This is a genomic window from Streptomyces sp. Ag109_O5-1, assembly GCF_003814875.1.
Taxonomy (GTDB): domain Bacteria; phylum Actinomycetota; class Actinomycetes; order Streptomycetales; family Streptomycetaceae; genus Streptomyces; species Streptomyces sasae.
In genome coordinates, this window is record NZ_RKQF01000001.1 from 6,502,163 (window position 1) to 6,556,497 (window position 54,335).

Sequence of the window (54,335 nt, forward strand, 5' to 3'; positions counted from 1 at the left end):
GGGGCCAACAGCGGCCTGGGCCTGGCGGCCACGGACGCGCTGGCGCGGGCCGGCGCCCATGTGGTGCTCGCGGTGCGGGACCCGGAGCGCGGCCGCGCCGCCGCCGCGAAGGTGTCCGGCAGCACGGAGGTGCGCCGCCTGGACCTGGCGGACCTGTCCTCGGTACGGGAGTTCGCGCGCGGCTGGGACCGGCCGCTGGACCTGCTGATCAACAACGCGGGCGTGATGATGCTGCCGGAGCAGCGCACCGCCGACGGCTTCGAGATGCAGTTCGGCACCAACCACCTGGGCCACTTCGCGCTGACGAACCTGCTGCTGCCGCATGTCACGGACCGCGTGGTCACCGTCTCCTCCGGTCTGCACCGCGGCGGCGACGGCGTGATCCACTTCGATGACATCAATCTGCGCGGCAACTACAGCCCCGCCCGCGCCTACGCCCAGTCCAAGCTGGCGAACCTGCTGTTCACGCTGGAGCTCCAGCGCCGCCTCACGGAGGCCGGCTCCCGGGTCCGCGCCCTGGCGGCCCACCCCGGCTACGCGGCGACCAACCTGCAGAGCCACCACGCGAACCCGCTCGCCCGCCTGGGCATGGCCGTCGGCAACCGGCTCCTCGCCCAGGACGACCGCGCCGGCACCCTGCCCACGCTGTACGCGGCGACCCAGGATCTGCCGGGCGCGAGCTATGTGGGTCCCGACGGCCTGGGGGAGATGCGGGGCGGGCCGACGCTGGTCGGCCGCAGCCGGGCGGCGAGCGACCCGGCGGCCGCGCGTCGGCTGTGGACGCTGTCGGAGGAGATGACGGGGGTGGCGTGGGCGCTCGGGGTCGGAGCCGTGTGAACGGGGGTGAACGGGTGATGCCCGCTCGCCGGAGCCTGGTGACCGCCCAGTTACTGGACGCCCGGCGGACCCGCCGCCGCGCCCGGATACGGTGAGCCGACACGACGGACGCGACGGCTTTCCGGGAGGTGGCCGCATGAGTGCCGGCGCCGTGGACTTCACCCTCAGCGGGCGTACGGCCCTGGTGACCGGGTCCGTGCGCGGGCTGGGCCTGGAGATGGCGCGGGGCCTGGCGGCGGCCGGTGCGAGGGTGATTCTCAACGGCCGGGACGCGGAGGCGCTGGCTGCGGTGGCCGGGCGGTTGCGTGAGGACGACGGTCTGGACGTGGTCGGCGCGGCCTTCGACGTCACGGACCGCGAGGCCGCCGAGGAGACGGTGACCGCCCTCGGCGCGATCGACATCCTCGTCAACAACGTGGGCCACCGCGACCGCAGAGGCGTCGACGAGATGACCCCGGACGAGTTGTCCGCGATGCTCGACACTCACCTGACCTCGGCATACGCGCTGAGCCAGACGGTCGCCCGCGGCCTGGCCGCCCGCCGCACCCCGGGTCGGATCATCAACGTCTCGTCGGTGGTCGGCCAGTTGGGCCGCACCGGGGACGTCGCCTACGCCACGGCGAAGGCGGGCCTCGACGGTCTGACCCGGGCGCTGGCAGCGGACCTGGGCCCCAGCGGTACGACGGTGAACTCGGTGGCCCCGGGCACGTTCGCGACGGACGTCAACGCGGAGCTGTCGCAGGACCCGGAGTGGGGGCGGTGGCTACGGACCCGGACGGCACTGGGCCGGTGGGGTCGGCCTGCGGAGATCGCGGGGATCGTCGTCTTCCTGGCGAGCGACGCGGCGTCCTTCATCACGGGGCAGACGATCGCGGTGGACGGCGGGATGACGACGACGTTCTGAGCATGCGGGGCGGCGTTCTGGGCGGGCGAGGCCTGACAGGCGTAACCGGGTAACAGGAGATCAACCGTTCGTCAGCTCTGCCGCGCTGCGTTCCACACAGAATTCGTTGCCCTCGGGGTCGTACAGAGTCACCCACCCGGTTCCGTCGGGCCTTCGGTGGTCTCCCTGAAGTGTGGCACCGAGCGAGAGCAGCCGCTCGACCTCCTCGTCCCGGGTACGGTCCTGGGGCTGGAGATCCAGGTGCACGCGGTTCTTGACGGCCTTGCGGTCATCGACCCTGACGAACAGCAAGGTGGCAGCGGCAGTCGTGACCAAGGCCTCCGGATCCCCGGGAAAGTCGTCGTCAGCCAGCGAGCCGTCCAGGGCCTGGGCCCAAAAGCCCGCAAGAACGTACGGGTCCGCAGCATCGATGGTGACATGACGTATCAGAGAACTCATGCCCCAAGCCGATCATGCCTGCCTATCCGCCGTCCAGAGGCGGCCGACCTCGACGCCGACCGCCTCACGAGTCTCCAGGCGAGATCGAAGGGACGCACCTTGGTCGATTCCGTACGTGGTGCGGTCGTAGTCCTGTGAAATCAGTGCGAGACGGTGTGCCGTCCACAGCTCGGTGTCGTCGCTCAGGCTGGTCCGTCCCGCACGACGGACCGGCTTCGCGGTCTCGTATTCGAGGTGCAGCACGGCGTCTCCCGGCACCTGTTCGAGCAGCCGGGACGTAAGGAGCACGACGTCGTCGTCCTGTTCCTCCGGGAAGACGTTCTTCGTGTGTCCGAAGACCACGATCGTCGATGCGGCGATGCCCGGGCTCTTGACGAGTGGATCGTCGGGATCCGGTTCCTCGTCCTCCTCGATGCCCCGAAGCCAGGTGCCGCCTACCGGGACGTACTGCCCGGGAAGTACGGCGAGACCGTGCCCCTGCCCGAGCCGTTGGGGATCGATGTCGCCACCGATCGTCTCCCTGTCCACGGCGAGAGCCGTCGGCCGCAAGGGCGGTTCACAGAAAAAACTCAGTGAAGTCGGGAACCGTTTCTCACCTTCGTGAGACACAGTGGGGGCTGATGAAGCGCACCTCACGCATCTACGTCACCTCGCGCCGCGTCGCGCTCTGTGCTGTGGTCGTCCTGGCCGCCACTTCGGCCTCCGTCGCGGCCGCCGATGAAGCCGCGGGGCCGTTCGGGGTGACCGCGGTGGTCGGGGACACCGCCGACAGCGCCCGAGTCGGGGCGCTGTTCAGCGCCGACAAGGCCGGCAGCCTGTCGGGCAACCACTACTGCACCGCCTCTGTCGTGCACAGCCCGAAGCGGGATCTGATCATCACCGCCGCGCACTGCATCGACGGCGATGACGGCGACGGCACCGGACTGGTGTTCGTGCCCGGATACCGGGACGGGGCGGCGCCGTACGGGGTGTGGAAGGTGGGGAAGCGGTACCTGCCCGACGGGTGGGCCCATGGGCAGAGCGAGGACAGCGATGTCGCCTTCGCCGTCGTCGACACCCACAACGGCAAGCGGGTCGAGAGCGTGACCGGGGCCAACCGGTTCGTCAGCGGTGCCGCCACCGGGGCCACCGCCGTGACCGTCACCGGGTACCCGGACTCCCGTGAGGTTCCCATCAACTGCACCAACAAGCCCGTCGCCCGCAGCTCCACCCAACAGCGCATCGACTGCCCCGAGTTCACCGGCGGCACCAGCGGCAGCCCCTGGGTCAACGGGGATCACGAGGTGGTGGGGGTGCTGGGCGGGCACGAGCAGGGCGGGGCGACCCCCGACACGTCGTACAGCGTCGTACTCGGGCGCGAGGCCACGGAACTGTACAAGGACGCCACAGGACACTGAGCCGACGGGCCGAAACCGCGTCATGTCCGCCGTCCTGCTGTGAAATAGCGCCACTCTCGGCCGAAATGGCGTTGAACAGCCCTGACATGGGGGAGGGTTGGGGCGTGCGGAAAGTATGGGTGGTCGGCGGTGCGGCGGTCGGGCTCGGGATGGGCTTCGTCATGCTCCTCGTCGTCGGCGTGTACGTCGTCGCCGGGAACCTCGTCAACGGGGTCGGCGGCGCCGGCAAGACCCTCGCCAAGGGAGCCGTACCGGCCGCCTACTCCACCCTCGTGCAGAAGTGGGGCAACCTGTGCTCCGCCATCAACCCCGCGCTGCTCGCCGCCCAGCTGTACCAGGAGAGCGGGTTCAACCCGCGGGCGCAGAGCGCGGCGGCCGCGCAGGGGATAGCCCAGTTCATCCCGGGGACCTGGGCCACCCACGGCATCGACGGGAACGGCGACGGGGTCCGTGACGTCTGGGACCCGAATGACGCGATTCCGTCGGCCGCCTCCTACGACTGCGAGCTCGCCTCGTACGTCAAGGACGTCCCCGGCAACGTCTCCGACAACATGCTCGCCGCCTACAACGCGGGCGCGTACGCGGTCATCAAGTACAAGGGTGTGCCGCCGTACAAGGAGACCCAGAACTACGTCAAGACGATCACCACCCTCGCGGACAGCTTCGCCGCGCCGGTCAGCCGGCTCTCCCCGACCAAGCAGGCCGCCGGTGCCATCACCTACGCCCAGAACAAGCTCGGCACGCCGTATCTCTGGGGCGGCAACGGCACAGCTCAGGACAACGGACGGTTCGACTGCTCGGGGCTGACGAAGGCGGCCTACGCGAGCGTCGGGATCACGCTGCCCCGTGTCGCCAACGACCAGTACAACGCCGGTCCGCACCCCTCCCGCAACGAACTGCTCCCGGGTGATCTCGTCTTCTTCTCCACCGATCTCTCCAACTCCCGTGCCATCCACCACGTCGGGATCTACGTCGGCGGCGGGTACATGATCGACGCGCCCTACACTGGGGCGGTCATCCGCTTCGACCCCATCGACTCGGCCGACTACTTCGGCGCCACCCGCGTCACCGAAGATGGCGCGAAAGCGCTCCCCACGTCGGTGTGAACCGAGCGTGAAACCCACCCCTGAGCTGGGGCTTTGTGTCTCTCTTCGATAACGTCTGCGTGATCATTCGGTGGAACCTGGAACGTAGTGACGGAGGTCGTGCGTTCCTGTTGACGTAGCCGACCACGGGGGTGGCAGCGAGCGACGCACACGAGGTGCGTCCCGGAACGACGACGAAGGGGCCGCAGCACGATGGCTGTACTCGCCGAATCCGGATCCAATCCCGACGTCGAACTGCTCTACGACATCAACGGCCTGGCCAAGGACGCTCCGCACTGGTTCGACCGGTGCATGGAGTTCGTCGGGGAGTACGGGCTGCTGGTCGCGATGGTGCTGCTGGTGGTGTGGTGCTGGTGGTCCGTGCGGCGCCGGGGCGACGAGGACGCGCCGGCCACGATCGCCGCGCTCGTGTGGGCGCCGCTCGCCGCCGCGATCGCCGTCCTCGTGAACGTCCCCATCCGCGGCTTCGTCGAACGCCCCCGGCCCTTCCTCACCCACCAGGGACTCGACGTCCTGATCTCCGGCAAGACCGACTACTCCTTCGTGAGCGACCACGCGACGATCACCATGGCCCTCGGGGTCGGGTTGTTCGTCGCGAACCGCCGCTTCGGGGCGGCGGGCATCGGGCTGGCGCTGCTGGAGGGCTTCTGCCGGGTGTACATGGGCGTCCACTACCCGACGGACGTGGTCGGCGGCTTCGCCCTCGGCACGGCCGTCGTACTCCTCCTCTCCCCGCTGGCCACAGCCCTGCTGACCCCGGTGATGAAGGCGGTCGAGGGTTCGCCGAGGGTGGGGTGGATCGTACGGAGGCGGTCGGCGTCGGTGGGTTTGGTACCGGGGACGCGTACGGCTGTGGAGGCTGAGGAGCGGGACTTGGCGGCGTAGAGGGTTTCGCTCACCGGCGCTGGCCGGGTGCCGCTGCGCCCACCCGTGCCGCCCCTAGCGGCACGCATGCCCGCAGCTACGACGTGCCCCGTAAGGGGCGCGGGACTGTATCGATCTGCGGCTGCGCCGCGTGGGCGCGAGCAACCCCCACGCACCCGCAGCCGAACCGCGAACTCCTACAACCCCTGCGGATAGGAGAAGAAGCGGTTCGGGTCGTACTGCTTCTTCACCTTGCCCAGCTTCGTCACCGCGTCCCCGTAGTACGCCTTCTTCCAGCCGGTGAGCGTCGGGTCCGCGTAGTTCTGGTAGGCCGCGCCGGAGGCGTACGGCTTCATCGCGGTGTGCGCCGCATTCAGCCAGGCCTGGCCCGTGCTGCCGGAGGCACCCGCCCCCCACGACACTATGTACTGCGCCAGCATCCGCGACCGCCGGTGCACGAACGCCGTCGCCGTCGGCGAGACCCGGTTCACCGCTCCGCCGAGCGCCGTGAAGGCGATGCTGCCCGCGCCGCCCCGGACCGAGCCGATCTGGTTCAGGGCCGTCTGGATGCCGGCCGCCGAGAGCGAGCGGTCGAAGAAGTCGGAGCGGGCCGTGTAGGTCTCTCGGCCCAGCTTGCCCTGCGGCGAGCGGCCGGGCGTGGAGCCGGGCAGGTGGCACTGGGGCTCGGTGGCGAAGGAGGAGCAGCCGGCGTAGATCTCCATCACCTCCTCGTAGGCGTGGCGCCGCAGGGAGACGGAGGTGGCGTTGGCGCCAGCCTTGTGGGCGAGGGCGTCCACCGCGTTCTGCAGCTCGCCGTACGTGCCCATCGAGAAGCAGGCGACCGAGACGCGCGGGCCGCTGCCCGAGTTCTCCAGGTGGAGGGAGGACCAGATCTCGTCCGGCTGCGACGGGCCCCACTCCTGCCAGGCCTTCAGGACCTGCGCCGCCTTCGACCACGGCCAGGTCAGGTACGCCGTCACCCCCTGAGGGGTCGGGTGGGTCTTGAACTGCAGCTCCGTCACGACGCCGAAGTTGCCGTTGCCCGCGCCGCGCAGTGCCCAGAAGAGGTCCTTGTTGGTGCTCTCGTTGGCGACCACCTGCGTGCCGTCCGCCGTGATCAGCGTCGCCTGCGTGAGGCTGTCGCAGGTCAGGCCGTACCCGCGGGACGCGACCCCGTGGCCCCCGCCGAGGACCAGGCCGGAGACGCCGACGGTGGGGCAGGAGCCCGCCGGGATGGTCACGCCCTTCGCCGCCAGGCCGCGGTAGACGTCGATCAGTTTGGAGCCGGCGCCGACGACGGCCGTACCGCCGCTGACGCGGATGCGGTTGAGCTTGGAGACGTCGAGGATCAGACGGCCGTCGCCGGAGGAGTAGCCGGCGTAGGAGTGGCCGCCGTTGCGGATCGCGACCTTCAGGTTGTGGGCCTGGGCGTAGGAGAGGGTGGTGCGGATGTCGTCCGCGTGCGCCACGTACGCGACGGCCGACGGCTTCAGACCGTCGAAGCGGGTGTTGTAGAGCTGGTGGGCCGTCGTCCAGTTCGCGTCGCCGGGGCGGACCAGGGTGCCGTCCAGGGCGTGCGCCAGCGCGGTCCAGTTGGCCGCGGCCGCTTCACTGGTGGTCTTCAGCGCCGTACGAGAGGATGTGGACGCGAGTGGCGCGCCGGTCGTCCGCGATGTGGCTGCACCCCCTGAGCTGCACCCCGTCAGTGCGGTCGCTGCGAGGGCGGCCGCCCCGCCCGATATGAAGGTACGCCGTTCCATTGCCCGTGCCTTTCGTCGGCTTTCCTGGGACGAGACGACGTCCGTCGCACAGAGGTTCCCCCACCCGGCGTAACGAACGCTGTGACGTCGTAACGGCTGTGATGGCGAACGCCGAAGAAATGTTCGCGTAACCCGTTGGTTGGAACCTGCGTGTGCCCTCACCGTGAGCGTTCCGTGACCTAACCAGGCCGATGGCAGGGGTTCACCCTCCGTTCACCTATGGCCATCGGCCACTTCACCTGATCTGCCTACTTTCGGCCTTACCGGATGCGGGGGGCGGTCGTTAATGCCCAGCCAGGAGGGCCCTCGCCGCGTCTCTACTACCTCGCACGCCGCCGAAGGTGGCGCCTTTGGAAGGAACTCCCGAAAGTGAAGCTTGAGCGCAAGAACCGGCTGCGCGTCCTGTCTCTCGGTGCTGTCGCCGTCACCGGCGCCCTGGCCCTCACGGCGTGCGGCTCGGACGACAACGGCAGCAGCAGCGGTTCGAGCAGCAACCCCTCGGCCTCCGCCAACGCTGGCTCCATCAAGTGCGACAACGCCAAGGGCCAGCTGCTCGCCGACGGCTCCTCCGCGCAGAAGAACGCGATCGACGCCTGGGTCAAGAACTTCTCGCAGGCCTGTGGTGTGCAGATCAACTACAAGGGCTCCGGCTCCGGCGCCGGTGTGACCGCCTTCACGCAGGGCCAGGTCGCCTTCGCCGGTTCCGACTCCGCGCTCAAGCCGGAAGAGGTCACCACCTCCAAGAAGGTCTGCTCCGGCGGCCAGGGCATCGACCTCCCGATGGTCGGCGGCGCGATCGCGATCGGTTACAACGTCCCGGGTGTCGACAACCTGGTTCTGGACGCGCCGACCCTCGCCAAGATCTTCGACAGCAAGATCACCAACTGGAACGACGCGGCGATCAAGAAGCTGAACCCGACCGCCAAGCTCCCGAACCTGAAGATCCAGGCGTTCCACCGCTCCGACGAGTCGGGTACGACGGACAACCTGACCAAGTACCTGATCGCCACCACCCCGGACAACTGGAAGTACTCCGGCGGCAAGGCCTGGCAGGCCAAGGGCGGTCAGTCCGCTCCGCAGTCCGCGGGTGTCGCCCAGCAGGTCAAGCAGACCTCCGGCGCCATCGGCTACTTCGAGCTCTCCTACGTCTCGGACGGCATCAAGGCCGCCTCCATCGACACGGGCGCCAGCAAGCCGGTCGCCCCGTCGACCGCGTCCGCCACCGCCGACATCGCGGCCGCCCAGGTCGTCGGCACCGGCTCGGACCTGTCGCTGAAGCTCGACTACAAGACCAAGGCCGAGGGTGCGTACCCGATCAGCCTGGTCACCTACGAGATCGCCTGTGACAAGGGCAACAAGGCCGACACCCTCCCGGCGACGAAGGCGTTCCTGAACTACATCGCCAGCGAGGACGGCCAGAAGCTGCTCTCCACGATCAACTACGCCCCGATCCCCGACGAGATCATCGCCAAGGTCCGCACCACCGTCGCGAGCCTGAGCTAAAGATTCCGAGTGTGCGGCCGAGTTCCGGCAGGGACCCGGCCGCACCGTCCGGTGCACCGCCGCCCGGAGCCGTACACCCCACAAAACCGGGGCGTACGGCTTCTCCGAGCCGCCCCTCAGGGCGACTCCGCAGACCGGAGAACCCGATGGACATATCGACGCAGACAACAGACGCATCTCCCCCCACCCCCCAGCCTTCCGTGGTCCAGCAGAAGCGCAACGCCCGCGGCGCCACCCGCGCCGGCGACCGCGTCTTCCTCGGCCTCTCCCGTGGATCCGGCATCCTGCTGCTGGTGATCATGGCCGCCATCGCGGTCTTCCTCACCTACCGGGCGTCCCTCGCGATCAGCAAGGACCACGGCAACTTCCTGACCACCTTCGAGTGGAACACCAACCTCATCCCGCCGAGCTTCGGCATCGCGGTCCTGGCCTTCGGCACGGTCGTCTCCTCGATCATCGCCATGGCCATCGCGGTCCCGATCGCGGTCGCGATCGCGCTGTTCATCACGCACTACGCACCGCGCCGGATCGGCGGCCTGGTCGCCTACGTGATCGACCTGCTCGCCGCCGTGCCGTCCATCGTGTACGGCCTCTGGGGCGGTCTGATCCTCGTACCGCACATGACCGGCCTGTTCAGCTGGCTGAACGACTTCTTCGGCTGGACCGGCATCTTCTCCTGGGACGGCGGCGCGCCGCGCTCGATGCTCACCGTCGGCATCCTGCTCGCGATCATGATCCTGCCGGTCATCACCAACGTGAGCCGCGAGGTCTTCCGCCAGGTCCCGCAGATGCACGAGGAGGCCGCACTGGCCCTCGGCGCCACGCGCTGGGAGGTCATCCGCATGGCGGTGCTGCCCTTCGGGCGTTCCGGCGTGATCTCCGCCTCGATGCTCGGTCTCGGCCGCGCGCTCGGCGAGACGATGGCCGTCGCCACTGTGCTCTCCCCCGACTTCGACATCCACGCCAGCCTGCTCAACCCGGGCGGCGGCACCTTCGCCCAGAACATCGCCAGCAAGTTCAGCGAGGCGACCGCGGACGGCCGTGACGCGCTGATCGCGTCCGGTCTGGTCCTGTTCGTCATCACCCTGCTGGTCAACGGCGCGGCCCGCATCATCATCCAGCGCCGCGCGGAGTACTCGGGGGCCAACGCATGAGCACCGCAGCAGTCGCCGACAAGCGCCCCAGCACCCTGCAAGGCGCCAGCCTCCCCAAGTGGTCCCCCTACGCCATCGTCGGCGGGTCCATCGTCCTCGGCGTGGTCATCGGCCTCGTCGGCGGCCTGGACAGCAAGATCCAGTGGGGTCTGATCGCCGGCCTCCTCTATGTCTTCGGCACCTACGGCATCGCCGCCAGGGTCGAGGGCAAGCGCCAGGCCAAGGACCGCGTCGCGACCTCCCTGGTCTGGGTCGCCTTCGTCGTCGCCGTGATCCCGCTGGTCTCCCTGATCTGGGTGACCATCTCACGCGGTGTGAAGGTCCTGGACCCCTACTTCCTCAGTCACTCCATGGGTGTCGTCGCCGACTCCGAGGCCGGCGGTGGTGCCTACGCGGCCATCATCGGCTCCCTGGAGCAGGTCGGCCTCGCCACCCTGATCGGTGCGCCGATCGGCATCCTCACCGCCGTCTACCTCGTCGAGTACGGGCGCGGCCGCCTCGCCAAGGCCGTCACCTTCTTCGTCGACGTCATGACCGGTATCCCGTCGATCGTCGCGGGTCTGTTCATCCTCAGCCTCATGCTGATCTTCGACATGCAGCCCTTCGGCTTCGCCGGATCGCTGGCCCTGGCCATCCTGATGATGCCGGTGGTCGTGCGCTCCACCGAGGAGATGCTCAAGCTCGTCCCGAACGAGCTGCGTGAGGCGTCCCTGGCGCTCGGCGTGCCCAAGTGGCGCACCATCCTTAAGGTGGTCCTGCCGACCTCCATCGGCGGCATCACCACCGGCGTCATGCTGGCCATCGCCCGTATCGCGGGCGAGACCGCGCCGGTGCTGCTGCTGGTGTTCGGCAACCCGTTCATCAACAACAACCCCTTCGAGGGTGCGCAGTCGTCGCTGCCGCTGTTCATCTACCAGCAGTACGCGAACAGCGCCGGTGCCAACGCGGCGTACGACCGTGCCTGGGCGGCCTCGCTCACGCTGATCGCCTTCGTGATGATCCTGAACCTGGTGGCCCGCGGCATCGCCCGCTGGAAGGCCCCCAAGACCGGTCGCTGACGCGGCCCAACAGCGACCGACTGTCTGGAAGTGAAGAAGTAATGTCCAAGCGAATCGACGTAAGCGGGCTCACCGCCTACTACGGCTCCCACAAGGCCATCGACGACATCTCGATGAACATAGAGCCGCGCACGGTCACGGCGTTCATCGGCCCCTCCGGCTGCGGCAAGTCGACGTTCCTGCGCACGCTCAACCGTATGCACGAGGTCACCCCCGGCGGCCGCGTCGAGGGCAAGGTCCTCCTCGACGACGAGAACCTGTACGCCGCCAACATCGACCCGGTGGCGGTGCGCCGCGAGATCGGCATGGTGTTCCAGCGTCCGAACCCGTTCCCCACCATGTCGATCTTCGACAACGTGGCCGCGGGTCTGAAGCTGAACGGCAGCTACAAGAAGAGCGAGCTCACCGAGATCGTCGAGAAGTCGCTCAAGGGCGCGAACCTCTGGAACGAGGTCAAGGACCGCCTGAACAAGCCGGGTTCCGGCCTGTCCGGTGGTCAGCAGCAGCGTCTCTGCATCGCCCGCGCCATCGCGGTCGAGCCGAAGGTCCTGCTCATGGACGAGCCCTGCTCCGCCCTCGACCCGATCTCCACCCTTGCCATCGAGGACCTGATCGGTGAGCTGAAGGAGCGCTTCACGATCGTCATCGTGACGCACAACATGCAGCAGGCGGCGCGTGTCTCCGACCGTACGGCGTTCTTCAACCTCGCCGCGGTCGGCCAGCCCGGCAAGCTGATCGAGATCGACGACACGGAGCGCATCTTCTCCAACCCGTCGGTCCAGGCGACCGAGGACTACATCTCCGGTCGCTTCGGCTGAGCCGAGGTTTCCACCGACCCCTCGCGGTGCTGCATGGCGGTGCCACCGCGAGGATGCAAAAGGGCCCGCCCCTGGCTCCCGGGGGCGGGCCCGTCCTTTTCCCTCCACCTGCCCACCCGCCCACCCGACTCGGTCCGTGGAGAGGCGAGGTCGAGGACGATGGGCTGCTGCCCGAAGACGGCCGCGGGTGGGCTGTGCCGCGGCTGCAGAGGGCGGGAAGCTGTCGCGTGGCGGCCGCGGGCGGGTTGTGGCTGGTCGCGCCCACGCGGCGGTAGCCGCAAATCAAACAGAGCCTCGCGCCCCCGGCGGGGCGCTTTTTCCGCAGGTTTCTTTCTTTCCGCCGCGACGGTGCTCAGCCACGGTGGTGGAGTTCGGTGGTGCTGTCGCGGCGGGTGCTGCGCCGTTGTGGCCGGTCGCGCAGTTCCTCGTGCCCCCAGGGGGTGTCCTGCTCCGCCTATGGCCGCAGGCCCGTCCTTTCTCGGCCTCGGCTCTCCGCGGCAAGGGGGCTAGAGGAACGCGAGGTCGATGACGCCGAACGCCGCTGCTGCGACCAGTGCTGCTGCCGGCATCGTGATGAACCAGCCCAGGACGATGTTCTTGGCCACGCCCCAGCGGACCGCGTTCACGCGCTTCGTCGCGCCGACGCCCATGATGGCCGAGGTGATGACGTGGGTCGTGGAGATCGGCGCCTTGAAGAGGTACGCCGTGGTGAACATGATCGACGCACCGGTGGCCTCCGCGGCGAAGCCCTGCGGCGGGTCGAGTTCGATGATCTTGCGGCCGAGCGTGCGCATGATGCGCCAGCCGCCGGCGTAGGTGCCGAGGGAGAGCATCAGGGCACAGACGATCTTGACCCAGGCCGGGATCGGGTCGCCGTACGTCTCATGGCCGGAAATCACCAGTGCCATGACGACGACGCCCATCGTCTTCTGTGCGTCCTGGAGGCCGTGTCCGAGCGCCATGCCGGCCGCGGAGACGGTCTGGGCCATACGGAAGCCGCGCTTCGCCTTGTGCGGGTTGGAGCGGCGGAAGATCCACATGATGGCCGTCATGACCAGGTAGCCGAGGAGGAGGCCGACGACCGGCGACAGGAACATCGGGATGATGATCTTGTCGACGACGCCGTTCCAGAGGACCTCCGTGCCGCCGGCCAGGGCCGCGCCCACCAGGCCGCCGAACAGCGCGTGGGAGGAGGACGAGGGCAGGCCGAAGTACCAGGTGACGAGGTTCCAGACGATCGCGCCGACCAGCGCCGCGAAGAGGATGCCCATGCCCTTGGAGCCCTGGGGCGTCTGGATCAGGCCTTCGCTGACGGTCTTGGCGACCCCGGTTCCGAAGAACGCGCCGGCCAGGTTCATCACCGCGGCCATGGCGAGAGCCGCCCGCGGGGTCAGCGCCCGCGTCGACACCGACGTCGCGATCGCGTTCGCCGAGTCGTGGAAACCGTTCGTATATGTGAAGAAGAGCGCGACCAGGATGGTCAGAATGAGCGCGAAGGTGTCCATCGACGGCTCAGGACTCCTTGACGGCGATGGTCTCCACCGTGTTCGCCACGTGCTCGAACGCGTCCGCCGCCTCTTCCAGGACGTCCACGATCTGCTTGAGCTTCAGCACCTCGATCGCGTCGTACTTGCCGTTGAAGAGGTGGGCGAGAAGCTTGCGGTGGATCTGGTCGGCCTGGTTCTCCAGCCGGTTGACCTCGATCCAGTACTCGGTGAGGTTGTCCATCGTGCGCAGGTTGGGCATCGCCTCGGCCGTCAGGTCGGCGGCGCGGGCCAGCACCTCGATCTGCTGCTCGACGCCCTTCGGCAGTTCCTCGACGTTGTAGAGGACGACCAGGTCGACGGCCTCCTCCATGAAGTCCATGATGTCGTCGAGGGAGGACGCGAGGGAGTAGATGTCCTCGCGGTCGAAGGGCGTGATGAACGAGGAGTTCAGCTGGTGGAAGATCGCGTGCGTGGCGTCGTCACCTGCGTGTTCCGCTGCCCGCATACGCTCTGCGATCTCGGCCCGGGCAGACGCGTCCGCCCCGAGCAGTTCCATCAGGAGTTTCGAGCCCGTGACGATGTTGTCCGCGGACGCGGCGAACATGTCGTAGAAGCTCGTCTCCCTGGGGGTCAGACGAAAGCGCACTTGGGGTCCTCGGTATGCATGGGTTTCGGTCAGGCTGATGCTAAGCGCATCATCCGGCCACGGCTAATGGGCGGGCTTCCAGTTTCGCCCATCGTGCAAGTTGATCAGCACTGGGGCGTCCCGAGGGCCCTATACCCAGCAAAGTTCGTTACCATATACCCACTAGGGGTATATGTCTCGACGATGCGGAGGACGCGATGACGACCACCGAGGCCGGCGCCACGACGCCCTCCGGAAGCGGGACTCCGGCGGCCACGCACGGCTACCACAAACAGAAGGACGAGCACCTCAAGCGGCTGCGCCGGATCGAGGGGCAGATCCGGGGCCTGCAGCGCATGGTCGACGAGGACACCTACTGCATCGACATACTCACCCAGGTCTCCGCCTCCACCAAGGCCCTGCAGTCCTTTGCGCTGCAGTTGCTGGAGGAGCACCTGCGGCACTGCGTCGCCGACGCGGCCGTCAAGGGCGGCGACGAGATCGACGCGAAGGTGGAAGAGGCCACCGCGGCCATCGCCCGCATGCTGCGGACCTGATCGGGGCCGCCGCCGTCAGAGGGCCTCGCGCTCCTCGGCCACTCTCAGCACCTCGTCGATGCTCTCCAGGCTCAGCCGGTCCTCGGCGGCCGACGCCGCGATGATCAGCTCACCGCACAGCTCGATCTCGGCGAGGGCCACGTGGTCCTGGACTGCCGTACCGCCGACCGGAGCCACGTGCATCACCTCTTCTCTGCCGTCACCGACTTCCTAGAGTAGGCAGCGGTCTACACAACGCGCATGGCACGGACGGGCTAGTTCACAGGTTGTACAGAGCCGATTCCGGACTAGTGCGCTGGCTGGTTTTCGGCGATCCGACCCGCGTAGATGTCCCGGGAACGCGGCAGCTTCACGTCCACGGGGGTCCCGAAGTCGTACAGCAGCGTCGTCGAGGCGACCGCCACGGTGTCCTTGCTGCTGTCGTTGACGAAGCTGAACCGCTCCCGCAGTTTGCGGATACGGCCCTGGTCGTCGAGGTACGCGTCGAACGGGACTTCGGCCGTGGCGAACCCTTTTGCCGCGGCGGCCAGCGAGGCCCTGTTGCCGGGAGAGGCCGCGCGGGCCGCGGTGGCCAGGTCGGCGGTGCCCCGGTAGTGCCGCACCTCGGTCCCGGCGAGCTCGGTCTTCCCGAGGTACGTCGCGGTGCGGGTGCCGCGCAGCAGCTCGGCCGCGGCGAACGGGTCGGTCGCGCCGCCGGTGACCAGGTTGCCGTCGGAGAGGGCCGTGGTCTCCACGCGGACCCATTTGTCGGCGGGCACCCCGGCGCCCCGGTTCTTCATGAACAGCGCGCCCGGAGCGAGGAGTTCGGTGATCGGACGGTGTTCGGAGGCACCGGTGGGGTCCTGCGGGAGCACGACCGTGAGCCTGCCGAGCTGCCTGTCGTAGTCGTAGACGCCCTTGCCGCGGATGGTGACCCGGGTGCCGCCGGTCGCCATCTCCATCGACGTCGTCGCCTTGGACGTGCCGGTGCTCCGCAAGGTGTCCGCCGCGCGGGTGAGGAAGGTGACCGTGTTGTCGCCGGTCGCGCCGCCGGCGCCTTCCGCCGTGGCGCCGCCGCAGCCGGTGGCGCAGGCGCCGAGGCCGACCACGAGTCCCACGGTGACGGCCGTCTTCCCGGTGCGCCTGTGCTGCCGCCGATCCATCGCCTGCCTACCCCCAGCCGGTACGTCCGTCACGGGCCCCCTGTCGTTCCGGTTAACGAGGGGTGGGAGGGGCCGTCACGCATACCGGCGCTTTACCGAGGGTGGGTAACGTTGTCAGCGTGGCGCAGGAGGATGGTTCCGGGCGGGCCCTGCACGGGGCGGAACATGACGCGGGCACGGTGGAGCAGGGGCGGTTCTGTTTCGCCCGGTGCACATGTGGGTGGCGGGGACCGGCCCGGCGGGCGAGAAGCCTTGCGCGTGCGGATGCGGAAGGGCACTTGGCCGGGGGGTGAGTTGAGGTTGTGCTTCGGCTGCGGGCCGGTGGGGGCTTGTCGCGCAGTTCCTCCCCCAGCCTTCGGCCGGGGGTACCCCCAGCGCCCCTGAGGGGCGCGTTTCCCTACTGTGTGTGGTGAAGCGAGGCCAGCAACTCGTCCACCAACTCGGCGTCCCTCGGCTGGGTAAGCCGTTGCCGTGCCTCCGCCGGGCGCAGCCACAGGATGCGGTCCACCTCGTGGTTCGGGGTGAAGTGGCCCTCTTCTGCCTCCGCCGACCAGTAACGGACCTCCTTGGGGCGGCCGTTGGCGAAGTAGTGGGCCGTGGAGAGTTCGCCGCCGAGGCCGGCCGGGTAGCCGGTCTCCTCCGCCACCTCGCGCAACGCGGCCGTGACCGCGTCCTCGCCGCGCTTGAGCTTGCCCTTGGGATGGGACCAGTCGTCGTACTTGGGGCGGTGGACCAGGCAGATCTCCAGGTCCCCGGTGACCGGCGAGCGTCGCCACAGGACGCAGCCCGCCGCCCGGACCGGGGTGTCGTTCACACCGCCTCCAGGGGCTGCTTCTGCCACGCCTGCTGGAAGGCGAAGCGGGCCGCCTCGACCTCGTGCCGCTGGTCGGCGTGGAGGACGCCGAGGGCGTAGGCCGTCGCCGGGGCGATGCGCGGGGTGCGGGCCGCGGCGGCCGCCGCGGCGGCGGCTTCCGAGGCGTCGCGGTGCCGGTTCAGGGCCTGGCCGGCCGCGAGCAGCCGTACGTCCACGGGCGCGCCCTCGCCGCACAGCACCTCGCGGGCGTAGCGGTGCAGCCGCAGCAGGAGGCGGACCTGGTGCCAGGGGCCGTCCTGGGGGTGCGGGGACGGGTCCGGGGACAGGCCGTGGACGAGGGCCTCCGCGTTGTACGGGTGGCCCGCGGTGACCAGGGGGAGGGCCGCGATCGCGTCGGTGAGGCGCTCCTCGGCGGCCGCCGCCGGCGGGCGCAGGTCGGTGGTGGGCGCCGCGGCCGTGAGCGGGACCTCGCTGGCCAGGACCGCGACCTTGTCGGCGACCGCGTGGAAGCGGGAGGAGCCGAGCGCCTGGAGGGCCGTCGAGTGGGCCCGGGTGCGGGCCAGGGTGAGCTGGCGGTCCAGGAGGGCGCCCGCCTTGGCCGCGCCCACGGTGAGGTTGCCGCGGTCGGCGGCCCCCTCCGAAGTGGCCTGGCCGGGAAGGCTGGTTGAGCCGGAGAGCCGGTGGAGCGCCAGCAACAGGCGCTCCAGCCGGGCCTCGTACGCGTGCTCAAGCCCCAAGGTGCCCGACAGCCAGGCCAGTTCGGGGCGGATCTCTTCCGACCAGTCCGCGTCGAGGAGCGGTCGGAAGGTGTGCAGGCTGCCGCTGATGCGCCGGGCCGAGCGGCGCAGGGCGCGGGCCGCGTCGACGGACTCCACCGCCGCGCCGGCCACCGCACCGGTCTCCCGGTGCTGGCGCAGCGCGCGGAGGAACTCCGTGGCCTGGGCGCGCAGGTAGCCCGCGAGGGCGTCCCCGGTGACGGCCCGGGCCGTGGGGTCCGTCGGTTCAAGGTGTTGCTGTGCCACGCCGGCGCCTCCGGGCGTCTATGAGCGTCTCCTGGATGTTGCGCAGCGGCTGTCCGTCGGCGTCGGTCGCGTGCCGGGTCCATTCGCCGTCCGGGCCCAGGTGCCAGGAGGAGGTGGAGTCGGACATGCCGTTTTCCAGCAGCCGGTTCAGGGCTGCTCGGTGGGCCGGGTCGATGACCCGGACCAGGGCCTCGATCCGGCGGTCGAGGTTGCGGTGCATCATGTCGGCGCTGCCGATCCACACCTCGGGCTCGCCGCCGTTGCCGAAGGCGAAGACCCGGGAGTGTTCGAGGAAGCGGCCGAGGATCGAGCGGACCCGGATGTTCTCCGACAGGCCCGTGACACCGGGGCGGATCGCGCAGATGCCGCGTACCCAGATGTCGACCGGCACGCCGGCCATGGACGCTCGGTAGAGCGCGTCGATGAGCGCTTCGTCGACCATCGAGTTGGCCTTGATGCGGACGAAGGCAGGACGGCCCGCACGGTGGTGCTGGACCTCCTTGTCGATCCGCGCGATCAGTCCGTCGCGCAGCGACTTGGGTGCCACCAGCAGGCGGCGGTACGTCTCCCGGCGGGAGTAGCCGGAGAGGCGGTTGAACAGGTCGGACAGGTCGGCGCCCACCTGGGGGTCGGCGGTGAGCAGCCCGAGGTCCTCGTACAGTCTTGCGGTCTTCGGGTGGTAGTTGCCGGTGCCGACGTGGCTGTAGCGCCGTAGCGTGTCGCCCTCCTGGCGGACCACCAGGGACAGCTTGCAGTGCGTCTTCAGACCGACCAGGCCGTAGACGACGTGGCAGCCGGCCTCTTCCAGGCGCTTGGCCCACTTGATGTTGGCGTGCTCGTCGAAGCGGGCCTTGATCTCGACCAGGACGAGGACCTGCTTGCCGGCCTCGGCGGCGTCGATGAGCGCGTTGACGATCGGGGAGTCGCCGGAGGTCCGGTACAGGGTCTGCTTGATCGCCAGGACGTCCGGGTCCTCGGCGGCCTGCTCGACGAAGGCCTGTACGGAGGTGGAGAAGCTGTCGTACGGGTGGTGCAGCAGCACGTCCCGCTCGCGCAGGGCCGCGAAGATGTCGGGCGCGGACGAGGACTCGACCTCGGCGAGGTCGCGGTGGGTGCCGGCGATGAACTTGCGGTACTTCAGCTCCGGCCGGTCCAGGCCGGCGATGCGGAACAGACCGGTCAGGTCGAGCGGGCCGGGCAGCGGGTAGACCTCGGCCTCGCCGATCTTCAGCTCGCGCACCAGCAGGTCGAGGACCTCGCGGTCGATGGACTCCTCGACCTCCAGGCGCACCGGCGGCCCGAAGCGGCGCCGCATGAGCTCCTTCTCCAGGGCCTTGAGGAGGTTCTCGGCGTCGTCCTCCTCGACCTCCAGGTCCTCGTTCCGGGTGAGCCGGAAGGCGTGGTGCTCCACGACCTCCATGCCCGGGAACAGCTCCTCCAGGTGGGCGGCGATGACGTCCTCGATGGGGACGTAGCGGCCCGGGGAGCTCTCCAGGAAGCGGGACAGCAACGGCGGCACCTTGACCCGGGCGAAGTGCTTGTGGCCGCTGACCGGGTTGCGTACGACGACGGCCAGGTTCAGGGAGAGGCCGGAGATGTACGGGAAGGGGTGCGCCGGGTCGACCGCCAGCGGGGTCAGGACCGGGAAGATCTGGTGCCGGAAGAGCGTGAAGAGCCGCGCCTGCTCCTTCTCCGTCAGCTCGGCCCAGCGGACGAGGTGGATGCCCTCCTCGGCGAGTGCGGGGGCGACGTCCTCGTGGTAGCAGGCGGCGTGCCGGGCCATCAGCTCACGGGAGCGGGCCCAGATCATCTCCAGCACCTCGCGCGGCTGCAGCCCGGACGCGGAGCGGGTGGCCACACCGGTGGCTATCCGCCGCTTCAGTCCGGCGACCCGGACCATGAAGAACTCGTCCAGGTTGCTCGCGAAGATCGCCAGGAAGTTCGCCCGCTCCAGCAGGGGCGTGTTCGGGTCCTCGGCGAGCTCCAGCACCCGCTCGTTGAACGCGAGCCAGCTGCGCTCCCGGTCGAGGAAGCGCCCCTGGGGCAGCGGGGCCCCGTCGACCTGCGACTCCTCGTACGCGTCGAGGTCGGCGTCGATGTCGGGCTCCAGGTCGGAGACCGCGGCGGCCACCGTGTGCGGGCGGTGTGCTGCTATGGAGCCCACGGAGGGCTGTGTGTGCTGGACCTCGGCCGCCGCCTGGGCGTTCTGCTGGCTCATGCCCCCATTCTTCCGCGCCCGGGGCGTGACAGGCGCGTCGGAACGCGCGGGTGGCAGCTGTACGACCACGTTTCCCGCGAACCCCTCAGGGGGCGGCGAAGGCTCTGGCACGGCGGGCTTCATTGGCTGAGCGTCGCAAGTCCGTCTGAACCATTGGTTACGAAGACATGGCGTGCGGGATAGCGGGGAGCGGCTCGCGGACGTATCTGATCAGGCCCGGACCCCTCGGGGATCACGAAAGCGACGATCCCGTACACCCCTCCGCCGATCTTCCTCCGACAGAGGGACGCACGGGACCGACGGTCCCCCCAGTGGGCCTTGCGGCGCAAGGGACAGAACCCGTCAGCGCCGGCAAGGGCAGCCGACCCAGGGGCGCTGGGGGTACCCCCGGCCGAAGGCTGGGGGAGGAACTGCGCGACCGGCCACAGCCGGACCCGCAGCCGCCGACGTAACCGCACCCCCACGGCGCTCGGCGCACGCCACTCACACGCGGGACTCCAGGCGGTGCCTGAGCACCCGGAAGGAGGCCAGGACGGCAAGCGCGGCGACGGTCAGGACGATCGCGGTCTCGGTGAGGTGGAGCGGCCAGTAGTGCGAGGCCGGGTGATACGTGGCGAAGCGCCCGTGCGCGTTCGAGCCCTCGCTCACCAGCCAGACGTTGTCCGGCAGGTCGAAGGCGTGCGGCCCGGTACGGGTGACGGTGGGCCACAGGTGCACGCGGAAGGACGTCAGCACGGTGTAGAGCAGCAGCATCACCGCGGCGGCGGCACCGAGCGAGGCCAGCGCGCGGCGCAGCAGCAGCCCGGTGAGCGTGCCGACGGCGAGTGCGCACAGGGCGTACGCCACCACCAGCGGGCCGCGGTCGGTGAACATGGTGGCGGAGGTCGTCCAGTCCTGCGTCCGGTGGGCGGTGGAGGCCCAGCGGAAGACCAGGACGAGGACCGTCCCCCCGACGGTGAGCGCCACCGCGGGCAGTGCGAGCTTGGCGGCCAGCCAGCGGACCGGGCTGACGCCCTGTGTCCACGCCAACTGAGCCGTCCCCGACTCCAGTTCACGGCCGGTCAGGGCCCCGCCCGCGAAGGCGGCGATGCCCACGAAGCAGTAGCCGATCAGGGTGCAGGCCCACTGCATCTCGGTGGCGAAGTCGAGCAGGACGTACGGCTGTCCGCAGGCGTCGAAGCACAGCAGGCCCTGCGGCTCCGGGTTCTTCGCCGTGACCTCGGTCAGCCACACCAGCCAGCCGCTCATGCCCGCCACGAACACCGTCCAGGCCAGCAGCGCCGACCGGTGCAGCCGCAGCACGGTCCGGGGAAGCCCCGTCAGCATCGTCGCGCTCATCGCGGGGCCGCCTTTCCGGTCAGGCGTCGCAGCACCAGGAAGCAGGCCAGGGTCAGCAGAGCCGTCATGGCGAGGACAAGGGCCGTGGTGGTCAGCTGGAGCGGCCAGTAGTGGGAGTAGGGGTGGTATGTGACATGGTACTGATCCGCGATCTCGCCACCGCTCACCTGCCAGGAACGGGAGGGCGAGTAGAAGTACCCGGGCCCGGTACGGCCGAGCGTCGGCCACAGGTGGGGCAGCAGCGCCTGGGTGGTGACGCAGACCGCGCCCGTCAGCAGCAGGGCGAGGCCCAGTGCGGGCAGCGTGCGCCGCAGCAGCAGGCCCGCCAGGGCGCCCGCCGCCAGGCCGGCCAGGGTCAGGGCGACGATCGTGGGACCGTTGGCATGGAAGGTGAAGAGGACGTACCACTGCGGGGCGGTGTCGATACGGCCCTGGCCCGCACTCCAGGCCAGCTGGTGCAGCCAGGCCAGCAGACCCGCTCCCACGGTGACGGCGACGGCCGGGACCGCCAGTCGGACGGTCAGCCAGCGGACCGGGGTGCTGGACTGCGCCCAGGCCAACCGGGCCGTCCCCGACTCCAGTTCCCTGCCGATGAGCGCGCCGCCCGCCCATGCGGCCACCAGGAAGGGCAGCGCGCACACGGTCAGGGTGGCGTAGTTGTACCAGTCCTTGTAGCGCAGGATCGCTTTCTGGTCGTACGTACAAGAGGCGTTGAACGCGCAGTGGTTGTACTGGCGCCAGCCCTCGGCCGCCGCGTCGGTCAGCGGGCCGTGCAGGAGCAGCAGCAGGGCCGCGGCCGCGAGGACGAGCGCGGTCCAGACGCACAGCGCCGGGCGGTGCAGCCGCAGCAGCCAGCGGGTCAGCCGCGGCCGGGCGGGCGCGCTCAGGTCGCCGGCGGTCATGGCGGTGGTGGTCATACGGCGGCCTCGGCGGGGGTGAGGGCCGGTGCCTCGGGGTTGCGGAGGTGGGCGAGGACCAGCTCCTCCAGGGAGGGGCTGCCGGTGCGCCAGTCGTCGGGCAGCGGGCCGGACGGGCGGACCAGGGCGCTGAGCTGGCGGCCGGTGGTGCGGGACTCGACGACGGTGTGCGGGGCGAGGTCGGCGTCGGCGGTGGTGCTGACCCGGGTGTGCGCGGCCAGCAGGTCGTCGATCTCGCCGGCCAGCCGGACCCGGCCGCCGCCGATCAGCAGCAGGTGGTCGCAGGAGTCCTCCAGCTCGGCGACCACGTGCGAGGACATCGCGATGGTGGTGCCGTGCTGGGCGGCCTGCACCATCAGCGTGCCCATCAGCTCGTGCCGGGCCAGCGGGTCGAGGTCGGCCATCGGCTCGTCGAGGAGCAGCAGTTCGGGCCGCTTGCCGAGCGCGAGGGCGAGTGCGACGCGGGTGCGCTGGCCGCCGGAGAGGGAGCGGACCTTGGACTTCGGGTTCAGATCGCCCGCGGCGACGATCCCCTCGGCGGCGGCCGCGTCCCAGCGTTCGGGGTTGAGGTCGGCGCCCATCTGCAGTGTCTCGGCGACCGTGAGCTGCGGGTAGAGCGGCTTGTCCTGGGCGACGTAGCCGACCCGGATGCGGGCTTCGGCCGGGGTGGTGCCGAGGACGGTGAGTTCGCCCTCGGTGGCGCCCAGCAGACCGGCGGCGAGGGCGAGGAGCGTGGACTTGCCCGCCCCGTTGGGGCCGACGACGGCACACACCCGCCCGGCGGGCAGCCGGAAGGTGCAGTCGCGCAGCGCCCATCCGCCGCGTCGGCCGAACTGTTTGCCGAGCGCGGACGCCGCTATCGCGGTGTCGGTCATGAACTCTCTCCCTGGTCGTCTTTCCGGAAGTGCTTCTCGAGTACGGCGGTGAAGAGCGCGGCCACGTCGTCGCGGTCCAGGCCGGCCGCGCGGGCCCGGGCCGCCCAGTCCTCCAGCTCCCCGTGCAGGGGGGACTCGGCTGCCGGGGCGGTGCCGAGCGAGCGCTTCACGAAGGTGCCGAGGCCGCGCCGGGCCTCGACCAGGCCCTCGCGCTCCAGCTCCCGGTAGGCCTTGAGGACGGTGTTGGGGTTGATGGCGGTGGCCTCGACCACCTCGCGGGCGGTGGGCAGCTTGTCTCCCGGCTGGAGGTGACCGAGGCGCAGGGCCTGTTTGGTCTGCTGGACGATCTGGACGTAGGTGGCGACGCCGGAGCGCCGGTCGATGCGGTACTCGACCACCCGTACAACCACCCTTTCACTAATTGAGTAGTGAAAGGGTGGTGGAAGATCGTCCGGAAAGTCAAGCCCGGTATCCGTGAACCGATCGGCAGGGCTCGTGCGATGAGGGGACGTGAGCGGAACGAGAAGCGACGGGGAGCTGCTGCGGGCCATCGCGGCGGACGCGGACCGGCGCGCCTTCGAGGAGCTGTACCGGCGGTACGCGCCGTGGCTGACCGCGCGGCTGCGCGGCCGGTGCGCGGATCAGGCGGTCGTCGACGACGTCGTACAGGAGACGTTCCTCGCGGTGTGGCGGGGCACCGCCCGATACCGCGAGGACGTCGAGAACGCCGACGCGGCCGGGTGGCTGTGGCGGATCGGGTCGCGGCGGCCGGCGACCGACGGCGATTGGGTGTGTTCTGGCGTGTGTGAACGAGCCTCCGGGCAGTGACAGGCGCGCGCCCTCCGAGCGGAGAACGGAAGTTCTTACATCGAATGTGTGACCTTCGCCGGTGGTGCCGCGGAACTAGGCATCCCCGTCATCGCCGTCGACCCCGCCTACACCTCCCGGTGGGGCGCCCAGCACTGGCAGAAACCCCTAACCGGCAAGAACAGGAGGACCACTCGCCACGACGCAGCGGCCGTGGCGATCGGAAGGCGCGCCCTGGGGCACCCGATCCGGCGTCGGACGGCACCGCCCCGTACCCGCCAGAGCGATGGGTGCGGGCATCGGACCGTCCAGGCCGAACCGGTGGCCCAGGGACGTGAGGGAAACCGCCCCCGCGTTCCCGGACCACGGACACGATCCGTGCCGCCCGGACGCGGAGAGAACGCGGTCTACCAGAACGCCCCACACCGTCCGGGGCGTTCGGCTGAGCATGAGTCCTGGCAACAGGACTCACTCCCGCTCAGTCTTTAGCAACGGTGGAGCACGGGGACCTCGTCTGGCGCTCGACGGAGGTCCGGCCGACCGGGCGACGCCGTGGCTCTCCACGGCCTTCGTCGTCCTGGTCCTCGTCGGCGCACTGGTCCGCGACGTTCCGCCCGTGATCCGACTGCCGAAGTTTGTGCTCGGCACCATCTTCGTCGGCAGGTTCTCCTACGTCGCCATCCGCAGGAAGCGCGTCAAACGCCGGAACAGCCGCGGGCGCTGACGAGGCGCCGGCTCCCTCACGTCTCCGTCCGGTACATCAGGTCCGTCTCATGGGTCACGAACCCCAGGCGTTCGTACACCGTCACCGCCGCCGTGTTGTCCGCGTCGACGTAGAGCATCGCCGTCGGCAGGCCACGCCCGGCCAGATGGCGCAGGCCGACGGCGGTGAGGGACTTGCCGAGGCCGCCGCCCTGGGCGTTCGGGGAGACGCCGAGGACGTAGACCTCGCCCAGGCGCTCCTCCTCGTGGACCTTGGTCCAGTGGAAGCCGAGGAGTTCGTCCCCGCGCTCCGCCAGGAAGAAGCCGGCCGGGTCGAACCAGGGCTGGGCCTTGCGGTCGTCGAGGTCGCGCTGGGTGAGCGAGCCCTGTTCGGGGTGGTGGGCGAAGGCGGCGGCGTTCACGGCGAGCCAGGCCGTGTCGTCCTGGCCGGGGACGAACGTACGGATCGTCACACCGTCCGGGAGCTTGGGGTCGGGCAGGTCCAGGTCCGTCAACGGGCGGCGCATCTGGCGGAGTTCGCGGAACAGGGTGAGGCCCAGGACCTGCGCGAGGTGGCGGGCCGCCGAGTGCCCGCCGTGCGCCCAGACCCGCAGTCGCTTGCCGGACGCGCCCAGCAGGGCGCTGCCCAGCGCGCGGCCGTGGCCGTGGCCCCGGTGGGACGGGTGGACGACCAGTTCGGCGGCCGGCGCCTCCACCGGGTCGGTGTCCTCCAACTGGGCGTAGCCCACCAGTTCGTCGCCGACGCTGAGGAGCAGATGGGAGACGCCGTCCCGGGCGCCGCCGCTGAGCTGGAGGCGCCCCTGCTCGGACACCGGTTGCTGGCCGTCGGCCCTGGCGGCCTCCGCCAGCAGCTCCAGTACGGCCCCGGCCTGGTCCGGGGTGAGCGCGGAGTAGGTGTCGATGGAGCGGGAGTACATGGGCGGCCGTGCGGTGTCGTCGCTGGTCATGCGTACGAGGGTACGGCGCCGGACGGACAAAGTGGGGGCAAGGGGAAAGGTAAAGGGCAGGGCAACAGGCAATCAGGAATTAACCATGAAACCCCTGTTGCGCTACGCGCGTTGACCCTAGGCTGCGCCGGATCGGCCACTTCTCAGCAGACCCCCAGGGGGGTTCCATGCAAGCCAAGCCCAGACCGTCCAGACGCCGTACCTACGCACTGCTCGCGTCCGCCGCCGGGCTCGCCACCGCCGCGGCCCTGGCGAGTGCCCTGCCCGCCGACGCGCACTCCGGCAAGGGGCACGGGCACCAGCCCGGCCGCTACCAGGACGTCCAGCTGCTCTCCTTCAACGACCTGCACGGCAACCTCGAACCACCGTCCGGCTCCTCCGGCCGGGTCATCGAACTCCAGTCCGACGGGACGACCAAGTCGGTCGACGCGGGCGGTGTGGAGTACCTCGCCACCCACCTGCGCCAGGCCCGCAAGGGGCACCCGTACTCCATCACCGCCGCCGGCGGTGACATGGTCGGCGCCTCCCCGCTCATCTCCGGGCTCTTCCACGACGAGCCCACCATCGAGGCGCTCAACAAGCTCGACCTGGACGTGACGACGGTCGGCAACCACGAGTTCGACGAGGGCGCCAAGGAACTCGCGCGCCTGCAGAACGGCGGCTGCCACCCCACCGACGGGTGTTACACGGACCAGAAGTTCGAGGGCGCGGACTTCCCCTACCTCGCGGCCAACGTCCTCGACGAGAAGACGAACAAGCCGATCCTCAAGCCGTACTGGATCTGGAAGAAGAAGGACGTCAGGATCGGGTTCATCGGCGTCACCCTGGAGGGCACGCCGAACATCGTCTCCACCGACGGCGTCAAGGGCCTGGTCTTCAAGGACGAGGTCGAGACCATCAACAAGTACGCCAAGGAACTGCAGCGCCAGGGCGTCCAGTCGATCGTGGCGCTGGTCCACGAGGGCGGCTTCCCGAGTTCGTCGTCGTACAACTACGACTGCGACTCGCCCGGCGCCGGTGACGGCATCTCCGGCCCGATCGTCGACATCGCGAAGAACGTGACCCCGGCCGTGGACGCGCTCGTCACCGGCCACACCCACACCGCGTACGTCTGCACCATCGACGACCCGGCCGGCCACCCCCGTATGGTCACCTCGGCCGCCTCCTTCGGCCGCCTCTACACGGACACCACCCTCACGTACGACCGCCGTACCGGCGACATCGCGCGTACGGCCGTGCAGTCCGCGAACCGCGTGGTCACCCGGGACGTCGCCAAGGCGCCCGACATGACGCAGCTGATCAGCAAGTGGAACACCCTCGCCGCCCCGATCGGCAACCGCGCCATCGGCTACATCTCCGCCGACGTGAACAACACCGGCACCGAGTCCCCGATGGGCGACCTGATCGCCGACGCCCAGTTCGCGTACGGCAAGGAGCTGGACCCGGAGACCGACCTGGCGCTGATGAACCCGGGCGGGGTGCGGGCCGGCCTCACCTATACGGCCAAGGGCGCCGAGGGCGACGGGGTCGTCACCTACGCCGAGGGCTTCACGGTCCAGCCGTTCGCCAACACCGTGAACCTCCAGGACTTCACCGGCGCCCAGCTGGTCCAGGTGCTCAAGGAGCAGGTGAGCGGTTCCAACGTGGCGGCCCCGAAGATCCTGCAGCCGTCGAAGAACCTGACCTACACCCTGGACCTGACGAAGTCCGGCGCGGACCGGGTCGTCACCGACTCCGTCCGCCTGAACGGCGCGGCCGTCGACCCGGCCGCCACCTACCGCGTCGCCACCAACTCCTTCCTCGCGGGCGGCGGCGACGGCTTCACCACCCTCGGCCAGGGGACGAACGACCTGGTCGGCACCGACGACCTGGCGGCCCTGGCCCAGTACCTGACGGCCAACTCCTCGGCGGCGAGCCCGCTCGCGCCTCCGGCGGCGAACCGGATCACGATCGTGCAGTAGCCCCCACCCCGCCTCACGGGCCCGGTGCGCGCAGCCGCGTGCACCGGGCCCGTCCTGTTTTATAAAACCTGTGTGAGGTTACGTTTGGTTCCTCGTTGCTTCTGAAAATATGTCTCAGCTTTAATTCATCCATGTCTTAGTGAAAATGGCTTTCTTCGGCTCGCGGATCACGTAATGTTTTCCATGTCGAAAGCGAACGGCGCGGACGACAGAACGAAACGGATCGAAGGAGAAGATCATGAGCTTCCACAAGATCGTCCCGGTGAAGAAGGCCGACAAGCCCGCTCCGAAGCCGGCGGCCAAGGAGAAGGACTGCAAGAAGCACCAGGTCAAGCGCCCCGTGGGTCACCGGTAAGTCGCCAGCACCAAGGAGGGAATTTCCATGAGCTTCCGCAAGATCGCCCCCGTCAAGAAGCACCACAAGCCCGCCCCGGCCCCGAAGAAGCCCGTCCCGAAGAAGCCGGTCGCGAAGCGCCGCCCGGTCGGCGACCAGGGCTGACAAAGAATTCACAGAAGTAATTCTAATCAATTCACAGGTGATTGCAGCAGGGCGGTAGAGAAACTGTTGCAGGATCACGACAGAACCCACTGCAGAACCCAAGACGGAGAGGTACAGCACCATGAGCTTCCACAAGATCGTCCCGGTCAAGAAGCACCACAAGCCCGCCCCGGCCCCGAAGAAGCCCGCGCCGAAGAAGCCGGCCCCGAGGCGCCGTCCCGTCGACAACGGCTGACGCACACAGCGAGGCGGGGTCACCGGTCGAGCGTGGTCGCACCGGTGGCCCCGCCTCGGCCCTGTCCGTCCCCGTCCGTCCCTGTTCAGCCCTGTTCAACCCTGTTGGCCCCACCGATACCTCTGACCTCTGAAGGGAGTTGTCGACCATGAGAGAAGCCCGTGCCGCGTTCCGCCGCTTCTGGCCACTGACCCGCGGTGACCGCAAGTGGCTGTGGATGATCATCGCGTGCGTCGTGGTGTCCGCGCTCGCCGAGACCGCCGCGATCCTGCTCTTCGCCGACCTCACCGACAACGCCCTGGAGGCCGGTTCGCTGTCCGCCTTCTGGGGCCCGGCCGGCGCCTGGCTGGCCGTCGCCGCCCTGGGCGCGCTCGTCGGCTACTTCGGCAACTCACTGGCCACCTGGACCGCCGAGAGATTCGTACTGCGCCTGCGCGCCAAGGTCTTCCGGCACGTCCAGGACCTGCCCCCGCACTTCTTCCAGAAGCACCGCCAGGGCGACCTGGTGGAACGCCTCACCGGTGACGTCGAGGCCATCGAGCAGATGGTCGTGTCGGGTGTCGTCGGCACCGTCGCCGCCGCCTTCTCCGCCGTCTTCTACGCGGCCGCCGCCTTCTGGCTGCGCTGGGACCTGGCCCTGGCCACCTTCGTCCTCGCGCCCCTGTTCCTGTTCGCGGCCCGCCGCTTCTCCGGCCGGATCAGGACGGCCTCCCAGGACGAACGCGTCGCCGACGGTGCGATCACCTCCGTGGTCGAGGAGTCCCTCGGCAACGTCGTCCTCACCCAGGCCTACAACCGCCGCCGGGACGAGGAGAAGCGCCTCGACGTCGAGGCCCGCGCCTGGATGCGGGCGAGCGTGCGCGGCGCCCGCCTCAGCGAGATGTACGCCCAGTTCGTCGAGGTCGTCGAGACCCTGTGCGTGCTGGCCGTCATCGGCCTGGGCGTCTGGGAGATCTCCGCCGACCGCATGACCCTCGGCCAGCTCCTGGCCTTCGCCGCCTTCCTCGGCTACCTCTACCCGCCGGTCCGCAACCTCGGCCAGCTCGGCCTCACCCTCACCGCGGCCACCGCGGGCGCCGAGCGCATCGGCGAGATCCTGGACGCCGAACCCGCGGTCGCCGACCCCGTCCAGCCCGTCGGCCGCTGGCCGGTGCGCGGCTGGGTCAGCTTCCACAACGTCTCCTTCCGCTACCCGGAGTCCCCCCGCGCCTCCCTCCGCGACGTCGACTTCGCCGCGGGGCCCGGCGAACTGGTCCTGGTCACCGGCAAGAGCGGCGCCGGCAAGTCCACCCTCTCCAAGCTCCTCACCCGCTTCTACGACCCCTCGGCCGGTGTGATCTGCCTGGATGGCGTCCCGCTCAACGACGTACCCCTGGAGTTCCTCCGCGAGAACGTCGCCCTGCTCCCGCAGCAGACGCTGATCCTGAACGGCACGGTCCGCGAGAACATCGAGTGCGGCCGCCCCGGCGCGACGGACGAGGAGATCGAGCAGGCGGCCCGCGACGCCGCCGCCCACCACTTCATCACCACCCTCCCCCAGGGCTACGACACCCACATCGCCCCCGGCACGGCCGCCCTCTCCGGCGGCCAGCTGCAACGCATCGCCATCGCCCGCGCGATGCTGCGCGCCGCCCCGGTCCTCGTCCTCGACGAGCCGACGGCGGGCCTGGACGCGATCGCCGCCCGCCAGGTGGTGGCCCCGCTGGGCAAGCTGATGGCGGGCCGTACGACCATCATGATCACGCACGACCTCACCCTCGCCCCGGACGCCGACCGCATCCTGGTCGTCGACCGCGGCCGGCTGGTGGAGGCGGGCACGCACGCCGAACTCCTCGCCCGCGGCGGCGCGTACGCCGGCCTCGCCCACCCCCTCCCGGAGGCGATCGCGGCGGAGCCGGTACCGGCCCCGGACGAGACGATGATCCTCAGGTGGTAGTTCAGGTGGCAGGAGCCGTCCGCAGGGTGTAGCCCATCCCGCGCACGGTGTGGATGAGCCGCGGTTCGCCGCGGCTCTCCAGTTTCCGCCGCAGGTACATGATGTAGACGTCCAGCGTGTTGGACGCGGGCTCGAACTCGAACCCCCACACGTCCCGCAGGATCCGCTCCCGGCTGAGCACCCGCCCCGGGTGCCGCAGCAGGAACTCCAGCAGCGCGTACTCGGTCTTGGTCAGATCCAGCGTCCGGCCCCCGCGGTGCACGGTCCGGGTCCGCAGATCCATCGCGACGTCCTCGATGCCGAGACACCGGTCCGCCCCCGCCGGCACCTCGTGCTCCGGCTCCCGCCGCGGACTGCGCCGCAGCAACGCCCGTACCCGGGCGAGCAGTTCCTCGTTGGCGAAGGGCTTGGTCAGATAGCCGTCGGCGCCGTTGTCGAGGGCGACGATGCGGTCCCCCACCGCGTTCCGCCCGGTGATCATGAGAATGGGCACGGTGGACCCGGAGGCCCGGATCCGCCGGGTCGCCGCCAGGCCGTCCAGCCCCGGCATCTCCACGTCCATCAGCACCAGGTCGGGCGCGCTCTCCGGAGCCCCGAGGAGATCGAGGGCCACTCTGCCGTCCCCGGCGAGGACCGTCTCGTACCCCTCGAACCTGAGCAGCCGGCCGATCCCATCCCTCACGGCCGCGTCGTCGTCGGCCAGCAGAATCTTCCTCGCCATCTGACAAAAGTGTGACGACGTGCTGTGAGGGGGCTGGGGCGGGGATGTGCGTGGGCTACGGCTGCCGGGCGAGGGAGCGTGGCGGGTGGGCGGCCCAGTACCACTGGAGTACGGCTCCCAGGGCGGCACCCGAGGCCAGTGGCACGCACACGATCAGCAGGAAGGGGTGATCCGTCCCCCTCGCGATCAACAGCGCCATCGAGACCACGATCATCACGCCGACCATCACCAGGCCGCCGTAGGTCCCCCACAGCCACCCCTTGCGGCGCGCGGCCCCGCGCAGGATCCGCTCCTCCACGTCCGGGCGCCGCTCCCAGGTGAGGCTGCGGTGCGGGGCGGCGGCCAGGCACAGCTCCGCGACCTCGGCGTAGGGGTCGTCCAGCTGCCAGTCGTCGAGGTGCGGGAGCAGGAAGCGGCGGCCCTGGTAGTCGTACAGATAGGTGAGCCACTGGGGCGCCCCCCGGCCGGAACCGCGCGGGGCCTGCTCGACCCGGATGTCGTACACGTCGGACCACTCCCAGGTACGGGCCCGCAGCGGGCCCTGCGCGGTGATCCCGGCCGGCGTGACCCGCGTGTAGGCCCGGTACTGCTCCAGTACGACCCGCACCAGCGTCAGGAGGATCAGCACACCGAAGAACGGCGGCCCCCACCGGTCCTCGTGCCCGCCGGCCCCGCCACCGGAGACCCGGGCGGTCTGGATGAACGCGTTCACCAACACCAGCCCCAGGAGCCCGAGATACGCCCGCGGCAGCTTCCGCCGCTTCCGGTACTCGCGCTCCATGCCACCCTCGTCCACGATCCGAAGCCCTCCCCAGACGCACCGAACGGGTGCGCGACTGGTCGCCCGGCAAGCGTAACCAGGACCGAGATCGTGTCCGCAAGCGCCGCGAGTACGCCCGTGCCGGTATCCCCGTCTACGTCATCATCGACGACTTCGACAGCCACGGCACGGTAACCGTTCTCACCGAACCCGAACCCGAACCCGACAAGGCCGACTGGGTGGGAGTCCACCGTGTCCCCTACGGCACCGAGATCACCATCCCCGAAGGCCCCGCCAAGGGCTTCGTGATCGGGGAGACGATCACGGGGCCGAAGCGAGGGTGACGGAGCCGAACCCCTTACATGGTCTCCGGCGGAGCCGTAAGAGCTCCTGGCAGTCGTACCGTGGCCACTGTGCCGCCGCCCTCTGCGCGGGCCAGGGTGACCTCGCCGCCGGCCTGCTGGACCGTGCGGGCCACGATGGAGAGGCCGAGGCCGGAGCCGGGGAGGGCACGGGCGCTCGGGGAGCGCCAGAAGCGGTCGAAGACGTGGGGGAGTTCGTCCTCGGGGATGCCGGGGCCGTGGTCGCGGACCGTGAGGACGCCGCGCGCCAGGGCGACGTCGATCGTGCCGCCCTCGGGGCTGAACTTCACCGCGTTGTCGAGGATGTTGACGATCGCCCGCTCCAGGGCGGAGGGCTCGGCGCGTACGAACCACGGCCGGACGTCCGCCGTGATCTTCAGCTCCGGGCCGCGCAGCCGGGCGCGGTTCAGGGCCGCCTCGACCGTGTCCTGCAGCGCCACGACCTGCACGCGCTCACCGCGCTGCCCCTCCGAGCGGGACAGCTCCTGCAGATCGCCGATCAGCGACGCCAGCTCCGTCATCTGCGCCTTGACCGAGGCGAGCAGTGCCTTGCGGTCGGCAGGGGGGATGGGGCGGCCCGTTTCCTCGCTGCGGGTGAGGAGCTCTATGTTCGTGCGGAGTGAGGTGAGCGGGGTGCGGAGTTCGTGGCCGGCGTCCGCGATGAGCTGCTGCTGCAGCTCACGGGAGCTGGCGAGTGACGTCGTCATGGAGTTGAAGGAGCGGGACAGCCGGGCCACCTCGTCGTCCGCCTCCTCCTCCACCGGGATGCGGACGCTCAGGTCCTCGGTGCGGGCGACGTGTTCGACGGCCTCGGTGAGTTCGTCGATGGGGCGCAGACCGGCCCGGGCGACCGCGAGGCCGGCGGCTCCGGCGCCGAGGACTCCGATACCGGAGACGAGCAGGAGGATCAGGGCCAGGTCGTTGAGGGTGTTCTGGGTGCTCTTCAGGGGGAGGGCGTTGACCAGTCCGATATAGGAGCCGCTCCGGGTCGGGAACACCTGGGTCATCACGCGTACCGCGGCGCCGTCCTTGTCGGTGCCGTTGCGGAAGTAGAGCGTGCCGGTGTCCCCGTTCTTGATGACGTTCTTGTCGTCCTGAGTGACCTTGATCTCGTCCGTGGAGCCGGGCATGAGGCAGATCGTGCCGTCCGTGGTGACCACTTGGCCGTAATTGCTCCGGTAGTTGGTGTTGCCCTGGGGCGTCTCGGAGCAGTCGGCGAGGGCGACGTCTATGGCCGAGACCACCGCCGGCCCGTGCTGCTGCCTCTCCAGGTCGGTCCGGAGCTGGTCGTACAGCTTCCCCTGCACGATGAACCAGCACGTCACCGACACCGCCGCCACCGCGAACGCCACCGCCGCCGCGACCAGCATCGACAGGCGGGCGCGGATCGGGAGGGTGCGGAAGCGGCGGGCGAGGCTGTTCACTCGGCGCCGCCCTGGCGCAGGACGTACCCGACGCCGCGCACGGTGTGGACGAGGCGGGGTTCGCCGCCCGCCTCGGTCTTGCGGCGGAGGTACATGACGTACACGTCGAGAGAGTTGGAGGAGGGCTCGAAGTCGAAGCCCCAGACGGCCTTCAGGATCTGTTCGCGGGTGAGGACCTGGCGCGGGTGTGCCATGAACATCTCCAGGAGGGTGAACTCGGTGCGGGTGAGTTCCACCTGGCGGCCGGCCCGGGTCACCTCGCGGGTCGCGAGGTCCATGCGCAGGTCGGCGAAGGTGAGTGCCTCGTCCTCCTCGGCCCCTTCGACCACGGACGCCGCGTAGGAGCTGCGGCGCAGGAGGGCTCGGATGCGGGCGAAGAGTTCGTCCAGTTCGAACGGCTTGACCAGGTAGTCGTCGGCCCCCGCGTCGAGGCCGGTGACACGGTCGCCGACCGTGTCGCGGGCCGTCAGCATCAGGATCGGGGTCGTGTCGCCCGCCCCGCGGATGCGGCGGGCCGCGGTCATGCCGTCCATCCGCGGCATCTGGATGTCGAGGACGATCAGGTCCGGCTTGTAGGCCGTGGCCTTCTCCAGTGCGTCCGCGCCGTCCACGGCCTCCTCGGTCTCGTACCCCTCGAAGGCGAGGCTGCGCTGGAGTGCTTCGCGTACGGCAGGCTCGTCGTCGACGATCAGGATGCGCTGGGGGTCACGGTCGCCATCGGCGGGGCTCATCGCTCGCGTTTCCTCGGGGTGCGGTGGTTCGTGGTCGGGACGCCTTTCAGCCTCGCATGTTTCCGGGCTGTCGGGTATGCACGCTGGTGGGGCGGAACGCCCCCAAGGGGGGCCTAGCCGCGGACCAGGGTCATGCGGCTGAGCTGCACCTTGCGCTGGTGCGGCCGGGCCGCCGAGGTGCGCAGGCCCATCAGCTGCGGGGCCGGTGCGACCTCCGGGGCGCGCGAGACCGGAGTGGCCTCCGGGGCGCGCGGGGCCGGGGCGGCCTCCGGGGTGCGCGGGGCCGGGGGCGTCACCGTCGGCACCGCCGCCTCCGTCGGCGCGTGGAGTTCGTACGCCACCGCAAGGGCCAGGGTGATGCCGGCCGGGCCGTCGGCGGCCGTCGTGTGCGAAACCTGCGTGACCTGCGAAACCCGGGTTGCCTGCGAGATCTGCGTGGTCATGACGTACTCCCTACGTGCTCGTGCTGGTCGTTCAGCTGGTGGAGCCCGCCCGCAGCTTGGCCAGGTCGGACTTGACGGTGTTGATCGGGATGGCGAAGCCGAGGCCGACGCTGCCCGCGTCCGAGGAGGACGAGGAGGAGCTGGAACTGGCCGAGTACATCGCCGAGTTGATGCCGATGATGTTGCCGCCGGCGTCGATCAGCGCGCCGCCGGAGTTGCCGGGGTTCAACGAGGCGTCCGTCTGGATCGCCTTGTAGGTCGTGGTCGACGAACCCGTGTCGCCGTTGAACTGCCGGCCGCCGAAGGAGAACGGCCACTGGCCGTCGCCGCCGCTGCCCTGGCTCTGCTGGTCCTGGCTCTCGTCGGTGGAGACGGTGACGTCCCGGTTGAGCGCGGAGACGATGCCGCTGGTCACGGTGCCGCTGAGGCCCTCGGGGGAGCCGATCGCCACGACCGTGTCGCCGACCTGGACTCCGTCGGAGTTGCCGAGGGCGGCGGGGCTGAGGCCGGAGGCGCCCTGAAGCTTGATGAGGGCGAGGTCCTTGGCGCTGTCGGTGCCGACGACCTGGGCGGTGTACGACTTGCCGGTGCTCGTCGTCACCTTGATCGACTGGGCGCCGGAGATCACGTGGTTGTTGGTGACGATCTCGCCGTTGCTGGTGATGATCACGCCGGAGCCGGTCGAGGTGCCGTTGCTGAGGGTCGCGGTGATCTCGACGACGCTCGGGCTCACCTTGGCGGCGATCGTGGCGACGTCACCCCTCTTGCTGGAGGGCACCACGCTGGTGGTGGTGCTGCTGGAGACGACCTGGGTCTTGCCGGTCAGCTCCTGGAAGGCGTACGCGGTGCCGCCGCCCACCGCCGCCGCGACGATCGCGACCGCGGCGAGCAGGGCTATCGGGCCGCGGGTGCGCTTCTGCTTCGCGTGAGCCGAGTGCGGGGTCTCTTCGGGGAGCGCCGAGAACTCCGGGAGCTGCGTGGTCTCCGGCTCCACGGTGACCGGCTGCGCGGCCGGCTGCTGCGCCGCCTGCTGCATCGGCTGGTGCGTGGGCGGGGGCGGCCACTCCGGGTTGACGGGAGAGGAGGCGTGCTGCTGGGGGTACGCGCCCTGGTAGGCGTCACCCTGGGGACCCTGCGGGTTCTCGTACTCGCCGCTGCGGCGGAAGCTCTCGGTCATGACAAGTAGCTTGTCCCGTGACCATGAGAGCTTCCTGAGTACCCGCTGAGAACGGAGAGAGAAGCTCGTTTGCCCGAAATAAAGACGCTTCTCGCAGGTCGGGCGAGGTTCTCAGAAACGGTTCATGAAGGCTTTGCTGTGGGTCCTGTGGGTCCTGTGGATCGTGTGGGTGCGGGTGCGCGCCTCTGAAAGAAGGGGCACCGTTAGCGAGCGCCCCCTCAGGGGCGCGGGGAACTGCGCGACCAGCCCCCACGCACCCGCAGCCGAACGACTACACGCACCCGCAGGACCCACGCACCACCAGCCGCGAAGGAAACGTCTTCAGGCGCTCCCTCCGCGAACCGGCCACCCGCAGTCCGTCGTCCAGTACCAGGTCCACCGCCGCCCGCGCCATCGCCGGGCGGTCCGAGGCGATCGTCGTCAGCGGGGGATCCGCCAGCGCCGCCTCCTTGATGTCGTCGAAGCCGGCCACCGCCAGCTCCCCCGGCACGTCGATACGCAGTTCCCGCGCCGCCCGCAGCACGCCGAGTGCCTGGTCGTCGGTGGAGCAGAAGATCGCCGGCGGGCGGTCGGTGCCGGAGAGGATCCCCAGGGCGACCTGGTACGCGTCGTACCTGTTGTACGGCGCCTCGAACAGCCGGTCCTCCGTGGGCAGCCCCGCCTCGTCCATGGCCCGTCGCCAGCCCTCGACGTGGTCGGAGACCGGGTCGCCGACCGACGGGGTCTCGGCGGTGCCGCCCATACAGGCCACGTACTCGTAGCCGTGCTCCAGCAGGTGCCGTACGGCGAGCTGGGCGCCCCCGAGGTCGTCGGTGACCACCGCGACGTCGTCGATCGCCTCCGGCCGCTCGTGCAGCAGCACCACCCGGGCGTCCCAGGCCTCGATCTCGGCCGCGGCCTGGTCGTTCAGCGCGTGGGAGACGAGGATGAGGCCCGAGACCCGCATCCCGAGGAACGCGCGCAGATAGTGGACCTCGCGCTCGGCGACGTAGTCGGTGTTCCCGACCAGCACCATCTTTCCGCGCTCGGACGCCGCCTGCTCCACCGCGTGCGCCATCTCGCCGAAGAACGGCTGGCGGGCGTCCGGGATGATCAGGCCTATGAGGTCGGTGCGCCGCGAGGCCATGGCCTGGGCGACCCGGTCGGGCCGGTACCCCAGTTCCTTGATCGCGGCGAGGACACGCTCGCGCGTGGCCGGGGCGACCGGCCGGGGTCCGTTGTTGATGACATAGCTGACAACGGCGGTCGAAGTTCCCGCCAGCCGCGCCACATCGTCCCGAGTCACCTTGGCCACGCGCGGAGTCTACGCGGATGGACCCGCTCTGGGCAGGGCAAATCGAAGCTTCGCTTGCGGAAGCAATGCCTCGTCCGGGCGACGGCAACGCCCCGCCCGGACGACGACTACCTCTCGGCCGGTACCTCGACCCCGTCCAGGGCGGTCGATGCGTCCACATCGTCCGCCTTTGCATGGTCCGCCTTGGCCTTGGCCTCGTCACTGACCCGCTCGCCCTTCTCGGGCGTAACGAATCGATAACCGACGTTCCGGACGGTGCCGATCAAGGACTCGTGCTCCACGCCGAGCTTGGCGCGCAGCCGTCGTACGTGCACGTCGACGGTCCGGGTGCCGCCGAAGTAGTCGTACCCCCAGACCTCCTGGAGCAGCTGTGCACGAGTGAACACCCGGCCGGGGTGCTGGGCCAGGTACTTCAGCAGCTCGAACTCCTTGAAGGTGAGGTCGAGGACCCGGCCCTTCAGTTTCGCGCTGTACGTGGCCTCGTCGACCGACAGGTCGCCGTTGCGGATCTCCATGGGGGAGTCGTCGGCGACGATCTGCTGGCGGCCCATGGCGAGGCGCAGCCGCGCCTCCACCTCGGCCGGCCCCGCGGTGTCGAGGAGTACGTCGTCGATGCCCCAGTCGGCGGTGACGGCGGCGAGCCCGCCCTCGGTGACGACCAGGATCAGCGGACAGCCCGGACCGGTGGACCGCAGCAGCTGGCAGAGGCTGCGTACCTGCGGAAGGTCGCGGCGGCCGTCGATCAGGATGACGTCCGCGCCCGGGGTGTCGACGAGGGCGGGGCCTTCGGCCGGGGCGACCCGCACGTTGTGCAGGAGCAGGCCGAGGGCCGGCAGCACCTCTGTCGACGGCTGGAGGGCATTGGTCAGGAGCAGCAGAGAACTCATACGTCTGGTTCCTCCTCGGTCCCTGCGAGGACTGTGTGCAATGACACTGCGCTGCGCTCCCGAGCCTCCGTACATCCGCGGTCACCAGGAGTTTCCCGCTTCGTATACAAAGCTTCCGAAAGCACAAAAGGACCCGGTGGCGGCGCTGCCCGAGTCCTCTGCCCAGCAGAATAGCCCACATGAGCAACGGTCCGGCAGGTCATGTGGCACGTTCCACCGTTCGTCCGAACTCTGAGACAAGCAGATACGCCCCTATCCGGACGTTTCTGCGCACTGCCGACGGGGTTTCCGTCGATTCCGTATACGACCCGGCCTCAGTCGTATACGACGGCTCCCCGCCATCTTCCCGTGACCTCGTGTTCGTCCTTGCCCACGGTTTCACGGGGGACGTGGACCGGCCACATGTACGACGGGTGGTGGCCGCTCTGACCGATTACGGCCCGGTCGTCAGCTTCTCCTTCCGGGGCCACGGCCGCTCGGGCGGCCGTACCACCGTCGGCGACCGCGAGGTCCTCGACCTGGCGGCGGCGGTGGAGTGGGCCCGCGGCTTCGGGCACACGCGGGTGGTGACCGTCGGCTTCTCGATGGGCGGCTCGGTGGTGCTGCGGCACGCGGCGCTGCACCCAGGGGTGGACGCCGTGGTCTCCGTGTCGTCGCCCGCCCGCTGGTACTACCGGGGTACGGCCCCCATGCGCCGTGTCCACTGGCTGGTCACCCGGCCCGAGGGCCGGCTGGTCGGCCGCTACGGCTTCCACACCCGTATCCACCACCGCGACTGGGACCCGGTGCCGCTGTCCCCGGTGGAGGCGGTGCCGAGGATCGCGCCCACCCCGCTGCTGATCGTGCACGGCGACAGCGACGGCTACTTCCCGGTCGACCATCCGCAGATGCTGGCCGCCGCCGCGGGCGACGGCGCCGAACTCTGGCTGGAGCCCGGCATGGGCCACGCCGAACACGCGGCGGACGAGGCGCTGCTGGCCAGGATCGGCGACTGGGCGGCCTCCCGGGCGGGCTAGCCTGGCCCTGTACACAGCCGACTGATGAACTTCCGAGTCTCTTGAGGAACCGCATGCCCAAGGTCACGGTGCGCTACTGGGCCGCCGCGAAGGCCGCGGCCGGCGTCGCCGAGGAGCCGTACGACGCGGACACCCTCGCCGAGGCGCTGGACGCGGTGCGCGCGCGACACCCCGGGGAACTGGCGCGCGTCCTGCGGCGATGCTCCTTCCTCGTCGACGGTGACCCCGTGGGGACGCGGGCGCATGAGACGGTACGGCTGGCCGAGGGCGGCACGGTCGAGGTGCTCCCGCCGTTCGCAGGAGGGTGAGCGAGAGCGATGACCAACCAGCCGTACGAGGGCTACGACCCGTACCAGCAGCAGCCCCAGCCGCAGCAGCAGCCGCAGTGGGGGTACGACGAGCAGCAGTACGCCACGCAGCAGTGGCAGGGACAGACGTGGGAGACGCAGACGCACGCGCCGGTGCAGGCGGCCCCGCCGGCGTCGGCCGCCGAGACGGCGTACACGCCGCAGCAGCAGTATGCGCAGCCGTCGGCACAGGCACAGCAGCCGACGTACACCCCGCCTGCGCCCGCGCCTGCCGCGCCCTCACCTTCGCCCTCCGCCGAGCCGGACGCGGGGTACGGTCCCGCGACCCTCGCGGGCAACGCGCGCATCACGGACGCGCAGCGGGCGCGCATCGAGGGCCGTTCGCCGATCATCGAGCCCGGTATGCAGCCGGCCCTGCTCACCGCCCTGCTGGGCCTGCTGCTCGCGGCGACGGCGCCCCTCTCCTCGTACGCCCTGGTCGTCCCCCTGGTGATCCTCCAGGCGGTGACGGCGGCGGGCTGGTTCCGGCTGAACGGCATGTGGCCGGCCCGTCAGGGCATCGCGCTCGCGTTCCTGGGCGGGCTGACGGCGGACGTGGTGGTACTGGTCGCGGGCCGTGACCAGGCCCCGGCGGCGATCCTCGGCCCCCTGGGCATCTGGGTGCTCCTCACCCTCGTCCTCCAGCTCCGCTCGCACGCGGACCCCGACACCCGTATGTACGGCCTGATGGCCACGGTCGCGTCCTCCGCGCTGACGATCATCGCGACGGGCTATCTGGGCGCCGACCCCGACGCGGTGTCCGTCGGCGCCGCCGCGGTCGCGGTGGCGGTCCTGGCGAGGGCGCTTCCGCTGCCGACGCCGGCATCGGTGATCGTGTCCCTGCTGGCGGCCACCGGGGCGGGCATCGCGGTGGGCGGCATGACGGGGCTCGGCACGACGGGTGCGCTGATCGGGGCGGCGGCCGCGGCGTGCGCGCTCATCGGCCACCGGGTGGCGAGCTACGACTACCCGTCGAGGTTCGTCCACTTCACGGCAGGCGTGGCACTCCCCCTGGCGGCGGCGGCACCGCTGGTGTGGGTCCTGCACTGATTTTGCCCACCCACCCGCCCGACTCGGTTGGTGGAGGGGTGAGGCCGAGGCAGCGCGGACGACGCCTGCAAGGCGACCGGCAGCCACTCTGGCCGCGCGGAGGCTCTGACCCGCGGTCCGGGCAGTCAAACCCCGGGACGCGGGGATTTCGAACGCGGGTCGGTGATCGCCCCCCCTAGGGGCGCGAGGGCTTCGAACGCGGGCTGGGCAGCCGAGCCAAGGGGCGCGGGGAACTGCGCGATCAGCCCCCACCGGCCCGCACTGGCACGACCACCCGCAGCGCCCCCAGTTCTCCCAGTCCCCCTCTCCACTGTCACAGCTGGTCGACAATCCCCGGTCGGCCCGCTCCCGCAGGGTTAGCGTGAGGGAACCGACGTGCCGAGCCGACCCGGGGGACCCCACCACATGCGCGCCCTGCGAATACTCCTGATCGTCGCCGTCGTTCTCGGCGTTCTCTTCGTGGTCGTCGACCGCGTCGCCGTGCACTTCGCCGAGGGCGAGGCCGCCGGCAAGCTGAAGACGACCGAGGGACTGGCGAGCGACCCCGACGTCTCCATCAACGGCTTTCCGTTCCTCACCCAGGTCGCGAGCGGCACCCTCGACGACGTCGAGGTCAGCATCAAGGACTACGACGCCACCACCGGGACCGCCGGCAAGACCATCCGCATCGGCGACCTGCACGCCGACATGAAGGACGTCTCCTTCTCCGGCGACTACAGCTCCGCCACCGCCGAGTCCGCCACCGGCACCGCGCTCATCTCCTACGCCGAGCTGCTGAAGAACGCCAAGGCCGCGCCCACCGACATGGGCCTCGGCTTCACCGGCCAGGTCGTCGGTCTCGCCGACGGCGGCAACGGCAAGATCAACGTCACCCTCGACGTCACCGTCCCCGGCGTCAGCGCCCACCAGAAGGTCACCGTCCTCAGCACGGTCACCGTCAAGGACAACACCGTGCAGGTGCACGCCGACAACCTGCCCAAGCTCGCCGGGGTCAGCCTCATCGAGAACCGGTTCCGGCAGGCCGCCGACTTCCGGCAGGCGATCAACCAGCTCCCCGGCGGTGTCCAGCTGGACAAGGTGGAGGCTGCGCCGAATGGTGTGGAGATCGCGGTGAAGGGTTCGAACGTCAAGCTGGCCGGGTAGTAAGCGCGACGGCGGCGGCTCCCAGGAGAGTCCGACAGGCGAGACGGCGACGTCCGTACCGTAGATGTGGCGGCGCGACAGTCACCCGCCCGCCCCGGAACCATGCACTCGCCCCTACTCCTATCTCGCAATCCGGACGATCGTGTCTCAACATGCGACATGCCGGTGACATGCCCGGTTATCCGTCCCTACGATCGAGCCCATGAAGCGACAGGCGGATCTCACGAAGCGGCGGGCAGTCGACCTGTGCCGCGTCGCCGCCATGCTCTGTCGCCCCTTCTGACGTGGAGGCCGCTGCCTCCGCATCCCCCTGCCCTCCCCTGTCGAGGGCATCCGTGCGCCGCGCCGCGCACGCACCCGCACTTCGCACGCCCCGCCGCAACTGCCCCGGAGGAGAAAGAGCATGAGCCGCAGCGACGTCCTGGTCGACGCCGACTGGGTCCAGGACAACCTGGACAACCCCGAGATCGCGATCGTCGAGGTGGACGAGGACACGTCCGCCTACGAGAAGAACCACATCCGCAACGCGATCCGCATCGACTGGACCAAGGACCTGCAGGACCCGGTCCGCCGCGACTTCATCGACCAGGACGGCTTCGAGAAGCTCCTGTCGGCGAAGGGCATCGCCAACGACACGCTGGTGATCCTCTACGGCGGCAACAACAACTGGTTCGCGTCGTACGCCTACTGGTACTTCAAGCTGTACGGCCACGAGAACGTCAAGCTCCTCGACGGTGGCCGCAAGAAGTGGGAGCTGGACGCCCGCGAGCTGGTCGAGGAGGTCCCGGACCGCACCGAGACCACCTACAAGGCCAAGCCGCAGAACACCGCGATCCGCGCCTTCCGTGACGACGTCGTCGCCGCGATCGGCTCGCAGAACCTCGTCGACGTGCGTTCGCCCGACGAGTTCTCCGGCAAGCTGCTCGCCCCGGCGCACCTGCCGCAGGAGCAGTCGCAGCGTCCGGGCCACGTCCCGTCCGCCCGCAACATCCCGTGGTCGAAGAACGCCAACGACGACGGCACGTTCAAGTCGGACGACGAGCTCAAGGAGCTCTACGCCGAGGAGCAGGTGGACCTCGCCAAGGACACCATCGCCTACTGCCGTATCGGCGAGCGCTCGGCCCTGACCTGGTTCGTCCTGCACGAGCTGCTCGGTGTCGAGAACGTCAAGAACTACGACGGCTCCTGGACCGAGTACGGCAGCCTCGTCGGCGTCCCGATCGAGCTCGGCGCCAACAAGTAAGTCCTCAGACCGACCTTTCAAGACCCCATCCTCAGGAGTACGACATGTGTGGAGCGAAGGCCGGCGGCCCGGACCCCTCGACGATCAAGCCCGGTGAGACCACGATCCAGGGTCAGGTGACGAAGGACGGCGAGCCCGTGGTCGGCTACGTCCGCCTGCTCGACTCGACCGGCGAGTTCACCGCGGAGGTTCCCACCTCCGCCACCGGACAGTTCCGCTTCTACGCGGCGGAGGGCACCTGGACCGTCCGCGCCCTCGTCCCCGGCGCCACCGCCGACCGCACGGTCGTCGCCCAGCAGGGCGGCCTGGCCGAGGTCGCGATCGCGGTCTGAGACCAGCGGCACCAACAGCACATACGGCCAAGGGCCGCACCTCCGGTGGAAACACCGAAGGCGCGGCCCTTCGCCACATCCGGACCGTTCTCATTGCCCGTGGCCGACCTACCCCGGATGCATGCTGGCAAGGCGCCGTCGCGTGACCGCTCCTTGATGCGTCCCTCGCACTGCTTCGCAGGCTTCGGGCCGCTGCGCCGGACTCCGTCCGTCGGCCTTCTCCGGTGCCGCGCTCATTCCTCTGGGCCGACCTACCCTGGATGCATGCTGGCAAGGCGCCGTCGCGTGACCGCTCCTTGATGCGTCCCTCGCACTGCTTCGCAGGCTTCGGGCCGCTGCGCCGGACTCCGTCCGTCGGCCTTCTCCGGTGCCGCGCTCATTCCTCTGGGCCGACCTACCCTGGATGCATGCTGGCAAGGCGCCGTCGCGTGACCGCTCCTTGATGCGTCCCTCGCACTGCTTCGCAGGCTTCGGGCCGCTGCGCCGGACTCCGTCCGTCGGCCTTCTCCGGTGCCGCGCTCATTCCTCTGGGCCGACCTACCCTGGATGCATGCTGGCAAGGCGCCGTCGCGTGACCGCTCCTTGATGCGTCCCTCGCACTGCTTCGCAGGCTTCGGGCCGCTGCGCCGGACTCCGTCCGTCGGCCTTCTCCGGTGCCGCGCTCATTCCTCTGGGCCGACCTACCCTGGATGCATGCTGGCAAGGCGCCGTCGCGTGTACTTCGCCATGATGGGGATCTGTATCGGTCTCTTCGTCCTGGCGTGGGCAGTCGTACGCCTCTGGTCCGTCCCCGCCGCCGTGGGGATGTGTGTGGTGGCCATGGTCATCCCTCCGGTCGCCGCGATGGTCGCCAACCGCCGGGGGCCGGACGACCGCTGGTGGGACGATCCCTCCGGCGATCCGCAGTCCGACGAGTGGTGGGACGAGCTGGACGGGAAGAAACCCCCTCGGCCTTAGTCGCGGGCGCGGACGCGCTGTGTCAGGAAGAGGGCCGCGCGGTCCAGCGCCTCGTCGGCCTCGTCGAGGACACCCGCGAACGACTGGAACACATGCGGGACGTCGGCGGTGATGTCCAGGACGACGTCCACTCCGGCGGCCCTCGCGCGCGCGGCCATGCGCGTGGAGTCGTCCAGGAGCACCTCGTTCGTGCCGGCCTGCAGGAGCATCGGCGGGAAGCCGGTCAGGTCGGCGTGGACCGCCGGGCTGAGCAGGGGGTGGTCCGGGTCCTGCCCGCCGCGGTACATCCTCCCGGTGTGGGCCAGGGACTCCCGGGTGAAGTACGGGTCGATACCCGCCTTGGTGTCCATGCTCTCCCCGGTGCGCGTGGCGTCCAGGCCGGGCGAGAACGCCACGATCGCCGCGGGCATCGGCAGCCCCGCGTCCCGCGCGGCGAGGCAGGTGGTGACGGTGAGGCCGCCGCCCGCGGAATCCCCGGCGAACGCGATGGACGAGGGGTCCGCGCCACTGTCGAGCAGCGCACGGTACGCGCCCACCGTGTCCTCGATCGCTGCCGGGAACGGGTGTTCCGGGGCGAGCCGGTACTCCAGCGAGTAGGCCCTGAACCCGGTCCTGGCCACGAGGTTGCCCGTCAGCGACAGCGCGGTCTCGGGGGAGCCGAACACATAGGCCCCGCCGTGGAAGTAGAGGAGCGTCCCGGGGCGCTCCCCGTCGGCCGGCTCGACGCACAGCGCGGGGCGCGGGCCCAGCGTCGTCGCCGAGGTGCGGATCCCCTCCGGGACGATCATCTCGGCCATCAGCGCCCTGAACCCGGCGCGAATCTCCCCGACCGACGGAGCGCCCACGGGCCGGGGCTGCCGCACCCTCGCGTCGATCATCGCGCGTTGTTCCCTGCTCATACCTGCTCCCCTCGTATGTACATGCCGCTACAGTATATGCCGTGGCATATAAAACGGGCGGTGACAGCGCCGACCTCCTGGGTTTCTTCCATGACCTCGTCCGTTGCGAGACGCGGCTCTACAACGCCCTGAACGACCGTCTGCGCGAGCGGCACGGGATCGTCACGTCGCAGTTCGAGTTCCTGCGTCACCTGCGTGACCACCCGGGGTCCCGGGTCGGCGACCTCGCCGCCGGGTTCGCCATCGGCATCGGGGCGACCAGCAAGAGCGTCGACCGCCTGGAGAAACAGGGCTGGGTCGTCCGTCAGGCCAATCCGGCCGACCGCCGGTCCTCGCTGCTGGCGTTGACCGGCGAAGGCGCGGCCCTCGTCGACGCGGCGGAGGCCACCGCCGCCAGGCGGCTGGCCGAGCTGATGGGAGACACCCTCGGCGAGTCCGCGCCGGCCGTCCTGCAGACCTTCGCGAAGCTCCGCTCCGTACTGGAACGCGACGAGATCGGCACCCCGACGGGCTGACCTCCTGGATACCGCCTAGTACACGAGCGCCTGCGTCCCCTCCGCCATCGCCTCCTGCACGAAGACCTGCGCACCCGCGATCCGTACGCCCTCGATGACGTCCTTCTCCGTGATGTCCCGGCGGGCCGCGCACTGTGTGCACAGCGTGAGCGTGCCGCCGGCCAGGATCGAGTCGACCAGGTCGGGCAGCGGGGCGGCATGCGGCAACTCGAACTCGGCGGCCCGCCCCGGCAGTGCGAACCACGCGGACTCGCCGGTCAGCCACATCGACACCTCGACGCCGCTGGCCACGGCCACCGCCGCCACCGTGAACGCCTGCGAGCACCGCTCCGGGGCGTCTGCCCCCGCCGTCACCTTGATCACGAGCTTCTTAGCCATGCGAGCAGCGTAATCCGGCCGTCGGAGGCGCGGCGGTTCACGGCAGGTGCGCCGCGCGCTGGTGCTGGCGCAGCAGCACGTTCGCGTCGGTGGCCGCGCTGTGGTCGTGGCTGGCACGGGCGGTCTCCCGGCGGCCGTCCAGATCGACGCACTCGACACAGCCGGGCACGGGCCGGGGCGGGCGGCTGAGGTCCTCCGGGTCCGGCGGCACGGCCCACGTACGGTCGTTCGCCGCGCGTACACCCGCGCTGATCCGCTCTCTGCCGGTAGCGGGGCGTAGCGTCGCCGGGTCGGCCTGCCACTCCCTGCCGCCGCCGACGGGGCGCAGTATCGCGTACGGCCCCGACTGGTCCTGGTACTCGCCGACCTGGTCGGTGGCGGTGTCGTAGAGCAGGGTTCCGGGCTCCATGGCTTTCGCTCCTTTCATCCAACATCTATACGAAATGCGAGAGTTGGACTACTCTGCGTGTCGAGGCTGCTACGAGGATGGCCCGGGGGCGGGGTAGGCACGCCGACGACGAGCGGTTCTTCCCCGTCTGGCGGCGCTAATTCCACAAATTCCACAGGGAATCAGGGAGGGGCGCGGTGCCGCAGAGGCGGGTGGTGACGGGGCGTGGTCAGGAGCCCAGGCAGCGGTTCGCCGAGGAGTTGCGGTTGCTGAGGGCGGAGCGGGGGGTGAGTTTAAAAGGGCTGGCCGAGGAACTGGGCTGGGACGCGTCCAACTTCGGGAAGATGGAGAGCGGGCGGACTCCGGGGGGCCCGGAGGTCGTGGAGGCGCTGGATCAGTTCTACGGGACGCCTGCGTTGTTGCTGGCGCTTTGGGAGCTGGCGATGGCGGATCCCACGCAGTTCAAGGAGCAGTACCGCAGGTACATGCTCTTGGAGGCGGAGGCGGAGGCGGAGGCGGAGGCGGAGGCGGAGGCGGAGGCTGTGAGCTTGTGGCAATACTCCGTGAGCTTGCCGCCGGGGCTGCTTCAAACGCCGGGTTCTGTTCGCGAGGCGCTCATGGCGGGCGGCCTCAAAGGCGAGGAACTGGAGCAGCAGGTCGCCGCGCGCGTCGGACGACAGAGCGTGCTGGAAGGGGGCGATTCACCGCCGTTCCGCGTCATCCTTTCCGAGGCCGTGCTGCGCAACTCTCTCTGCGATCAGCAGAGTTGGCGGGAACAATCGGAGTATCTCGCGGAGGTGGCCGAGCGGCCGAACGTCACCCTCCATGTGCTGCCGTTCGGCACCGGACTGCATGGCTTGGTGAACACCGACACGATGTTTCTGCGCCTGGCGGAGGGCCGCACAGTGGCCTACGTCGAAAACGACGTACGGGGCGAACTGGTCGAGGAATCACACAGGGTTGAACGCCTGCACCACACCTATGATGCGGTACGTGACCTGGCTCTGAACCCGGCCGAGTCGCGGACCTTCATTTTGCGGATGTCGGAGGAACTGCCGTGCGAGTCGTCGACTTGAGCAGCGTGACATGGCGCAAGAGCTCCTACAGCAACACGGACGGCGGCAACTGTGTCGAAGTGTCCGACGACCTCCTCCGTACCGCTGACTGGCACAAGAGCTCCTACAACAACTCTGATGGCGGTCAGTGCCTCGAAGCCGCCCCCGGTCTCCCCTCCCTCGTCCCCGTCCGTGACAGCAAGGCCCCCGCCCGCGAAACCCTCCTCTTCGCGGCTTCCTCCTGGTCCGCGTTCGTCGCGGCGGTCAAGGCGGGTCACTGAGTTGTCGGCCGGGCCACGCCGACGATGTTCCTGCCCAGGAGCCGGACGTCGGCGGTCCACCCCCGTGCCGTCAGGTCGGCCGTCAGCGTGTCCGCGGCGTGGAACACCTTGACGATGCGGTAGCTGCTGCCGTCGTCGAGTCGCCTCAGCACCGTGGGGACGGGCCCCTCCTCGACGCCCTCCTCGTACGCCGCCATCGGCGGGCCGTCATCGACGAAGACCGCCCGACCGCCCGGCGCGAGCATCGTGGCGATGCCGTCCCAGAAGCCGGGCAACCGGGCCGGAGGGACATGGGAGAGCCAGAAGGCGAAGAACACGGTGTCGTAGGAGCGCGACGGCCGCCACTCGAACACATCGGCCTGGACGAAGCGGACGTGGGAGAAGGGGGTCCGCGTCCGGGCGATCGCCAGGACCTCGTCGGACATGTCGACGGCAGTCACCGAGTGTGCCCGCTCGGCGAGCAGCGCGGTCCACTGGCCCGTTCCGCAGGCCAGTTCCAGTACGTCCCCGCCGACCGGCAGCCCGTCGACCAGGGTCAGTAACCGTCGCAGTTCCTCGTACCGCGCATAGGGCCGGTCGTACTCGGCCGCACCTGCGCGGTAGTAGGCGATCTGCTCCGCCAGCAGCCCGTTGTCATCAGCACTCATGCCCGGAAGGATCGGGTCTGCCCCTCGGGCAAGGTCAACCCCTGTCGCGTTCAGGCGCGGTACGCATCCAGCGCCACCCGCACGAACGACCGCAGCAGTGGATTCCCGTCCGCCTCCCTTTCCTTCCACGCCAGCACCACCCGGCTCGGCGGCATGTCCTCGACCGATACCACCGTGAGACCGTCCCCGGGGTCATGGTCGGCCAGGGTCATGCCGACCGTGCCGTTCCAGAGCACCATCTGCCGGCATTCCTGGACCGCACGCACCACCGGCCCCTCCCGCTCCTCCCCGCCGTTCCAGTACGACTGCCACAGCCGGTCCGTGTCCTCCGGGAACCGGAACCACCGCCGGTCGGCGAGCTCGGCCAGCTTCAGGCTCTCCCGGCCGGCCAGCGGATCGTCGGCCCGTAGCAGCGCCCCCACCGGATCGGCACGCAACTCCCGTACCACCAGCCCCGTTTCATCGAACGGCGCACGGGTCAGGGCGACGTCGACGAGCCCGGCGTGCAGCCCGCACGTGGGGTCGGTCAGGTCGGTCTCGCGGATGCGGATCTCGACGCCCGGGTGGCGGTCGCGGTACGCGCGGGCCAGCCTGGTCACGCCCGGATCCGTGCTGTCGCCGAGGAGCCCGACGGTCAGAACCGCCGTCCCCGCCGCCGCGGCGACCCGTACGCGCAGCTTGTCGCCCTGGTCGAGGAGGGCACGGGCCTCGCCGAGCAGGACGGTCCCGACCGGAGTGAGCGCGACGCCGGCCGACGACCGTTTGAAGAGGGCGGACCCGATCTCGGCCTCCAGGCCCCTGACCGCCCGGCTCAGTGGAGGCTGGCTCATATGGAGTCGCGCGGCGGCCCGGCCGAAGTGGAGTTCCTCGGCGACCGCCACGAAATAGCGCAGCGTGCGTAGCTCCATACAGCAACGATACCGATCGGGTATGGAGGGGGCGGAACAGGTCTTGGACAGCCGTACCGCCCCGGCCGTCGAATCGAAGCATGACGATTCACGACCACGACCACGACCACGGCAACACGCCCGCTGTATCCGTCGTCGGCCCCGACGACGGTGAGGTGCTGATGCTCGGCACCACCCGTATGCGCGTCCTGGAGGACGGCCGTACCACCGGCCACCGCCTCGGCCTCGCCGAGTCCGTGCTCGCACCGCACACCCCCGGCCCGCCGCAGCACCGGCACGCCCAGCACGACGAGGGCTTCTACGTCATCTCCGGCTCGGTGCGGTTCACGGTCGGGGAGGAGGAGTACGACGCCACGGCCGGGACGCTCGTCATGGTCCCGCCCGGCGCCCCGCACGCCTTCGCCAACGTCACCGGCGAACCGGCCGTCATGCTCAGCACATTCACGCCCGACCTGTATGTGCAGTACTTCCGCGACCTGCGGGACCTGTTCGCCGCCGGTACGGCACCGACCCCGCAGGCCCACACCGAGGTGATGAGCCGTTACGGCACCGAACCCGCCACCTCATGAGCGTCGCCTACTGGATCGTGGCCGGTCTGCTCGCCCTCTTCTACCTCTACGCGGGCGGGATGAAGGCCGTACGGAGCCGGGAGCGGCTGCGGCCGATGATGGCGTGGGTGGACGGCATGCCGATGGCGGCCGTGCGGGCGATCGGAGGCGTCGAGGTGCTGGGCGCGACCGGCCTGGTGCTGCCACGCCTGACCGGCATCGCGCCCTGGCTGGCCCCGGTCGCCGCGGTCGGCTTCGCCGCCCTCCAAGTGGGTGCGATTGCCGTCCATTTGAGAATGGAAGACCGACAAGTCGCCCTCAATGCAGTGCTGTTGCTCACGGAGGTGGTGGCCGGCGGGCTCGCGGCGGTGTCCTGATTGTAATTAATCCCTGTACAACTCACCGAGTTGACCATGAGTCTCCTGTGGAGCGTGGATCAAGGGATCCACGCTCCCGTTGCCAACAGGGGGGACGAATTGGACTCACCGGAAGCACCACCACCCGAAGCACCACCTGAAAGACGAAAGAGTGGCCGTACCGCCGCACTGATCGCCACCGCCGCCGTGCTCGGCGTCGTCGCAGGCACCTGCGTCGGCTACCTCGTCCAGGCCGACCGCGAGCCCACCGCCCTGCCGCCGCTCTCCCAGCCGTCGATCGCGCAGGCGAAGGGCCCCGGTCCCGAGCCGCTGTCCGCCGCGCAGGACCGGCAGGTCAAGGTCGACGGCGATCTGCGCAAGCTGCTGCTGGCGAAGCCGAGCGGCGCGCGCAAGGGGCTCGTGCAAGTCGGCGACGACGGGTGGATGAACTTGGCCGAGTACGCGGAGACGTACGACAACCCGGTCAGCGCGTTCCGCAGACTGACCGCGGACGACGAGTACCGCCGGACGGCCGTCGTCGACTGGCGTGAGGGCAGCACGTACAGCGTCGAGATCGAGCTGAACCAGTACCGCCAGGACGAGTCGGGCGGCGAGGCCTCCGAGGCGGCGGGCTACGAGTACGACGCCCGGTCGGCGGACGGCCACGACACCCGGAGCTGGCCGATACCCGGTACGGGTGACGGCATGGCCTACGTCCACGAGCAGCCGGACACCTCCTACGACGTGAGCCTGTACTCGGCGGAGGCGCACGCGTGGCGCGGGGACATCGCCATGGACATCTGGGTCTACGACACGAAGCCGATCCCGAAGACGAAGGTGCTGGGTCTGGCGACGCGGCAGATGGAGCGGCTGTGAGCGAGAACCCGGAGAACCCCGAGAACCCCGAGCCGGCCGCGGGTCAGCCGGCCGTGATTGAGCCGCCCGCCGCTGAGCTGCCCGTCTCCGAAGCTCCCGTCTCCTCTGAGCCGGTCGTCTCCGAGCCGGTCGTCAAGAAGCCGCGTGACCGGCGTCGTATCGCCACCGTCGTTGCCACCGGTGTTGTACTCGTCGCCGTCGTGGCCGGGGCCGCCTGGACGGTCGTCACCGTCCGCGGCGCGGACCGCGACGCCGGTGCGGCCGTGTGGCGGCTGCCCGAGGCCGCCGCGGGCACGAAGACGGACAAGGCCACCGGCCTTCGGGGAATGCTGCTGCCGTACGGCAAGGACACGTACCGGCGGGGCCCGGACATGGCCCAGTTCGGGTCGGACGCGGAGCTGTCCGGCGCCCAGGCCGCCGCGCTGCAGAAGGAGTCGCTCAAGGACCTGCCGCGCTCGCAGCGGCGGGAGCTGGAGCGGCAGATCGACAGGAACCCGGTCAAGGGCGTGGCCATGCGCAGCTACGTGAAAACGGCCGTGTCGCCCGTGGACGAGTACACGATGCAGATCCAGCTGGCCCAGATGGAGAACCAGCGGACGGTCCGTTCCGTCGCGGCGGGCCAGAGGCAGCTCCTGGACGCGCTGAAGGTGCTCCGGAAGGGGCCGGAGATCGAGGGCTACAAGGACTCGACCGCCTGCTACCTGCCGGTGGCCGACTCGGCCGAGAAGCTCGACACGATGATCTGCACCGGCTATGTGGGTGACGTGCTGGTCACTGGCACGGCCATCGCGGCCAAGCCGCTGGACAAGAAGAGCGCGGCGGACATGCTCCGAGCCCAGCTCGACCGCATCAAGGACCCGGGGGCGGCCGTATGACCATGGACGTGAACCAGCCGAAGACCACCGACGGGCCCCCGGAGGGCGGGCCGCAGACGCCGGAGGTCGAGCCGCTGACCCCCGGGGCCGCGCCCCAGGCCTCCGAGACCGGCCCGCAGACCCCGGAGGGTGAATCGCAGGCCTCCGAGGCCGGGTCCCAGGCCTCCGAGACCGGCCCGCAGCCCCCCGAGGTCGAGCCGCGGACGCTGGACGCGGCGTACCAGCTTCCCGAGGCCGCGCTCCAGGCCCCGGCGAAGGACCGGCGTCTGCTGCGCAGCGCCCTGCGGTGGGTTTCCGCCGTTGCCGTCTTCGCCGTCGTCGGGTCCGGGACGGCCTACGGCATCACGCGGCTCGACCGCACCGACGTACCCGGTCTCGCCACGCACTCGGACGGCCGCTGGGACTACCCGATCCTCGTGAAGCCCCCGCTGCCCTCCGGCAGCCCGGGCCCGAACGACGACACCCGCAACCCGGCCGGCACCCACTACGCCGACCTGCGCGAACTCGTCCTCCCGGCCCCGAAGGGCGCGACCGTCGACGCGTCCCTCAAGGGGGCGGACGGCTGGCTGCCGACGAAGTCCTTCCTCGCCGAGTTCGCCACCGCGCACGACCGCGGCGAACTGGGCCAGAAGCTCGTCGACAACGGCCTGCGGCACATCGCGGCCCGCGGCTGGACCATGCCCGACGGCACCCGCACCCGGATCTATCTCCTCCAGTTCGGTACGGCCGCCGTCGCCGAGGACATGCTCAACAAGCAGCTCATGAACCAGGCGATGCCGACCTACGGGCTGCGCGACGGCGACTCGTACGAGCTCGACGGGCACTACCCCGACCAGGCCAGGATGGACGACGTCCTGCTCGCGCCGTACCGGGAGCTCCAGCCGTACGGCGCCGCGCAGGCCCGGCAGGCCTATCTGGCCACCGGCGACACCGTCGGCGTGGTCATCCAGTCCCGCAAGGGCGAGGCGCTCGCCGTTCCCTTCCAGCAGACGGTGACCCTGCAGAGCGAACTGCTGAGCTGACCTCGCCAAGAGCCACGGGCCCCGGCCGCGTAAGCTGGGGCCCGGCTCTTGTACGTACGCCCACCCTCGCTCAAGGAGCACCCGTGGAAGCCTTCTTCGAAACCCTGCTGGTCCTGGTCTGCGTCGGCGTCATCGCGTTCGCCGGGCTCACCGTGAAGAAGCTGTACCAGGGCCAGCGCTGAACCGCATCGTCCAGTAGACCCGTCTAGGAAACCGCCGCCATGATCGAGATTCCGTCCGACCTGCACAAGGACCTGGTTCCGCTCGCCTTCCTGCTCGGCAGCTGGGCAGGCGCGGGCGTCCACGACTTCCCGGGCTCGGAGAAGTGCAACTTCGGCCAGGAGGTCACCTTCGGCCACGACGGCCGGGACTTCCTGGAGTACCACTCCCAGACCTGGGTGCTGGACAACGACGGCAACAAGGTCCGCCCGCTGGAGACGGAGCACGGCTTCTGGCGCATCGACGCCGACCGCAAGGTCGAGGTCACGATGGTGCGCGACGACGGCGTGATCGAGATCTGGTACGGCGAGATGGCCGACAAGAAGCCGCAGATCGACCTGGTCACGGACGCCGTGGCCAGGACGGCCGCCTCCGCGCCGCACACCGGCGGCAAGCGGCTGTACGGGTACGTCAAGAGCGACCTGATGTGGGTGGGCGAGAAGCAGACCCCCGAGGTCGAGCTGCGTCCCTACATGTCGGCGCACCTGAAGAAGGTCGTCACCCCGGAGGACGTCGAGCGCTGGGCCAAGGCCCTTCCCGACGACATGCCGGACGACGGCATCGCGTTCTTCAAGTAGTACGGCATCGCGGTCTTCAAGTAGTTCTTAACTTTGGAAGTGGTTCTAGACTTTCGGTGTGGTGAGCACCGACTGGAAGAGCGACCTCAGGCAGCGCGGCTACCGGCTGACGCCGCAGCGGCAACTCGTGCTCGAAGCCGTGGACACCCTTGAGCACGCGACCCCCGACGACATCCTCGGCGAAGTGAGGAAGACGGCGTCGGGGGTCAATATTTCGACGGTCTACCGGACCCTGGAGCTCCTGGAGGAGCTGGGGCTGGTCAGCCACGCCCACCTGGGGCACGGGGCGCCGACGTACCACCTCGCCGACCGGCACCACCACATCCACCTGGTCTGCCGCGACTGCGAGAACGTGATCGAGGCGGATGTGGCGGTCGCCGCCGAGTTCACCGCCAAGCTGCGCCGGGAGTTCGGCTTCGAGACGGACATGAAACACTTCGCGATCTTCGGGCGTTGCAAGGACTGCGCGCCGAAGAGAGCCAAGGCGGTAACCGTCCAGACTTCAATTACCGAGTCGTAGGCTTACGTATATGAAGAGCCCTCTGCTGTCCCTGCCTGGTGCCGTCCCCGCCGAGGGCGTGGACGAAGGCGTCGCCGCGCACTACGGCGACCTGTTCCGCGAGCAGCGCGCCCTGGCTGACGGCGCCGGTTTCGTCGACCTGTCCCACCGGGGCGTCGTCGCCGTCACCGGCGAGGACCGTCTCAGCTGGCTGCACCTCCTGCTCACCCAGCATGTCAGCGAGTTGCCCGTCGGCGAGGCCACCGAGGCGCTGATCCTCTCCGCGCACGGCCACATCGAGCACGCCCTGTACCTGGTCGACGACGGCACCACGGTCTGGGCCCACATCGAGCCCGGTACCCAGGAGGCGCTCCTCGCCTACCTGGAGTCGATGAAGTTCTTCTACCGGGTGGAGGTCGCCGACCGGACCGCCGACTTCGCCGTCGTCCACCTGCCGGCCGG

60 protein-coding genes and 2 pseudogenes (2 of these 62 running past the window's edge) are annotated in these 54,335 nt (G+C 69.9%); 34 read left to right on the plus strand and 28 right to left on the minus strand.

Annotated elements, in window-relative coordinates; genetic code table 11:
* Together EDD90_RS29400 and EDD90_RS29405 are read left to right on the plus strand one after the other, a co-directional pair.
* A protein-coding gene (locus EDD90_RS29400) for an oxidoreductase (RefSeq protein WP_123975952.1) crosses the window boundary here: on the plus strand, positions 1–837 show its 3' portion. 81 nt of this gene lie to the left of the window's left edge; the window shows 837 of its 918 coding nt (coding positions 82–918); the start codon falls outside the window, past its left edge; it ends in the stop codon at positions 835–837.
* A gap of 136 nt (positions 838–973) precedes the next feature.
* The gene (locus EDD90_RS29405; RefSeq protein WP_123975953.1) at positions 974–1,741 is read left to right on the plus strand and encodes an SDR family oxidoreductase; all 768 of its coding nucleotides are present in this window, start codon (positions 974–976) and stop codon (positions 1,739–1,741) included.
* 60 nt (positions 1,742–1,801) lie between these two features.
* Here EDD90_RS29405 and EDD90_RS29410 read toward each other — a convergent pair whose 3' ends face one another.
* The gene (locus tag EDD90_RS29410; protein WP_123975954.1) at positions 1,802–2,179 is read right to left on the minus strand and encodes a VOC family protein; all 378 of its coding nucleotides are present in this window, start codon (positions 2,177–2,179) and stop codon (positions 1,802–1,804) included.
* Between the two features lie 12 nt (positions 2,180–2,191).
* A complete protein-coding gene (locus tag EDD90_RS29415; protein ID WP_123975955.1) occupies positions 2,192–2,707 on the minus strand; it encodes a SitI3 family protein in 516 nt (171 codons plus the stop codon).
* A gap of 92 nt (positions 2,708–2,799) precedes the next feature.
* Between EDD90_RS29415 and EDD90_RS29420 the strand changes: the two genes are divergently transcribed.
* The 3 genes from EDD90_RS29420 to EDD90_RS29430 all read left to right on the plus strand — a co-directional run bounded on the left by EDD90_RS29420 (position 2,800) and on the right by EDD90_RS29430 (position 5,567).
* A complete protein-coding gene (locus EDD90_RS29420) occupies positions 2,800–3,576 on the plus strand; it encodes a serine protease (RefSeq protein WP_123975956.1) in 777 nt (258 codons plus the stop codon).
* Between the two features lie 86 nt (positions 3,577–3,662).
* A complete protein-coding gene (locus EDD90_RS29425) occupies positions 3,663–4,682 on the plus strand; it encodes a bifunctional lytic transglycosylase/C40 family peptidase (protein ID WP_185149636.1) in 1,020 nt (339 codons plus the stop codon).
* A 192-nt stretch (positions 4,683–4,874) separates the two neighbouring features.
* On the plus strand, positions 4,875–5,567 hold the full coding sequence (locus EDD90_RS29430; RefSeq protein ID WP_123975958.1) for a phosphatase PAP2 family protein: 693 nt from the start codon (positions 4,875–4,877) through the stop codon (positions 5,565–5,567).
* A 176-nt stretch (positions 5,568–5,743) separates the two neighbouring features.
* On the opposite strand, the gene EDD90_RS29435 is transcribed toward EDD90_RS29430, so the two are convergent.
* Positions 5,744–7,306: an FAD-binding oxidoreductase gene (locus EDD90_RS29435; protein ID WP_123975959.1), complete on the minus strand. Its 1,563-nt coding sequence runs from the start codon at positions 7,304–7,306 to the stop codon at positions 5,744–5,746.
* Between the two features lie 369 nt (positions 7,307–7,675).
* Here EDD90_RS29435 and pstS point away from each other — a divergent pair, with 369 nt between their 5' ends.
* The 4 genes from pstS to pstB all read left to right on the plus strand — a co-directional run bounded on the left by pstS (position 7,676) and on the right by pstB (position 11,839).
* Entirely contained in the window at positions 7,676–8,809 is a 1,134-nt protein-coding gene (gene pstS / locus EDD90_RS29440) for a phosphate ABC transporter substrate-binding protein PstS (protein WP_123975960.1), read from the plus strand.
* A gap of 146 nt (positions 8,810–8,955) precedes the next feature.
* Complete coding sequence (gene pstC, locus EDD90_RS29445; RefSeq protein ID WP_123975961.1) at positions 8,956–9,963, plus strand: phosphate ABC transporter permease subunit PstC; 1,008 nt, start codon at positions 8,956–8,958, stop codon at positions 9,961–9,963.
* Positions 9,960–11,021, plus strand: coding sequence for a phosphate ABC transporter permease PstA (gene pstA / locus EDD90_RS29450; protein WP_123975962.1), 1,062 nt, complete (start codon positions 9,960–9,962; stop codon positions 11,019–11,021). The genes pstC and pstA overlap by 4 nt, the downstream gene beginning before the upstream one ends.
* A 41-nt stretch (positions 11,022–11,062) precedes the next feature.
* The gene (pstB, locus tag EDD90_RS29455) at positions 11,063–11,839 is read left to right on the plus strand and encodes a phosphate ABC transporter ATP-binding protein PstB (RefSeq protein WP_123975963.1); all 777 of its coding nucleotides are present in this window, start codon (positions 11,063–11,065) and stop codon (positions 11,837–11,839) included.
* A 506-nt stretch (positions 11,840–12,345) separates the two neighbouring features.
* On the opposite strand, the gene EDD90_RS29465 is transcribed toward pstB, so the two are convergent.
* Both EDD90_RS29465 and EDD90_RS29470 read right to left on the minus strand, forming a co-directional pair.
* Positions 12,346–13,344, minus strand: coding sequence for an inorganic phosphate transporter (locus tag EDD90_RS29465; protein WP_123975965.1), 999 nt, complete (start codon positions 13,342–13,344; stop codon positions 12,346–12,348).
* Positions 13,345–13,351: 7 nt separating this feature from the next.
* Positions 13,352–13,972 carry a DUF47 domain-containing protein gene (locus EDD90_RS29470; RefSeq protein ID WP_123975966.1) on the minus strand — a complete coding sequence of 207 codons (621 nt, stop codon included), beginning with the start codon at positions 13,970–13,972 and terminating at the stop codon, positions 13,352–13,354.
* Between the two features lie 197 nt (positions 13,973–14,169).
* Here EDD90_RS29470 and EDD90_RS29475 point away from each other — a divergent pair, with 197 nt between their 5' ends.
* Positions 14,170–14,508, plus strand: a complete 339-nt coding sequence (locus EDD90_RS29475) for a metal-sensitive transcriptional regulator (RefSeq protein ID WP_123975967.1) — start codon at positions 14,170–14,172, stop codon at positions 14,506–14,508.
* 15 nt (positions 14,509–14,523) lie between these two features.
* Here EDD90_RS29475 and EDD90_RS55710 read toward each other — a convergent pair whose 3' ends face one another.
* From EDD90_RS55710 to EDD90_RS29515, 9 genes are all read right to left on the minus strand, one after another.
* On the minus strand, positions 14,524–14,691 hold the full coding sequence (locus EDD90_RS55710; protein ID WP_185149262.1) for a hypothetical protein: 168 nt from the start codon (positions 14,689–14,691) through the stop codon (positions 14,524–14,526).
* 104 nt (positions 14,692–14,795) lie between these two features.
* Positions 14,796–15,650, minus strand: coding sequence for a hypothetical protein (locus tag EDD90_RS29480; RefSeq protein WP_123975968.1), 855 nt, complete (start codon positions 15,648–15,650; stop codon positions 14,796–14,798).
* Positions 15,651–16,047: 397 nt separating this feature from the next.
* Positions 16,048–16,464, minus strand: coding sequence for an NUDIX hydrolase (locus EDD90_RS29485; RefSeq protein ID WP_123975969.1), 417 nt, complete (start codon positions 16,462–16,464; stop codon positions 16,048–16,050).
* A complete protein-coding gene (locus EDD90_RS29490; protein ID WP_123975970.1) occupies positions 16,461–17,486 on the minus strand; it encodes a CHAD domain-containing protein in 1,026 nt (341 codons plus the stop codon). Before EDD90_RS29490 ends, EDD90_RS29485 begins: the two co-directional genes overlap by 4 nt.
* Entirely contained in the window at positions 17,467–19,827 is a 2,361-nt protein-coding gene (locus EDD90_RS29495) for an RNA degradosome polyphosphate kinase (RefSeq protein ID WP_123975971.1), read from the minus strand. The genes EDD90_RS29490 and EDD90_RS29495 overlap by 20 nt, the downstream gene beginning before the upstream one ends.
* 360 nt (positions 19,828–20,187) lie before the next feature.
* Positions 20,188–21,042, minus strand: coding sequence for a hypothetical protein (locus tag EDD90_RS29500; RefSeq protein WP_123975972.1), 855 nt, complete (start codon positions 21,040–21,042; stop codon positions 20,188–20,190).
* On the minus strand, positions 21,039–21,959 hold the full coding sequence (locus EDD90_RS29505) for an ABC transporter permease (RefSeq protein ID WP_123975973.1): 921 nt from the start codon (positions 21,957–21,959) through the stop codon (positions 21,039–21,041). Before EDD90_RS29505 ends, EDD90_RS29500 begins: the two co-directional genes overlap by 4 nt.
* On the minus strand, positions 21,956–22,834 hold the full coding sequence (locus EDD90_RS29510) for an ABC transporter ATP-binding protein (RefSeq protein WP_123975974.1): 879 nt from the start codon (positions 22,832–22,834) through the stop codon (positions 21,956–21,958). Before EDD90_RS29510 ends, EDD90_RS29505 begins: the two co-directional genes overlap by 4 nt.
* Positions 22,831–23,232 carry a GntR family transcriptional regulator gene (locus tag EDD90_RS29515; protein WP_123975975.1) on the minus strand — a complete coding sequence of 134 codons (402 nt, stop codon included), beginning with the start codon at positions 23,230–23,232 and terminating at the stop codon, positions 22,831–22,833. The genes EDD90_RS29510 and EDD90_RS29515 overlap by 4 nt, the downstream gene beginning before the upstream one ends.
* A 112-nt stretch (positions 23,233–23,344) precedes the next feature.
* On the opposite strand from EDD90_RS29515, the pseudogene EDD90_RS29520 reads away from it, so the two are divergent.
* A pseudogene (locus tag EDD90_RS29520) lies at positions 23,345–23,602 on the plus strand (RNA polymerase sigma factor); the annotation flags it as partial.
* Between the two features lie 126 nt (positions 23,603–23,728).
* Positions 23,729–24,130 (plus strand): annotated as a pseudogene (locus EDD90_RS57650) (hypothetical protein); the annotation flags it as partial.
* A 251-nt stretch (positions 24,131–24,381) separates the two neighbouring features.
* On the opposite strand, the gene mshD reads toward EDD90_RS57650, so the two are convergent.
* Positions 24,382–25,311, minus strand: a complete 930-nt coding sequence (gene mshD, locus EDD90_RS29530; protein WP_123975976.1) for a mycothiol synthase — start codon at positions 25,309–25,311, stop codon at positions 24,382–24,384.
* Positions 25,312–25,478: 167 nt separating this feature from the next.
* On the opposite strand from mshD, the gene EDD90_RS29535 reads away from it, so the two are divergent.
* Together EDD90_RS29535 and EDD90_RS29540 are read left to right on the plus strand one after the other, a co-directional pair.
* The gene (locus tag EDD90_RS29535; RefSeq protein ID WP_123975977.1) at positions 25,479–27,272 is read left to right on the plus strand and encodes a bifunctional UDP-sugar hydrolase/5'-nucleotidase; all 1,794 of its coding nucleotides are present in this window, start codon (positions 25,479–25,481) and stop codon (positions 27,270–27,272) included.
* 882 nt (positions 27,273–28,154) lie between these two features.
* A complete protein-coding gene (locus tag EDD90_RS29540; RefSeq protein ID WP_123975978.1) occupies positions 28,155–29,942 on the plus strand; it encodes an ABC transporter ATP-binding protein in 1,788 nt (595 codons plus the stop codon).
* 1 nt (position 29,943) lies between these two features.
* On the opposite strand, the gene EDD90_RS29545 is transcribed toward EDD90_RS29540, so the two are convergent.
* Both EDD90_RS29545 and EDD90_RS29550 read right to left on the minus strand, forming a co-directional pair.
* Complete coding sequence (locus EDD90_RS29545; protein ID WP_123975979.1) at positions 29,944–30,663, minus strand: response regulator transcription factor; 720 nt, start codon at positions 30,661–30,663, stop codon at positions 29,944–29,946.
* A 55-nt stretch (positions 30,664–30,718) separates the two neighbouring features.
* Positions 30,719–31,459, minus strand: a complete 741-nt coding sequence (locus EDD90_RS29550) for a PH domain-containing protein (RefSeq protein ID WP_123975980.1) — start codon at positions 31,457–31,459, stop codon at positions 30,719–30,721.
* A gap of 32 nt (positions 31,460–31,491) precedes the next feature.
* Between EDD90_RS29550 and EDD90_RS29555 the strand changes: the two genes are divergently transcribed.
* Complete coding sequence (locus EDD90_RS29555) at positions 31,492–31,767, plus strand: Uma2 family endonuclease (RefSeq protein WP_123975981.1); 276 nt, start codon at positions 31,492–31,494, stop codon at positions 31,765–31,767.
* Positions 31,768–31,781: 14 nt separating this feature from the next.
* Here the strand turns inward: EDD90_RS29555 and EDD90_RS29560 are convergent, their stop codons facing one another.
* The 6 genes from EDD90_RS29560 to EDD90_RS29585 all read right to left on the minus strand — a co-directional run bounded on the left by EDD90_RS29560 (position 31,782) and on the right by EDD90_RS29585 (position 37,741).
* Entirely contained in the window at positions 31,782–33,209 is a 1,428-nt protein-coding gene (locus tag EDD90_RS29560; RefSeq protein ID WP_123975982.1) for a cell wall metabolism sensor histidine kinase WalK, read from the minus strand.
* The gene (locus EDD90_RS29565) at positions 33,206–33,940 is read right to left on the minus strand and encodes a response regulator transcription factor (RefSeq protein WP_123975983.1); all 735 of its coding nucleotides are present in this window, start codon (positions 33,938–33,940) and stop codon (positions 33,206–33,208) included. Before EDD90_RS29565 ends, EDD90_RS29560 begins: the two co-directional genes overlap by 4 nt.
* Positions 33,941–34,053: 113 nt before the next feature.
* A complete protein-coding gene (locus EDD90_RS29570) occupies positions 34,054–34,383 on the minus strand; it encodes a hypothetical protein (RefSeq protein ID WP_185149264.1) in 330 nt (109 codons plus the stop codon).
* A gap of 31 nt (positions 34,384–34,414) precedes the next feature.
* Entirely contained in the window at positions 34,415–35,560 is a 1,146-nt protein-coding gene (locus tag EDD90_RS29575) for a S1C family serine protease (protein WP_123975984.1), read from the minus strand.
* 271 nt (positions 35,561–35,831) lie between these two features.
* Positions 35,832–36,854, minus strand: coding sequence for a LacI family DNA-binding transcriptional regulator (locus EDD90_RS29580; protein ID WP_123975985.1), 1,023 nt, complete (start codon positions 36,852–36,854; stop codon positions 35,832–35,834).
* Positions 36,855–36,961: 107 nt separating this feature from the next.
* Positions 36,962–37,741 carry a response regulator transcription factor gene (locus EDD90_RS29585; protein WP_123975986.1) on the minus strand — a complete coding sequence of 260 codons (780 nt, stop codon included), beginning with the start codon at positions 37,739–37,741 and terminating at the stop codon, positions 36,962–36,964.
* Between the two features lie 179 nt (positions 37,742–37,920).
* Here EDD90_RS29585 and EDD90_RS29590 point away from each other — a divergent pair, with 179 nt between their 5' ends.
* The 8 genes from EDD90_RS29590 (at position 37,921) to EDD90_RS29620 (ending at position 43,829) form a co-directional block, all read left to right on the plus strand.
* Entirely contained in the window at positions 37,921–38,757 is an 837-nt protein-coding gene (locus tag EDD90_RS29590; protein WP_123975987.1) for an alpha/beta hydrolase, read from the plus strand.
* Between the two features lie 53 nt (positions 38,758–38,810).
* A complete protein-coding gene (locus EDD90_RS29595; RefSeq protein WP_123975988.1) occupies positions 38,811–39,065 on the plus strand; it encodes a MoaD/ThiS family protein in 255 nt (84 codons plus the stop codon).
* A 9-nt stretch (positions 39,066–39,074) separates the two neighbouring features.
* Positions 39,075–40,154 carry a hypothetical protein gene (locus EDD90_RS29600; RefSeq protein WP_123975989.1) on the plus strand — a complete coding sequence of 360 codons (1,080 nt, stop codon included), beginning with the start codon at positions 39,075–39,077 and terminating at the stop codon, positions 40,152–40,154.
* A gap of 405 nt (positions 40,155–40,559) precedes the next feature.
* Positions 40,560–41,297 carry a DUF2993 domain-containing protein gene (locus EDD90_RS29605; protein ID WP_123975990.1) on the plus strand — a complete coding sequence of 246 codons (738 nt, stop codon included), beginning with the start codon at positions 40,560–40,562 and terminating at the stop codon, positions 41,295–41,297.
* Between the two features lie 202 nt (positions 41,298–41,499).
* Positions 41,500–41,580: an Ms5788A family Cys-rich leader peptide gene (locus tag EDD90_RS59115; RefSeq protein ID WP_350751515.1), complete on the plus strand. Its 81-nt coding sequence runs from the start codon at positions 41,500–41,502 to the stop codon at positions 41,578–41,580.
* A 120-nt stretch (positions 41,581–41,700) separates the two neighbouring features.
* Entirely contained in the window at positions 41,701–42,540 is an 840-nt protein-coding gene (locus EDD90_RS29610) for a sulfurtransferase (RefSeq protein WP_123975991.1), read from the plus strand.
* Positions 42,541–42,584: 44 nt separating this feature from the next.
* Entirely contained in the window at positions 42,585–42,872 is a 288-nt protein-coding gene (locus EDD90_RS29615) for a DUF1416 domain-containing protein (RefSeq protein WP_093501297.1), read from the plus strand.
* A 693-nt stretch (positions 42,873–43,565) separates the two neighbouring features.
* Positions 43,566–43,829, plus strand: coding sequence for a DUF3099 domain-containing protein (locus EDD90_RS29620; protein WP_123975992.1), 264 nt, complete (start codon positions 43,566–43,568; stop codon positions 43,827–43,829).
* Here the strand turns inward: EDD90_RS29620 and EDD90_RS29625 are convergent.
* Positions 43,826–44,728, minus strand: coding sequence for an alpha/beta hydrolase (locus EDD90_RS29625; protein ID WP_123975993.1), 903 nt, complete (start codon positions 44,726–44,728; stop codon positions 43,826–43,828). The two genes, EDD90_RS29620 and EDD90_RS29625, sit on opposite strands and share 4 nt — an antisense overlap.
* 41 nt (positions 44,729–44,769) lie before the next feature.
* Between EDD90_RS29625 and EDD90_RS29630 the strand changes: the two genes are divergently transcribed.
* Complete coding sequence (locus EDD90_RS29630; RefSeq protein WP_123975994.1) at positions 44,770–45,243, plus strand: MarR family winged helix-turn-helix transcriptional regulator; 474 nt, start codon at positions 44,770–44,772, stop codon at positions 45,241–45,243.
* Positions 45,244–45,258: 15 nt separating this feature from the next.
* Here EDD90_RS29630 and EDD90_RS29635 read toward each other — a convergent pair whose 3' ends face one another.
* Complete coding sequence (locus EDD90_RS29635) at positions 45,259–45,621, minus strand: DsrE family protein (RefSeq protein WP_046732507.1); 363 nt, start codon at positions 45,619–45,621, stop codon at positions 45,259–45,261.
* A gap of 37 nt (positions 45,622–45,658) precedes the next feature.
* Complete coding sequence (locus EDD90_RS29640; RefSeq protein WP_123975995.1) at positions 45,659–46,030, minus strand: hypothetical protein; 372 nt, start codon at positions 46,028–46,030, stop codon at positions 45,659–45,661.
* Positions 46,031–46,206: 176 nt separating this feature from the next.
* Here EDD90_RS29640 and EDD90_RS29645 point away from each other — a divergent pair, with 176 nt between their 5' ends.
* Positions 46,207–47,085: a helix-turn-helix transcriptional regulator gene (locus EDD90_RS29645; RefSeq protein ID WP_123975996.1), complete on the plus strand. Its 879-nt coding sequence runs from the start codon at positions 46,207–46,209 to the stop codon at positions 47,083–47,085.
* Positions 47,067–47,345 carry a DUF397 domain-containing protein gene (locus EDD90_RS29650; RefSeq protein ID WP_123975997.1) on the plus strand — a complete coding sequence of 93 codons (279 nt, stop codon included), beginning with the start codon at positions 47,067–47,069 and terminating at the stop codon, positions 47,343–47,345. The genes EDD90_RS29645 and EDD90_RS29650 overlap by 19 nt, the downstream gene beginning before the upstream one ends.
* Here EDD90_RS29650 and EDD90_RS29655 read toward each other — a convergent pair.
* Positions 47,339–47,992: a class I SAM-dependent methyltransferase gene (locus EDD90_RS29655; protein WP_123975998.1), complete on the minus strand. Its 654-nt coding sequence runs from the start codon at positions 47,990–47,992 to the stop codon at positions 47,339–47,341. The genes EDD90_RS29650 and EDD90_RS29655 overlap by 7 nt on opposite strands.
* A 50-nt stretch (positions 47,993–48,042) precedes the next feature.
* The gene (locus EDD90_RS29660; RefSeq protein ID WP_123975999.1) at positions 48,043–48,900 is read right to left on the minus strand and encodes a LysR family transcriptional regulator; all 858 of its coding nucleotides are present in this window, start codon (positions 48,898–48,900) and stop codon (positions 48,043–48,045) included.
* Between the two features lie 80 nt (positions 48,901–48,980).
* Here EDD90_RS29660 and EDD90_RS29665 point away from each other — a divergent pair, with 80 nt between their 5' ends.
* From EDD90_RS29665 to EDD90_RS29705, 8 genes are all read left to right on the plus strand, one after another.
* Entirely contained in the window at positions 48,981–49,469 is a 489-nt protein-coding gene (locus tag EDD90_RS29665) for a cupin domain-containing protein (protein WP_123976000.1), read from the plus strand.
* Entirely contained in the window at positions 49,466–49,825 is a 360-nt protein-coding gene (locus EDD90_RS29670) for a DoxX family protein (RefSeq protein WP_123976001.1), read from the plus strand. Before EDD90_RS29665 ends, EDD90_RS29670 begins: the two co-directional genes overlap by 4 nt.
* A 99-nt stretch (positions 49,826–49,924) precedes the next feature.
* Positions 49,925–50,680, plus strand: a complete 756-nt coding sequence (locus EDD90_RS29675; protein WP_260328159.1) for a hypothetical protein — start codon at positions 49,925–49,927, stop codon at positions 50,678–50,680.
* A complete protein-coding gene (locus EDD90_RS29680) occupies positions 50,677–51,555 on the plus strand; it encodes a hypothetical protein (RefSeq protein ID WP_260328160.1) in 879 nt (292 codons plus the stop codon). Before EDD90_RS29675 ends, EDD90_RS29680 begins: the two co-directional genes overlap by 4 nt.
* Complete coding sequence (locus EDD90_RS29685) at positions 51,552–52,577, plus strand: hypothetical protein (protein WP_311737223.1); 1,026 nt, start codon at positions 51,552–51,554, stop codon at positions 52,575–52,577. The genes EDD90_RS29680 and EDD90_RS29685 overlap by 4 nt, the downstream gene beginning before the upstream one ends.
* A gap of 221 nt (positions 52,578–52,798) precedes the next feature.
* Positions 52,799–53,374, plus strand: a complete 576-nt coding sequence (locus tag EDD90_RS29695; RefSeq protein WP_123976002.1) for an FABP family protein — start codon at positions 52,799–52,801, stop codon at positions 53,372–53,374.
* A gap of 58 nt (positions 53,375–53,432) precedes the next feature.
* Positions 53,433–53,894 (plus strand): Fur family transcriptional regulator, encoded by a 462-nt coding sequence (locus EDD90_RS29700; RefSeq protein ID WP_123976003.1) that lies wholly within the window; start codon positions 53,433–53,435, stop codon positions 53,892–53,894.
* Between the two features lie 10 nt (positions 53,895–53,904).
* Positions 53,905–54,335, plus strand: the 5' end (the start) of a protein-coding gene (locus EDD90_RS29705) for a folate-binding protein YgfZ (protein WP_123976004.1). It continues 535 nt past the right edge of the window; 431 of the gene's 966 nt are visible here — the first part of the coding sequence; its start codon is at positions 53,905–53,907; its stop codon lies off the right edge, out of view.

Excerpts from the sequence above, each read along its gene's own strand:
- EDD90_RS29595 (WP_123975988.1), top strand. The coding sequence starts at position 38,811 with ATGCCCAAGGTCACGGTGCGCTACTGGGCCGCCGCGAAGGCCGCGGCC.
- EDD90_RS29670 (WP_123976001.1), top strand. The coding sequence starts at position 49,466 with ATGAGCGTCGCCTACTGGATCGTGGCCGGTCTGCTCGCCCTCTTCTAC.
- EDD90_RS29435 (WP_123975959.1), bottom strand. The coding sequence starts at position 7,306 with ATGGAACGGCGTACCTTCATATCGGGCGGGGCGGCCGCCCTCGCAGCG.
- EDD90_RS29635 (WP_046732507.1), bottom strand. The coding sequence starts at position 45,621 with ATGGCTAAGAAGCTCGTGATCAAGGTGACGGCGGGGGCAGACGCCCCG.
- EDD90_RS29420 (WP_123975956.1), top strand. The coding sequence starts at position 2,800 with ATGAAGCGCACCTCACGCATCTACGTCACCTCGCGCCGCGTCGCGCTC.
- EDD90_RS29600 (WP_123975989.1), top strand. The coding sequence starts at position 39,075 with ATGACCAACCAGCCGTACGAGGGCTACGACCCGTACCAGCAGCAGCCC.
- EDD90_RS29500 (WP_123975972.1), bottom strand. The coding sequence starts at position 21,042 with ATGAGCGCGACGATGCTGACGGGGCTTCCCCGGACCGTGCTGCGGCTG.
- EDD90_RS29545 (WP_123975979.1), bottom strand. The coding sequence starts at position 30,663 with ATGGCGAGGAAGATTCTGCTGGCCGACGACGACGCGGCCGTGAGGGAT.
- pstB (WP_123975963.1), top strand. The coding sequence starts at position 11,063 with ATGTCCAAGCGAATCGACGTAAGCGGGCTCACCGCCTACTACGGCTCC.
- EDD90_RS29660 (WP_123975999.1), bottom strand. The coding sequence starts at position 48,900 with ATGGAGCTACGCACGCTGCGCTATTTCGTGGCGGTCGCCGAGGAACTC.
- EDD90_RS29585 (WP_123975986.1), bottom strand. The coding sequence starts at position 37,741 with ATGAGTTCTCTGCTGCTCCTGACCAATGCCCTCCAGCCGTCGACAGAG.
- EDD90_RS29510 (WP_123975974.1), bottom strand. The coding sequence starts at position 22,834 with ATGACCGACACCGCGATAGCGGCGTCCGCGCTCGGCAAACAGTTCGGC.
- EDD90_RS29590 (WP_123975987.1), top strand. The coding sequence starts at position 37,921 with ATGAGCAACGGTCCGGCAGGTCATGTGGCACGTTCCACCGTTCGTCCG.
- EDD90_RS29685 (WP_311737223.1), top strand. The coding sequence starts at position 51,552 with ATGACCATGGACGTGAACCAGCCGAAGACCACCGACGGGCCCCCGGAG.
- EDD90_RS29425 (WP_185149636.1), top strand. The coding sequence starts at position 3,663 with ATGGGGGAGGGTTGGGGCGTGCGGAAAGTATGGGTGGTCGGCGGTGCG.
- EDD90_RS59115 (WP_350751515.1), top strand. The coding sequence starts at position 41,500 with ATGAAGCGACAGGCGGATCTCACGAAGCGGCGGGCAGTCGACCTGTGC.
- EDD90_RS29480 (WP_123975968.1), bottom strand. The coding sequence starts at position 15,650 with ATGGATCGGCGGCAGCACAGGCGCACCGGGAAGACGGCCGTCACCGTG.
- EDD90_RS29430 (WP_123975958.1), top strand. The coding sequence starts at position 4,875 with ATGGCTGTACTCGCCGAATCCGGATCCAATCCCGACGTCGAACTGCTC.
- EDD90_RS29615 (WP_093501297.1), top strand. The coding sequence starts at position 42,585 with ATGTGTGGAGCGAAGGCCGGCGGCCCGGACCCCTCGACGATCAAGCCC.
- EDD90_RS29475 (WP_123975967.1), top strand. The coding sequence starts at position 14,170 with ATGACGACCACCGAGGCCGGCGCCACGACGCCCTCCGGAAGCGGGACT.
- pstC (WP_123975961.1), top strand. The coding sequence starts at position 8,956 with ATGGACATATCGACGCAGACAACAGACGCATCTCCCCCCACCCCCCAG.
- EDD90_RS29695 (WP_123976002.1), top strand. The coding sequence starts at position 52,799 with ATGATCGAGATTCCGTCCGACCTGCACAAGGACCTGGTTCCGCTCGCC.
- EDD90_RS29570 (WP_185149264.1), bottom strand. The coding sequence starts at position 34,383 with ATGACCACGCAGATCTCGCAGGCAACCCGGGTTTCGCAGGTCACGCAG.
- EDD90_RS29655 (WP_123975998.1), bottom strand. The coding sequence starts at position 47,992 with ATGAGTGCTGATGACAACGGGCTGCTGGCGGAGCAGATCGCCTACTAC.
- EDD90_RS29575 (WP_123975984.1), bottom strand. The coding sequence starts at position 35,560 with ATGACCGAGAGCTTCCGCCGCAGCGGCGAGTACGAGAACCCGCAGGGT.
- EDD90_RS29505 (WP_123975973.1), bottom strand. The coding sequence starts at position 21,959 with ATGACCACCACCGCCATGACCGCCGGCGACCTGAGCGCGCCCGCCCGG.
- EDD90_RS29465 (WP_123975965.1), bottom strand. The coding sequence starts at position 13,344 with ATGGACACCTTCGCGCTCATTCTGACCATCCTGGTCGCGCTCTTCTTC.
- mshD (WP_123975976.1), bottom strand. The coding sequence starts at position 25,311 with ATGACCAGCGACGACACCGCACGGCCGCCCATGTACTCCCGCTCCATC.
- EDD90_RS29665 (WP_123976000.1), top strand. The coding sequence starts at position 48,981 with ATGACGATTCACGACCACGACCACGACCACGGCAACACGCCCGCTGTA.
- EDD90_RS29405 (WP_123975953.1), top strand. The coding sequence starts at position 974 with ATGAGTGCCGGCGCCGTGGACTTCACCCTCAGCGGGCGTACGGCCCTG.
- EDD90_RS29410 (WP_123975954.1), bottom strand. The coding sequence starts at position 2,179 with ATGAGTTCTCTGATACGTCATGTCACCATCGATGCTGCGGACCCGTAC.
- pstA (WP_123975962.1), top strand. The coding sequence starts at position 9,960 with ATGAGCACCGCAGCAGTCGCCGACAAGCGCCCCAGCACCCTGCAAGGC.
- EDD90_RS29640 (WP_123975995.1), bottom strand. The coding sequence starts at position 46,030 with ATGGAGCCCGGAACCCTGCTCTACGACACCGCCACCGACCAGGTCGGC.
- EDD90_RS29565 (WP_123975983.1), bottom strand. The coding sequence starts at position 33,940 with ATGAGCCCCGCCGATGGCGACCGTGACCCCCAGCGCATCCTGATCGTC.
- EDD90_RS29625 (WP_123975993.1), bottom strand. The coding sequence starts at position 44,728 with ATGAGCAGGGAACAACGCGCGATGATCGACGCGAGGGTGCGGCAGCCC.
- EDD90_RS29610 (WP_123975991.1), top strand. The coding sequence starts at position 41,701 with ATGAGCCGCAGCGACGTCCTGGTCGACGCCGACTGGGTCCAGGACAAC.
- EDD90_RS29540 (WP_123975978.1), top strand. The coding sequence starts at position 28,155 with ATGAGAGAAGCCCGTGCCGCGTTCCGCCGCTTCTGGCCACTGACCCGC.
- EDD90_RS29495 (WP_123975971.1), bottom strand. The coding sequence starts at position 19,827 with ATGAAGCCCGCCGTGCCAGAGCCTTCGCCGCCCCCTGAGGGGTTCGCG.
- EDD90_RS55710 (WP_185149262.1), bottom strand. The coding sequence starts at position 14,691 with ATGCACGTGGCTCCGGTCGGCGGTACGGCAGTCCAGGACCACGTGGCC.
- EDD90_RS29535 (WP_123975977.1), top strand. The coding sequence starts at position 25,479 with ATGCAAGCCAAGCCCAGACCGTCCAGACGCCGTACCTACGCACTGCTC.
- EDD90_RS29605 (WP_123975990.1), top strand. The coding sequence starts at position 40,560 with ATGCGCGCCCTGCGAATACTCCTGATCGTCGCCGTCGTTCTCGGCGTT.
- EDD90_RS29620 (WP_123975992.1), top strand. The coding sequence starts at position 43,566 with ATGCTGGCAAGGCGCCGTCGCGTGTACTTCGCCATGATGGGGATCTGT.